The organism is Pseudovibrio sp. W64, from assembly GCF_001623145.1.
GTDB lineage: Bacteria > Pseudomonadota > Alphaproteobacteria > Rhizobiales > Stappiaceae > Pseudovibrio.
On sequence record NZ_LMCI01000034.1, the window covers coordinates 149,911 to 205,802 of the forward strand.

Annotated in this window: 57 protein-coding genes (1 of these 57 running past the window's edge); 26 read left to right on the plus strand and 31 right to left on the minus strand. The window is 52.3% G+C overall.

The features are described from left to right. The first annotated feature begins 1 nt into the window (after position 1). The gene (locus PsW64_RS15225) at positions 2-724 is read left to right on the plus strand and encodes a hypothetical protein (RefSeq protein WP_063304120.1); all 723 of its coding nucleotides are present in this window, start codon (positions 2-4) and stop codon (positions 722-724) included. A gap of 119 nt (positions 725-843) precedes the next feature. After that, positions 844-1,575 carry a J domain-containing protein gene (locus PsW64_RS15230; RefSeq protein ID WP_057463381.1) on the plus strand — a complete coding sequence of 244 codons (732 nt, stop codon included), beginning with the start codon at positions 844-846 and terminating at the stop codon, positions 1,573-1,575. Positions 1,576-1,596: 21 nt separating this feature from the next. On the opposite strand, the gene PsW64_RS15235 is transcribed toward PsW64_RS15230, so the two are convergent. Further along, complete coding sequence (locus tag PsW64_RS15235; protein ID WP_063304121.1) at positions 1,597-3,054, minus strand: D-alanyl-D-alanine carboxypeptidase; 1,458 nt, start codon at positions 3,052-3,054, stop codon at positions 1,597-1,599. A 393-nt stretch (positions 3,055-3,447) separates the two neighbouring features. Here PsW64_RS15235 and PsW64_RS15240 point away from each other — a divergent pair, with 393 nt between their 5' ends. From PsW64_RS15240 to PsW64_RS15270, 6 genes are all read left to right on the plus strand, one after another. Next, positions 3,448-3,780, plus strand: a complete 333-nt coding sequence (locus PsW64_RS15240; protein WP_057463379.1) for a phasin family protein — start codon at positions 3,448-3,450, stop codon at positions 3,778-3,780. Between the two features lie 674 nt (positions 3,781-4,454). Continuing rightward, entirely contained in the window at positions 4,455-4,784 is a 330-nt protein-coding gene (gene clpS / locus PsW64_RS15250; protein ID WP_057463448.1) for an ATP-dependent Clp protease adapter ClpS, read from the plus strand. Between the two features lie 12 nt (positions 4,785-4,796). Beyond that, positions 4,797-7,247: an ATP-dependent Clp protease ATP-binding subunit ClpA gene (gene clpA / locus PsW64_RS15255; protein ID WP_063289444.1), complete on the plus strand. Its 2,451-nt coding sequence runs from the start codon at positions 4,797-4,799 to the stop codon at positions 7,245-7,247. Positions 7,248-7,402: 155 nt separating this feature from the next. After that, entirely contained in the window at positions 7,403-8,167 is a 765-nt protein-coding gene (locus PsW64_RS15260; RefSeq protein WP_063304123.1) for an AzlC family ABC transporter permease, read from the plus strand. Beyond that, positions 8,164-8,511 (plus strand): AzlD domain-containing protein, encoded by a 348-nt coding sequence (locus PsW64_RS15265; RefSeq protein WP_063300649.1) that lies wholly within the window; start codon positions 8,164-8,166, stop codon positions 8,509-8,511. Before PsW64_RS15260 ends, PsW64_RS15265 begins: the two co-directional genes overlap by 4 nt. 81 nt (positions 8,512-8,592) lie before the next feature. Next, a complete protein-coding gene (locus tag PsW64_RS15270) occupies positions 8,593-9,387 on the plus strand; it encodes a GNAT family N-acetyltransferase (protein ID WP_063304124.1) in 795 nt (264 codons plus the stop codon). A gap of 174 nt (positions 9,388-9,561) precedes the next feature. Here PsW64_RS15270 and PsW64_RS15275 read toward each other — a convergent pair whose 3' ends face one another. The 4 genes from PsW64_RS15275 to PsW64_RS15290 all read right to left on the minus strand — a co-directional run bounded on the left by PsW64_RS15275 (position 9,562) and on the right by PsW64_RS15290 (position 12,759). Continuing rightward, positions 9,562-9,999 (minus strand): HIT family protein, encoded by a 438-nt coding sequence (locus PsW64_RS15275; RefSeq protein ID WP_063304157.1) that lies wholly within the window; start codon positions 9,997-9,999, stop codon positions 9,562-9,564. Positions 10,000-10,190: 191 nt separating this feature from the next. Beyond that, entirely contained in the window at positions 10,191-11,453 is a 1,263-nt protein-coding gene (locus tag PsW64_RS15280; protein ID WP_446737469.1) for a GNAT family N-acetyltransferase, read from the minus strand. An 11-nt stretch (positions 11,454-11,464) separates the two neighbouring features. Beyond that, a complete protein-coding gene (locus PsW64_RS15285) occupies positions 11,465-12,232 on the minus strand; it encodes a glycerophosphodiester phosphodiesterase family protein (RefSeq protein ID WP_063304125.1) in 768 nt (255 codons plus the stop codon). A 59-nt stretch (positions 12,233-12,291) separates the two neighbouring features. Beyond that, positions 12,292-12,759, minus strand: coding sequence for a RidA family protein (locus PsW64_RS15290; RefSeq protein WP_063304126.1), 468 nt, complete (start codon positions 12,757-12,759; stop codon positions 12,292-12,294). A gap of 306 nt (positions 12,760-13,065) precedes the next feature. Here PsW64_RS15290 and PsW64_RS15295 point away from each other — a divergent pair, with 306 nt between their 5' ends. Further along, entirely contained in the window at positions 13,066-13,995 is a 930-nt protein-coding gene (locus tag PsW64_RS15295) for an EipB family protein (RefSeq protein ID WP_159096806.1), read from the plus strand. A 1-nt stretch (position 13,996) separates the two neighbouring features. Here PsW64_RS15295 and PsW64_RS15300 read toward each other — a convergent pair whose 3' ends face one another. The 4 genes from PsW64_RS15300 to PsW64_RS15315 are packed head-to-tail and all read right to left on the minus strand — an operon-like array spanning position 13,997 to position 16,789. Continuing rightward, on the minus strand, positions 13,997-15,295 hold the full coding sequence (locus PsW64_RS15300) for a DNA polymerase IV (RefSeq protein WP_063291720.1): 1,299 nt from the start codon (positions 15,293-15,295) through the stop codon (positions 13,997-13,999). A 55-nt stretch (positions 15,296-15,350) separates the two neighbouring features. Continuing rightward, complete coding sequence (locus tag PsW64_RS15305; protein WP_063304127.1) at positions 15,351-15,770, minus strand: hypothetical protein; 420 nt, start codon at positions 15,768-15,770, stop codon at positions 15,351-15,353. 46 nt (positions 15,771-15,816) lie between these two features. Further along, the gene (locus PsW64_RS15310; RefSeq protein ID WP_063289435.1) at positions 15,817-16,497 is read right to left on the minus strand and encodes a hypothetical protein; all 681 of its coding nucleotides are present in this window, start codon (positions 16,495-16,497) and stop codon (positions 15,817-15,819) included. Next, on the minus strand, positions 16,484-16,789 hold the full coding sequence (locus PsW64_RS15315; RefSeq protein ID WP_063291718.1) for a DUF3572 domain-containing protein: 306 nt from the start codon (positions 16,787-16,789) through the stop codon (positions 16,484-16,486). The genes PsW64_RS15310 and PsW64_RS15315 overlap by 14 nt, the downstream gene beginning before the upstream one ends. A gap of 153 nt (positions 16,790-16,942) precedes the next feature. On the opposite strand from PsW64_RS15315, the gene PsW64_RS15320 reads away from it, so the two are divergent. Next, positions 16,943-17,314, plus strand: a complete 372-nt coding sequence (locus PsW64_RS15320) for a response regulator (RefSeq protein WP_057463368.1) — start codon at positions 16,943-16,945, stop codon at positions 17,312-17,314. 995 nt (positions 17,315-18,309) lie between these two features. On the opposite strand, the gene rpmG is transcribed toward PsW64_RS15320, so the two are convergent. From rpmG to topA, 6 genes are all read right to left on the minus strand, one after another. Further along, positions 18,310-18,477 carry a 50S ribosomal protein L33 gene (rpmG, locus tag PsW64_RS15325; protein ID WP_008552972.1) on the minus strand — a complete coding sequence of 56 codons (168 nt, stop codon included), beginning with the start codon at positions 18,475-18,477 and terminating at the stop codon, positions 18,310-18,312. 163 nt (positions 18,478-18,640) lie between these two features. Further along, the gene (locus PsW64_RS15330) at positions 18,641-19,822 is read right to left on the minus strand and encodes an MFS transporter (protein WP_063304128.1); all 1,182 of its coding nucleotides are present in this window, start codon (positions 19,820-19,822) and stop codon (positions 18,641-18,643) included. Between the two features lie 225 nt (positions 19,823-20,047). Then, positions 20,048-20,809 (minus strand): NUDIX hydrolase, encoded by a 762-nt coding sequence (locus PsW64_RS15335; protein WP_063304129.1) that lies wholly within the window; start codon positions 20,807-20,809, stop codon positions 20,048-20,050. Between the two features lie 3 nt (positions 20,810-20,812). After that, a complete protein-coding gene (locus PsW64_RS15340) occupies positions 20,813-21,229 on the minus strand; it encodes a DUF983 domain-containing protein (RefSeq protein WP_057463365.1) in 417 nt (138 codons plus the stop codon). 49 nt (positions 21,230-21,278) lie between these two features. After that, positions 21,279-23,546 carry a ribonuclease R gene (rnr, locus tag PsW64_RS15345; protein ID WP_063304130.1) on the minus strand — a complete coding sequence of 756 codons (2,268 nt, stop codon included), beginning with the start codon at positions 23,544-23,546 and terminating at the stop codon, positions 21,279-21,281. 141 nt (positions 23,547-23,687) lie between these two features. Beyond that, positions 23,688-26,483 carry a type I DNA topoisomerase gene (gene topA, locus PsW64_RS15350; protein ID WP_063304131.1) on the minus strand — a complete coding sequence of 932 codons (2,796 nt, stop codon included), beginning with the start codon at positions 26,481-26,483 and terminating at the stop codon, positions 23,688-23,690. 292 nt (positions 26,484-26,775) lie between these two features. Here topA and PsW64_RS27385 point away from each other — a divergent pair, with 292 nt between their 5' ends. Beyond that, positions 26,776-27,006, plus strand: a complete 231-nt coding sequence (locus tag PsW64_RS27385; RefSeq protein WP_153042378.1) for a hypothetical protein — start codon at positions 26,776-26,778, stop codon at positions 27,004-27,006. Positions 27,007-27,018: 12 nt separating this feature from the next. Here PsW64_RS27385 and dprA read toward each other — a convergent pair whose 3' ends face one another. The 4 genes from dprA to PsW64_RS15370 all read right to left on the minus strand — a co-directional run bounded on the left by dprA (position 27,019) and on the right by PsW64_RS15370 (position 31,237). Beyond that, positions 27,019-28,212, minus strand: a complete 1,194-nt coding sequence (gene dprA, locus PsW64_RS15355; RefSeq protein WP_063304132.1) for a DNA-processing protein DprA — start codon at positions 28,210-28,212, stop codon at positions 27,019-27,021. Positions 28,213-28,217: 5 nt separating this feature from the next. Continuing rightward, positions 28,218-28,835 (minus strand): glycerol-3-phosphate 1-O-acyltransferase PlsY, encoded by a 618-nt coding sequence (gene plsY, locus PsW64_RS15360; protein ID WP_063289430.1) that lies wholly within the window; start codon positions 28,833-28,835, stop codon positions 28,218-28,220. Between the two features lie 126 nt (positions 28,836-28,961). After that, positions 28,962-30,266 (minus strand): dihydroorotase, encoded by a 1,305-nt coding sequence (locus tag PsW64_RS15365; RefSeq protein WP_063291713.1) that lies wholly within the window; start codon positions 30,264-30,266, stop codon positions 28,962-28,964. Between the two features lie 11 nt (positions 30,267-30,277). Beyond that, positions 30,278-31,237, minus strand: coding sequence for an aspartate carbamoyltransferase catalytic subunit (locus PsW64_RS15370; protein ID WP_082596876.1), 960 nt, complete (start codon positions 31,235-31,237; stop codon positions 30,278-30,280). A 134-nt stretch (positions 31,238-31,371) separates the two neighbouring features. Between PsW64_RS15370 and PsW64_RS15375 the strand changes: the two genes are divergently transcribed. Then, complete coding sequence (locus tag PsW64_RS15375) at positions 31,372-33,027, plus strand: acyl-CoA dehydrogenase family protein (RefSeq protein WP_082831130.1); 1,656 nt, start codon at positions 31,372-31,374, stop codon at positions 33,025-33,027. Here the strand turns inward: PsW64_RS15375 and PsW64_RS15380 are convergent. Next, positions 33,012-33,950 (minus strand): AEC family transporter, encoded by a 939-nt coding sequence (locus tag PsW64_RS15380; RefSeq protein ID WP_063304133.1) that lies wholly within the window; start codon positions 33,948-33,950, stop codon positions 33,012-33,014. The genes PsW64_RS15375 and PsW64_RS15380 overlap by 16 nt on opposite strands. A gap of 168 nt (positions 33,951-34,118) precedes the next feature. Then, positions 34,119-34,616: a Holliday junction resolvase RuvX gene (gene ruvX, locus PsW64_RS15385; RefSeq protein ID WP_063289427.1), complete on the minus strand. Its 498-nt coding sequence runs from the start codon at positions 34,614-34,616 to the stop codon at positions 34,119-34,121. Positions 34,617-34,762: 146 nt separating this feature from the next. On the opposite strand from ruvX, the gene ung reads away from it, so the two are divergent. Continuing rightward, positions 34,763-35,437 carry a uracil-DNA glycosylase gene (gene ung, locus PsW64_RS15390; RefSeq protein ID WP_063304134.1) on the plus strand — a complete coding sequence of 225 codons (675 nt, stop codon included), beginning with the start codon at positions 34,763-34,765 and terminating at the stop codon, positions 35,435-35,437. A 132-nt stretch (positions 35,438-35,569) separates the two neighbouring features. Then, positions 35,570-36,307, plus strand: coding sequence for a metal-dependent hydrolase (locus tag PsW64_RS15395; RefSeq protein ID WP_063304135.1), 738 nt, complete (start codon positions 35,570-35,572; stop codon positions 36,305-36,307). Between the two features lie 169 nt (positions 36,308-36,476). Here the strand turns inward: PsW64_RS15395 and PsW64_RS15400 are convergent, their stop codons facing one another. The 4 genes from PsW64_RS15400 to PsW64_RS15415 all read right to left on the minus strand — a co-directional run bounded on the left by PsW64_RS15400 (position 36,477) and on the right by PsW64_RS15415 (position 39,523). After that, complete coding sequence (locus PsW64_RS15400; RefSeq protein ID WP_057463358.1) at positions 36,477-36,950, minus strand: YHS domain-containing (seleno)protein; 474 nt, start codon at positions 36,948-36,950, stop codon at positions 36,477-36,479. Between the two features lie 393 nt (positions 36,951-37,343). After that, positions 37,344-37,817 carry a YHS domain-containing (seleno)protein gene (locus PsW64_RS15405; protein WP_057463357.1) on the minus strand — a complete coding sequence of 158 codons (474 nt, stop codon included), beginning with the start codon at positions 37,815-37,817 and terminating at the stop codon, positions 37,344-37,346. Positions 37,818-38,006: 189 nt separating this feature from the next. Then, the gene (locus PsW64_RS15410; protein ID WP_063304136.1) at positions 38,007-38,558 is read right to left on the minus strand and encodes a TetR/AcrR family transcriptional regulator; all 552 of its coding nucleotides are present in this window, start codon (positions 38,556-38,558) and stop codon (positions 38,007-38,009) included. Continuing rightward, positions 38,558-39,523, minus strand: coding sequence for a GlxA family transcriptional regulator (locus PsW64_RS15415; RefSeq protein WP_063304137.1), 966 nt, complete (start codon positions 39,521-39,523; stop codon positions 38,558-38,560). Before PsW64_RS15415 ends, PsW64_RS15410 begins: the two co-directional genes overlap by 1 nt. 81 nt (positions 39,524-39,604) lie before the next feature. On the opposite strand from PsW64_RS15415, the gene PsW64_RS15420 reads away from it, so the two are divergent. The 4 genes from PsW64_RS15420 to PsW64_RS15435 all read left to right on the plus strand — a co-directional run bounded on the left by PsW64_RS15420 (position 39,605) and on the right by PsW64_RS15435 (position 43,574). Next, on the plus strand, positions 39,605-40,822 hold the full coding sequence (locus tag PsW64_RS15420) for an MFS transporter (RefSeq protein ID WP_063304138.1): 1,218 nt from the start codon (positions 39,605-39,607) through the stop codon (positions 40,820-40,822). A 147-nt stretch (positions 40,823-40,969) separates the two neighbouring features. Then, the gene (gene gatC / locus PsW64_RS15425) at positions 40,970-41,257 is read left to right on the plus strand and encodes an Asp-tRNA(Asn)/Glu-tRNA(Gln) amidotransferase subunit GatC (RefSeq protein WP_057463353.1); all 288 of its coding nucleotides are present in this window, start codon (positions 40,970-40,972) and stop codon (positions 41,255-41,257) included. Positions 41,258-41,284: 27 nt separating this feature from the next. Continuing rightward, complete coding sequence (gene gatA / locus PsW64_RS15430) at positions 41,285-42,766, plus strand: Asp-tRNA(Asn)/Glu-tRNA(Gln) amidotransferase subunit GatA (protein WP_153040941.1); 1,482 nt, start codon at positions 41,285-41,287, stop codon at positions 42,764-42,766. 175 nt (positions 42,767-42,941) lie between these two features. After that, complete coding sequence (locus PsW64_RS15435; RefSeq protein ID WP_063304140.1) at positions 42,942-43,574, plus strand: hypothetical protein; 633 nt, start codon at positions 42,942-42,944, stop codon at positions 43,572-43,574. On the opposite strand, the gene PsW64_RS15440 is transcribed toward PsW64_RS15435, so the two are convergent. Together PsW64_RS15440 and PsW64_RS15445 are read right to left on the minus strand one after the other, a co-directional pair. Further along, positions 43,571-44,044 (minus strand): DUF2269 family protein, encoded by a 474-nt coding sequence (locus tag PsW64_RS15440; RefSeq protein WP_063304141.1) that lies wholly within the window; start codon positions 44,042-44,044, stop codon positions 43,571-43,573. The two genes, PsW64_RS15435 and PsW64_RS15440, sit on opposite strands and share 4 nt — an antisense overlap. After that, a complete protein-coding gene (locus tag PsW64_RS15445; protein WP_063304160.1) occupies positions 44,041-45,345 on the minus strand; it encodes an SDR family oxidoreductase in 1,305 nt (434 codons plus the stop codon). The genes PsW64_RS15440 and PsW64_RS15445 overlap by 4 nt, the downstream gene beginning before the upstream one ends. 338 nt (positions 45,346-45,683) lie before the next feature. On the opposite strand from PsW64_RS15445, the gene PsW64_RS15450 reads away from it, so the two are divergent. From PsW64_RS15450 to PsW64_RS15465, 4 genes are all read left to right on the plus strand, one after another. Beyond that, entirely contained in the window at positions 45,684-46,361 is a 678-nt protein-coding gene (locus PsW64_RS15450) for a cysteine hydrolase family protein (protein WP_063304142.1), read from the plus strand. A 327-nt stretch (positions 46,362-46,688) separates the two neighbouring features. Then, a complete protein-coding gene (locus tag PsW64_RS15455) occupies positions 46,689-47,903 on the plus strand; it encodes an NAD(P)/FAD-dependent oxidoreductase (RefSeq protein WP_063304143.1) in 1,215 nt (404 codons plus the stop codon). A 91-nt stretch (positions 47,904-47,994) separates the two neighbouring features. Then, on the plus strand, positions 47,995-49,515 hold the full coding sequence (locus PsW64_RS15460) for a multicopper oxidase family protein (protein ID WP_063304144.1): 1,521 nt from the start codon (positions 47,995-47,997) through the stop codon (positions 49,513-49,515). Between the two features lie 121 nt (positions 49,516-49,636). Beyond that, positions 49,637-50,041, plus strand: coding sequence for a hypothetical protein (locus PsW64_RS15465; protein WP_063304145.1), 405 nt, complete (start codon positions 49,637-49,639; stop codon positions 50,039-50,041). A 73-nt stretch (positions 50,042-50,114) separates the two neighbouring features. Here PsW64_RS15465 and PsW64_RS28400 read toward each other — a convergent pair whose 3' ends face one another. Further along, entirely contained in the window at positions 50,115-50,291 is a 177-nt protein-coding gene (locus tag PsW64_RS28400) for an ArsR/SmtB family transcription factor (protein WP_342633503.1), read from the minus strand. Between the two features lie 177 nt (positions 50,292-50,468). Between PsW64_RS28400 and PsW64_RS15475 the strand changes: the two genes are divergently transcribed. After that, entirely contained in the window at positions 50,469-51,287 is an 819-nt protein-coding gene (locus tag PsW64_RS15475; protein WP_063304147.1) for an alpha/beta fold hydrolase, read from the plus strand. A 60-nt stretch (positions 51,288-51,347) separates the two neighbouring features. On the opposite strand, the gene PsW64_RS15480 is transcribed toward PsW64_RS15475, so the two are convergent. Then, positions 51,348-51,605, minus strand: a complete 258-nt coding sequence (locus PsW64_RS15480; RefSeq protein ID WP_054667435.1) for a YjhX family toxin — start codon at positions 51,603-51,605, stop codon at positions 51,348-51,350. 384 nt (positions 51,606-51,989) lie between these two features. Here PsW64_RS15480 and PsW64_RS15485 point away from each other — a divergent pair, with 384 nt between their 5' ends. Further along, positions 51,990-52,286, plus strand: a complete 297-nt coding sequence (locus PsW64_RS15485) for a hypothetical protein (protein ID WP_057463341.1) — start codon at positions 51,990-51,992, stop codon at positions 52,284-52,286. Between the two features lie 233 nt (positions 52,287-52,519). Then, entirely contained in the window at positions 52,520-54,007 is a 1,488-nt protein-coding gene (gatB, locus tag PsW64_RS15490; protein WP_063300673.1) for an Asp-tRNA(Asn)/Glu-tRNA(Gln) amidotransferase subunit GatB, read from the plus strand. A 66-nt stretch (positions 54,008-54,073) separates the two neighbouring features. Here the strand turns inward: gatB and PsW64_RS27945 are convergent, their stop codons facing one another. Both PsW64_RS27945 and PsW64_RS27950 read right to left on the minus strand, forming a co-directional pair. Then, entirely contained in the window at positions 54,074-54,622 is a 549-nt protein-coding gene (locus PsW64_RS27945; RefSeq protein ID WP_208980807.1) for a Gfo/Idh/MocA family oxidoreductase, read from the minus strand. After that, positions 54,619-54,879, minus strand: a complete 261-nt coding sequence (locus PsW64_RS27950) for a hypothetical protein (RefSeq protein ID WP_208980808.1) — start codon at positions 54,877-54,879, stop codon at positions 54,619-54,621. The genes PsW64_RS27945 and PsW64_RS27950 overlap by 4 nt, the downstream gene beginning before the upstream one ends. Positions 54,880-55,488: 609 nt before the next feature. Between PsW64_RS27950 and PsW64_RS15500 the strand changes: the two genes are divergently transcribed. Beyond that, a protein-coding gene (locus tag PsW64_RS15500; protein ID WP_063304148.1) for a glucan biosynthesis protein crosses the window boundary here: on the plus strand, positions 55,489-55,892 show its start. Its footprint extends 1,204 nt past the window's final position; 404 of the gene's 1,608 nt are visible here — the first part of the coding sequence; it begins with the start codon at positions 55,489-55,491; the stop codon falls past the right edge of the window.

Consider the following 55,892-nt stretch of genomic DNA (forward strand, 5'->3'; position numbering starts at 1 on the left):
CATGTCAGACAAGCTCTCCAAAAGATCCGGATCTTTAAACAGTCCTATAGACAGCAAGAGTGATCTTTCCAACTTTCTGGAGGCTGCCAAAGACGCGGTTGCAGCGCCTGCCGGGGATGAGCGGGGCCGTTTGATCTTTGCGCTGGATGCCACAATGAGTCGGCAACCCACGTGGGATCAGGCTTGTCATCTACAGGAAGAGATGTTCATCGAAGCGGGCCGGGTTGGGTCGCTTGATGTGCAGCTGGTGTTCTTTCGCGGGTATGGCGAGTGTAAATCCTCGCGCTGGGTCAGCAATTCCAAAGAGCTGGGCGGAATGATGCGCAAGATTCGCGTGCAGGCCGGGCGTACACAGATTCGTAAGGTGCTGGATCACGCCTTGGCTGAGACGCGGAAAAAGCGGGTGCAGGCGGTTGTCTATATTGGTGACTGTATGGAGGAAAATCCTGATCTGGTCTGCGATAAAGCAGGGGAACTCGGATTGTTGGGCGTGCCGGTTTTTGTGTTTCAGGAAGGCAAGGACATCCTGGCAGAGCGGGCGTATCGCGAGATCGCTCGTTTGAGCAACGGGGTCTATCTGAATTTTGATGAGGGATCTGCTGCGAGCTTGCGCGGATTGCTGGCTGCGATTGCAACATTTTCTGCAGGTGGCAGACAGGCCCTTGAGCGCCTTGAGCAATCGGGGCATAAAGGTGCTCAATTCTTGATAGAACACCTTAGCTAGAGCACGCCGCGTTTATTTACATTCACGCATCACGCTCGAGCTCTCTAATTTTGTGCGTATTCTGATCCGGAAACCGGAGCCACTTTTGGGGAATGCGCCTAATACATGTCAGGTACTAAATGGGCTATTTGGTCATGGGAGGATTGGTGCTTGCCATCCTCTATTTCTTCGCAAAGTGGCTGACGCAGTCAAATCCGGCAAAACTTAAAGAAGTTTTGAAAATGCTGATTGGCGGACTGCTGCTGGCATTCTGCGCTTTTCTTGCCGTCACGGGCAGATACGTTATTGCGCTGCCACTTGCGGCGTTTGCGCTGTCCCTTTTGGGTTGGGGGTCTGCGCAGAGTTTCAAGTTTCCTGGTGGATTCCCTTTCGGAGGACTGGGTGGTGCCTCCAAGAGTGCCGGTCAGACTTCCAATATCTCCTCCAGATTTCTCCATATGGAGCTGGATCATGATAGCAAGAAGCTGGAGGGCAAAGTGCTTGCCGGTTCCTTTGCTGGCCGCGCGCTGAGTTCTTTGCAGGTTGCAGAGCTCAAACAGCTTTGGCGCGACGTGCAGCCGGACGGCGACAGCGTTGCCTTACTCGAAGCTTACCTCGATAGCAGGCTCTCCAACTGGCGTGTAGACTTCCACGCGGATTCCACAGCGGGGCAGAGAGACACGTCGAGCTCGAGCGCTCTGACTGAGAAGGAGGCCTACGAGGTTCTTGGACTTGCGCCGGGAGCCTCCGTGGAAGACATCCGTGCTGCTCACCGCAGACTGATTAAACGATTGCACCCCGATAGTGGGGGTTCTGCTTTCCTGGCTTCCAAACTCAACGAGGCGAAGGATCGGCTTCTCAACAGACATTAGACTCACCGTGACTGATACGAGTTACTGATAGACGGCATAGCAGGAGTACTTGGCCTTCTTGAGTTTGGCACAAGCATCCCAGGCTGCTGTTTTGGTTTCAAACCCGATGAACCGCGCGCGATACAGGGTTTGTTTCTTAGATTTGACCGGCTCTGTGTAAATGCGTTTGTTACGCAGGGTGGCCCCTGTCGCAGCGCGCGCATTTTCCAGGATCTTGATTGCTTTATCCTGGCTATCGGTCGCAGAAATCTGAATGTGCCAGCCGGAGGTGTCGATGTCCTCTGGCTTCAGGCTTGCAATCTTCTGCTGAATTGGAGCGGAAGATGGTGCAGCTGTTTTCGCTGGCTGCTGCAGTTTTGCCGAGGCAGAAACAGCAGGGGCAGCCAGTGAGTTGGCAACAAGGTCCTTACGCGGTGCCGGAGCAGGGGCTGTGGCCTGATGTTCCAGCATTTTTGCGATTGGATCAGATGGTTTTGAATTCGGTTTTGTGCCGGTTGCGTTGGCATAAGCGAGTAGTGCCGGCTGTTTTGCAGCTGGTGTGCCTGCTTTGGCAACTGGAATAGCCGGAGCAACTTTTGGGAACTGATAGCGTTTTGCCGTTCCTGCGTAGAGCATCGGCGTGGTGCGACGACCACGGGATGCTTTTGGCAGGTACTGGCTGATCAGCTTGACCATTTGTGCATCACGGCTTTTGCCTGTACGGCCACCCAGAACCACAGCAACAATCTGGCGATTGTCACGTTTAACGTTGGTCACAAGGTTGAAGCCGGAGGCGTTGGTGTAACCGGTTTTGATTCCATCAACACCACGGACACGACCGAGCAACTTGTTGTGGTTGCCCATACGGCGGCCAGCATATGTGTAAGAGCGGGTGTTGAAGTACTTATAATAGTTCGGGAACCGATCCTGAATCGCACGGCCCAGCAGAGCGAGGTCTGCTGCGGTGGTCACCTGCTTGGAATTTGGCAGGCCATGCGGGTTTCTGAATGTGGTGTTGCGCATGCCAATTGCACGGGCAGTCTGGGTCATGCGGCGCGCAAAGGCTTTTTCGGAACCGGAGATATGCTCTGCAATCACAGTCGACGCATCGTTTGCGGACTTGGTGACGAGTGCATAGATGGCGTCCTTAACGCGCAAAGAGCTGCCAACCTTCAAGCCAAGCTTTGTCGGTGGGCGACCTGCTGCGTAGCGGGAGACCTTCATTTTGGTGTTTAGTGTCGCGCGGCCAGCTTCCAGTTCCTCAAAGAGCACATAAAGTGTCATGATCTTTGTGGTGGACGCAGGGTAGCGTCGTGCATTGGCGTTGTTGGCGTACAAAACCTTCCCGGTTTTCGCATCAACGACAATACCAGCATATTTGGAATTTGCCTGGGCAACAGTCGGAGCTGTAGCGATTGCTAAGGATACGGCAAGAATGCCGACAGCTTGTCCCAATGCCTTTTTTAGGCGCCCAAATGGCCCAAAATTACGCAGACCCATGTTCTTTTCGCCCCGTGAGCAATAATGGCGGTTTACGCGCTCTGTACTAAATAAATTCTCTCATTGCTAGCGGAGGTGTGTTCAGAAAGCCTCAGCCGCTAAAAATGCGGCGCAGGTGACTCCCCCCGTTCGCGTCATACCCAGAATGATGCGATTACGGTTACAATTCTGTAAATACGATAAGGCAGATTGCAAAAATATTGTTTTTATCCGTTTTTTGTTTGTGGCTACGCCCCTGTCTTTTCATGATATTGCAGCGCAAAATAAAAGTTGACAAAATTTGTGCAGCGCATAATATCGCTGCGTAAGTTTAGAAATGTGGCGTTTGCTCCCCAAGAGACAAAAACCTAATCATCGAAATACCGGCGCCGCCCAATTGATGAGGTAATTTTCATGGTCACAGGATTTGAGAATATGCAGAAGCTTGGAAAAGATAACATGGACGTAGCTATGCAAAGCTTCGGCGCGTTTTCCAAGGGCATGCAGGCGATCTCTGCTGAGGTTGCGGACTACTCTAAGAAGTCAATGGAAGAGAGCAGCGCAGCAATGGAGAAAGTTGTTGGCGCCAAGTCTCTTGATAAGGCTATGGAAGCTCAGGCAGATTTCGCCAAAGTGAGCTACGAAAGCATGGTCGGTCAGGCAACTAAAATCGGCGAAATGTATGCTGAGATCGCTAAGGACGCTTACAAGCCCTATGAGGGTATGCTGTCTAAAGCTGCCAAGTAATCTACTGGCATAACTGAGATTGAAAGCCCGAGGTGCGTTAGCGCTTCGGGCTTTTTGGTTTTGCGTGTTTTAAATAGATTGCCCTGGTTGTTTCCATTTTCAGACAACCTATCTCTCTTCTTCAAGGCCCTCTCAAAACATTGTGATTCAGTATCCTGAATTCTGGCGGGCGTGTTTGGGTCCGCAGAATGGCCCGAATATGCTCATCTTACGTTGGGAGCAGGGTTTAACCCTTCGGATAGTCTGAGTGTTTTCTCTTCTTATTGGTTTGCATTTTCCAGTTTGCTTGGGGAATAATCAGTACTAACAATGAAAGAGAAGGCTTCGCGTGTCCTGAATGTCTGCAATTGGTTGATCTGGCAGGTACATTCGGGAGGCTGCTGATGCCGCCGGGTGCGGGGCGTTGGCGCCAGCAAGCCTGTAAACCAGAGCGAAAAGACAGCGCAGATGCTGTAGCGAGAGTGTGAATGAGAGACCAGCGACAGGCAATGAGTGTTCTCAGGGGAGATAATCTTATGCTTACAGTGTATAATGAAACAGAAAATGAAACGCTGTTTGATTTTTCTGGAGTTGTTGGTGTGCCCTATGAAAATGCATATCCCTTGAATTCGCAGGGGGTACGTTTAAATACTATAAAGTCCTCTGCGTTATACATGGAGGGACAAAGAGAACAAATGAGCAGCGATTTCGACCTGGATAATGACGATGATGGCGGGACGATAACCGTTACCAAACCTAAGCCAAAAACAAAAAGGCCCAGTTTGTATCGCGTGTTGTTGCTCAATGATGATTTTACGCCGATGGAGTTCGTGATCCACGTTGTGGAGCGGTTCTTTCATAAGGATCGTGAAGATGCGACGCAGATTATGCTCCATGTCCATCATCATGGCGTAGGGGAGTGTGGAGTCTTCACCTATGAAGTGGCCGAGACAAAGGTCACACAAGTTATGGATTTCGCCCGAAAACACCAACATCCATTGCAATGTGTAATGGAGAAAAAGTAATAGGGGGCGCCTGTGCCGTCATTTTCTCGCAGTCTGGAGAAAGCTCTCCATCAAGCTTTGGCGTTTGCTAATGAACGCCATCAGGAATATGCGACCCTGGAGCATCTGCTGCTTTCATTGATTGATGATCAGGATGCTGCTGCGGTGATGCGTGCATGCAATGTGGACCTCGATCAACTGCGAAAAAGCATTGTCGAATATATTGATACTGAACTAGAGAACCTCGTTGTTGACGGGGATGATGATTCAAAACCAACCGCCGGTTTCCAGCGTGTCATTCAACGTGCTGTCATTCATGTTCAATCATCCGGGCGTGAAGAAGTGACTGGTGCCAACGTTCTTGTCGCCATTTTTGCTGAGCGTGAAAGCCATGCTGCTTACTTCCTGCAAGAGCAGGAAATGACACGGTACGACGCTGTCAATTATATCTCCCATGGTATTGCAAAACGGGCTGGCTTGTCTGAACCACGTCGGGTACGTGGTGCTGAAGAAGAATCCGATAGTGGCGCTGATCCTAATGTGAGCATGCCGCAACCTCCATCTGGTGGTTCTTCTGACCAAACAAAGCGGAAAACAGAAGCTCTTGAGGCTTATTGTCAGAATCTCAATGACAAAGCGTTTTCCGGTAAAATTGATCCGCTTATCGGGCGTGAGAAGGAAATTTCGCGCACTATTCAGATCCTGTGTCGCCGTGCCAAGAACAATCCACTTTATGTGGGTGATCCGGGCGTTGGTAAAACAGCAATCGCTGAAGGGCTTGCGCGCCGCATCATTGTTGGTGATGTGCCTGAGGTACTGAAAAACGCGACGATTTTTGCGCTGGATATGGGGTCTCTGCTTGCAGGTACTCGATATCGCGGTGATTTTGAGGAACGTCTGAAGCAGGTCGTCAAGGAAATCGAAGATTATCCGGGTGCGATCATGTTTATTGACGAGATCCACACCGTGATTGGTGCGGGTGCGACGTCAGGTGGTGCGATGGATGCATCTAATCTGCTGAAGCCTGCGCTGGCATCCGGTACGATCCGTTGTATCGGTTCCACCACATATAAAGAGTATCGCCAGTTCTTTGAAAAGGACCGTGCGCTGGTGCGTCGCTTCCAGAAAGTGGATGTGAACGAGCCAACCATTCCAGATGCGATCGAAATCCTGAAAGGGCTGAAGCCTTATTTTGAGGACTTCCATAACATCAAGTACACCAATGATGCGATCAAGGCAGCAGTTGAGTTGTCCTCTCGCTACCTTGCTGACCGGAAGCTTCCGGATAAAGCGATTGATGTGATTGATGAGTCTGGTGCATCGCAAATGTTGTTGCCAGAGGGCAAACGTCGCAAGACAATCGGCCTGAAGGAAATTGAAGCAACCATCGCGACCATGGCGCGGATACCGCCTAAGTCTGTTTCCAAGGATGATGCTGCGGTTCTGTCCAACCTTAAGGACAGTCTGAAGCGCGTTGTTTATGGGCAGGATCCGGCGATTGAAGCGTTGTCTGCTTCCATCAAACTGGCCCGTGCCGGTCTGCGTGAACCGGATAAGCCAATTGGCTCTTATCTGTTCTCTGGTCCGACTGGTGTTGGTAAGACGGAAGTTGCGCGCCAACTGGCATCGACACTGGGTGTTGAACTGACCCGATTTGATATGTCCGAGTACATGGAACGCCATACGGTTTCCCGCCTGATTGGTGCACCTCCAGGTTACGTGGGCTTTGATCAGGGTGGCTTGCTGACGGACGCTGTTGATCAGCATCCGCATTGTGTGCTGCTTCTGGATGAAATCGAGAAGGCTCATCCTGATCTGTTCAACATTTTGTTGCAGGTTATGGATCATGGTAAGCTGACGGACCACAATGGTAAGTCTGTCGATTTCCGCAATGTGATCCTGATCATGACCACCAACGCTGGTGCGGCTGATCTGGCGAAAGCTCCTATGGGCTTCAATCGCATTGACCGTGATGGCGATGATATGGATGCGATCAACAAGATGTTCACTCCGGAGTTCCGGAACCGTCTTGATGCGATCATTCCGTTCGCAAATCTGGATAGTGACGTTATTCATCGTGTGGTTGAGAAGTTCGTTATGCAGCTGGAAGCTCAGCTTGCTGAGCGTAACGTGACCTTTGAACTGACACCTGAAGCTGTGGCCTGGCTTTCTGAGAAGGGCTACGACCGTCTGATGGGCGCGCGTCCGCTGGGCCGTGTCATTCAGGAGCACATCAAGAAGCCGCTGGCTGATGAGGTTCTGTTCGGCAAGCTTCAGAAGGGCGGGACTGTGAAGGTCTCCGTTTCTGAGGATCTTGAAGGTCTGCTTCTTGAAAGCGTTGAGGAACGTCCGACACCTAAGGCGAAGGCTGCCAAAAAAAAGCCGGTTGCCAAAGGCAAGGGCAAGTCCGTTGTTCCAAAAACGGGTCGGGGCGCTGATGCCACCAAACGTGGTGATGTTCCCGGTATTCCGATTGCGGATTAAAGCATTGATAGTTGAGAAAAAGCCGGAGCATCTGCTCCGGCTTTTTTGTATGGTGGGGCTACGTAGTCTTGTGTAGGATTCTTTATGCAGCTTCAATAGATTGCGTTTCTTCTTCCCCAAAGGCTCTTCTTTCTCGTGAGCCTCCGAGTTCTTAAATGACCAGTTCAGACATGGATATCGACGAAGGAGAGGATCCTTCGGAATTTGAGGGAGGTGCCTATTGGTTCCGCCAAGGAGCTAAAGGCGCGTTTTGCCTCCCGACACTTATTTTGATGATGGCCTTTGTGGGGTTTACCTCGCTGGCCCGCGAAGTTGGGCTTACGCTCACTGAAGTGCTCTTGATGAGCCTGTTCATGTGGGCGTTGCCAAGCATTGTTGTTTTGACGGGCGCTATGAGTGCCGGGGCGGGGTTGATCCCCGCTGCGATTGCAGTGGCTCTTTCCGCTGTGCGTTTGATGCCGATGACGGTGGCGCTGATGCCCGTTCTGCGGGATGAGAAGCGCACCAAGACGTGGCATATGCTGGTTGTGTCCCACTTTGTGGCTGTGACGGCGTGGGTGTTTGCCATGCGCAACCTGCCAAGTATGCCAAGGGCGGCGCGTTTGCCCTTCTTTGCCGGATTTGGGTCCACAGTGCATTTTGTGGTGCTGTGTTCGACCGCGTTGTCTTACATGGTGCTTCCAGCGGTAGAAGGGCCGATTGCGGCTGGTCTGGTTTTGCTGACTCCGATCTACTTCATGTTTTCCATGTATCAGGCTTCTCGTACGAGTGGTGATAAGGCCGCGCTCATTCTGGGTCTCATTCTCGGGCCTGTCTTCTATCACTTCTTTCCGGGAGCTGATTTGCTGCTGACCGGATTTGTAGGTGGCACAGTTGCCTTTGTGGGCTGGTTGTTTGCAACACGGAGGGCTGAGCTGTGAGTGAAGTTTATGGCAGCTGGTGGTGGCCTTATGTGATGATCCTTGTTGCAGGCTTTCTGGCGACAGAGTGCTGGCGCTGGATTGGTGTGTTTGCCTCCGGCAAGCTGCGCGAGGACAGTCTTTTATTCGCATGGGTGCGGGCTGTTGCGACGGCGTTGATTGCTGGCATCATCGCGCGATTGGTTTTGTTTCCCGAAGGTGTGCTGGGCGATGTGCCTGTATGGCTGCGTCTTGCTGCGGTGGCTAGTGGCGTTGTTGGATACAAGCTTCTTAACGACCGGCTGATGGCCGGGATTATCTCAGCTGAGTTTGTGCTGATTGGTGGCTGGGCCTTTTTGATTTAACGGATCTTGCTAAGCTTGATCGCACGCATTGCTGATCGTTGTTTCCCGCTCTAACGTAAGTAAGCGACTCGGGAGCTGACGATGACTTATATTGCCTTGAATGAGCAGACACTCTGTGATGAGCATATTTGCTGTGCAATCTCGGACAAAAAATGTGCGCAGGGCTACCAGTTGAAGAAGGACTGGTTGAGTCCGCAATTCTCTTCAGGCTATCAATTTATCCGGTTGGATGAGCGCGCAAAGGTGTTCATTGAATTTGGTCCGGCGGAAGCTGGCTGGGCGCCTGTAGTTGCGCCTGGGCACCTGCTGGTGAACTGTTTTTGGGTTTCCGGCAAATACAAAGGGCAGGGTCATGGCAAGGCGTTGCTGGCCAAGGCCATAGAGGCAGCGCGTGAGGCTGGCGCAACGGGTCTGGTGACAATTGCTGGCGCTAAGAAGATGCCCTTCCTCTCAGATGGTAAATGGTTCAAGCGGCAAGGCTTTGAGGTCTGCGATACCTCGCCGGATGGTATTGAGCTGTTGCGGCTTGGTGTTGATGGACAGACTGGTTCCGCATCGTTTTCTGAAGCCGCTCAAAAAGGTGCTGGACCTAAAGAGGAGGGGCTGGTTGCTTACTACTCCAATCGCTGTCCGTTCACGGATCATCATGTGATGCAGAACCTGAAAGAGACTGCGCAGAAGCGTGGGTTGCCGCTCAAGATCGTTCATCTGGATACACTGGAAAAGGCGCAGAGGGCGCCGACACCTGCCACGATTTTCTCGCTGTATTGGAGCGGGAAGTTTGTGACGACGGACGTGAGCGTTTGCATGGATTCCCGCTTCGATAAGATCATGCAAAAAGCACTGAATGAGAAAGTGTCTATCAAAGCTGTCTGATCATTTCAGGTGAACCGAAGTTCTGGTTGCCTTGAAAATCTGATTCAAGCGTGCAGGCTAGTGCGTTGTAATTAGATTCAAAATTGCAGGTCAGGAAGGTCGGTCGTTTCAGGTGAATCGACTTTTCCTCGCGCAGTCTGGTGGGAATGCGCGAGGTTGTTTCATTTGAAATGATCAGGAATGAGCCGCAACAGCTGCGCGAATTTTCTCTGCGTTTGCTTTGAGCTTTTCACCGTCTTCCATCTCGCCTGTGTGCGGGCGCAGGGAAACGCCTTCAGTGCGTGGGATGACGTGGAAGTGGGTATGAAACACCATTTGCCCGCCAGCGCCTTCGTTGAACTGGTGGATGGTGATGCCGTCCGCAGCAAATGCTTGCTTGAGGATGCGGGCCATCTTCTGGGCTGTCTTTGCGACAGCTGCAAGGTCTGCTTCTTCAATGTCGAGGATGTTGCGGGAACCGTTTTTCGGCAAAACCAGCACATGGCCATCCGCGCGTGGCATGATGTCCATGATTACAATTGTATTTTCGTCCTCAAAGACCTTCTCGGAAGGCAGTTCGCCGCGTAAAATTTTGGCGAAGATGTTGTGTTCATCATATGCGGAGCTGGTCATTACAGGATCCTCAGTGGTCTCAAAAATGTTTGGGCCCATACATATCGCGATTCACGACGGAATTCCCAATAAGAAATATGTGTTGCGATCTGCTAGGTGTTGAGAACCTGAATGGACTTAAGAAACTGATTCAAGTTTGGTGGGATTTGTGAGTCTCTTCAGAGTCTTGAGGTGGTGTCTTAATGTAGGTTCTAGGAGCCCTGCTGGCGAAACGGTCCGTGTTCCGACAGGATTTTCTGTTCATGCAGAACGGCTTGGCGCTCCTGATCCAGATAGTGTGCGACCGCATTCCTTAACGAAGGGTGTGCAATCCAGTGAGCGGAGTAGGTGAGGTTGGGCATGTAGCCACGGGCGAGTTTGTGGCTTCCCTGCGCGCCAGCCTCAACACGTTGCAGACCGCGCGACAAAGCAAACTCAATGGCTTGATAATAGCAGATCTCGAAATGCAGGCAGGGGTGGTTCTCGATACAGCCCCAGTTGCGACCATACAGGGTGTTGCCGCCGATCATGTTGAGGGCGCCAGCAATATAGCGGCCATTGCGCTTTGCCATGATGAGCAAGGTGTGGTCAGCCAGTCTTTCGCTGAGGAGCGAGAAGAATTCCCGGTTGAGATAGGGCGAACCCCATTTACGATTGCCAGTGTCTACGTAAAACTCATAGAACGCGTCCCAGTGGCTTTCTTGTAAATCCGAGCCGGTAATCCATTCCACTTCAATATCGTGGTCCAGCGCGGTCTTACGTTCCTTACGGATGCTTTTGCGCTTGCGGGAGGATAAGACCTCCAGAAACTCGGTGAAGTCGCTGTAGCCGTTGTTCTCCCAATGGAACTGCTGGTCTGTTCGTAGCAGGAAGCCTTCGTCGCCCAGTTCCTTCCACTCCTGCTCAGTGAGGAAGGTGAAATGAGCTGATGAGCCTTCGATGCGTGTTGCCAGCTCTTTCAGGCCTGTGGTGAGAATCTTGATCGTTTCTGGTCGGTTGGCCTGCGGTGAGATCAGCAGGCGGCGTCCCGGTACTGGCGTGAAGGGAATGGAGCATTGCAGTTTGGGATAATAGTTTCCGCCAGCACGCTGAAATGCTTCAGCCCATGGATAGTCGAAAACGTATTCGCCCTGACTGTGGCTTTTTGCATAGGTTGGGATGGCAGCGATTGGCTTGCCATTTTCTTCCCACCAGATGTGTTGCGGGATCCAGCCCGCATCCCATCCGACGCATCCGCTTTCTTCCAGTGCTTGTAAAAAAGCGTGTGAAAGCATTGGGTTAAATTCGGAAACTTGAGAATTTGATTCAGTTTTCAAGTCTGGTGTGGATTGGATTATTTCAGGTGAATCGATCCAATCCTGCTGATCATAGAGGATCGGCGGTGTGCCGGGATTTGCCAGTACATCCCAGTCTGTACTGGGGATCTCATCGAGTGATGAGAGGACTTTCAGAATTGGTGATGGTGGTACTGGCAAATCAATAGGTCCTAGAGTGGATCTTCGTCTGGATTGAAGCCTTCAAAGACGATCTGGTCAGCGTGCTTGGCCGCATTAAGGCGATCTTCTTTGGTTCTAACGGTCCATGTCATGACAGGCAGGCTATAGAACTCACGCAGGAAGCTTGGGCCATCTGCAGGCAGATCTTTTACGAAGAAAGAGACGAAGTGCGGGTCTGTGCCTGCCATGTGCACCATCCAAGAGATTTTCTCGATCTCGTGTTCTGTCAGGTGCAGGTGATCGTTCTCGCTCAGCGTGGTCATGGAGATGCAGCCACGCGGGATTTGCGGTGCGACATCCTTCATGGTCCGAAGCATCTTCGGGTCAAAGGATTTTATTGCTGCCGGACCTTTATAAACGCTGAGGATTTTGGCGATGGTTTTAATGAACTCATCCTGACCTTCTGCAAGGTTCAGGGTTTTGATTTCAATAACCAGCGGCACCTTGCCATCGACCAGGTCGAGCAGTTCTTGCAGGGTCCACATTGGATCAGTGGAGCCGCGCATGGAGAGCTTGCGCAGGTCAGCCAAATCGAAATCGATGACTTTGCCTTCGCCGTGTGTCAGGCGCTCAAGGTTCGGGTCGTGAAATACGATGACCTGACCGTCTTTGGTTTCCTGAAGGTCGACTTCAATGGCGAAGTTGTTCTCAATAGCGGCTTTGACAGCAGACGGGGTGTTTTCAAGAATGCCTGCTTCTTTGTTATGGAAGCCGCGGTGAGCGATCGGGCGGGCGGTGAGCCAGGAGAGATCTTGCATGGATTATTCGAACTTGCTTCTTCAATAAATGGGAGGTGTTTTGTGTGATCAGAACACAATTAGTCAGCAACTTCGAAAATTGCTTCGATCTCAACTGCTGCGTTGAACGGGAGTGAACCAGCGCTGACAGCAGAGCGTGCGTGACGGCCAGCATCACCCATTGCGGCAACCATGAAGTCAGATGCGCCATTGATGACTTTTGGCTGGTCGCCGAAGTCGCCATTGGAGTTGACGAAGCCAACGATCTTGACGAGGCGGACGATTTGGGAGAGGTCACCGGTGGCAGCTTTTGCCTGTGCCAGCAGATTGATTGCGCAAAGACGTGCTGCTTCCACACCATCTTCGATGCTCAGGTCAGCGCCAACCTTGCCGGTTTTTGTGATCTTACCGTCCTGCATTGGCAGCTGGCCGGAGATGAAAAGCTGGTTTCCGGTTTTTACGAAAGGCACGTAATTGGCAGCAGGAGCAGCAGCTTCCGGCAGTGTGACACCAAGCTTTGCGAGGTTTTGCTGAATTGTATCAGACATTCGTTTTCCCTCCGGTCGGAATGTTCTTTTGCAATAAGTGATGCAAATCCACGAAAACTCAAGAGTTTATCTCTTCACGAAGCCGTGGTCTGCAAGGTGAGGCGCAGACTCACATTAGAATCACTATGGTTGCAAGAGTGCAGGGGGCGTTGTCTACGTGGGAAACGTGTATCTAATTTGAAAGATTTACCCTAGCACCGATTTCCTTGGTGGAATGTTTGCGTTGGCGGTGGCGTTTATGCACTCTTTGAGGCTGGAAGAGAGGCATGCCCACGTGTCTTTTGTTCCGACATGATCGGAGGTTTTATGCTGAAACTACGCTTGAGACATGGTCTTCGCGGGATTGCAGGTTCTTCCCTCTCTATGAGTTTTCTGCTGTTTCCCTCGTTAGGCAGTGCTGCCGATCTTCAGCCTCACAAAGCCGTTTATGACATGCGATTGTCGAGCGCCCAAAATGGTGCGGACATTTCTGATGTGAACGGGCGCATGGTCTATGAGCTTTCCGGTTCTGCCTGTGATGGATTTACTGTGGACCTGCGTTTTGTGGTGATGAGTGTTGATGACGAGGGGCAGGAGACTATCACTGATCTGCGTAGCACCTACTTTGAAGCACCAGATAATTCTCAGCTTTCGTTTGCCTACAAAACCTTCATTGATGATTTTTTAGCCGAGCAAGCACAAGGTACAGCGGAGCATCAAAGCTCCAAAGTAGATGTGGATTTGAGCGGACCAGATGAGAAGACGCTGAGCTTTGATGGTTCCATCATGTTTCCGCTGCAGCATCTGCACAGCGTGATTGATGGTGCCGCTGGTGGGCAGCACTTTATGGTTTCCAAGCTGTATGATGGCAGTGTTACTGGCGAGCAGTTGTTTGAGGCCACCACTGTTGTTGGCCGCAAGCTGGCTGATCCTTTGGCGCAGCGTTCTGATCAGCTTTCCCTGCCGAACGCTCTGGGACATGCAGATGCCTGGCCGGTTTCTATCGCTTATTTCAACTTAAGTGATGGTGCACGTGGTGAGCGGACGCCGGACTACCAGTTACGGACGGTGCTTCATGAAAACGGTGTCACAAGAAGCATGAACCTGAATTATGGGGTGTTTGAGCTGGAAGGTGCTTTGGTTGAGTTGGATCTGAAGCCTATTGTGCATGTCAGTACATGTGGAAGCTCAGTGGCGCTGGAAGAAGAAGTGAGCGCACCGTTTGCTGGGGCGATCAAGAAAGAGCAGCTGCGGTAGCTCAGCGTTTGCTCGGTGATTTTATGGAGCGGCCAAGAGAGACGACTGAGCTGTCTTTGAATTTTCCGCGCAAGGCATCCATTGCCCGTTCTGCTTTGGCGCGTTTTTCTGCTTGTTCGTCCAGTAAGTCTTCCGGGTCGGCCTGATCTGCCGGGCCTAGATCCCCAATCCCTACGCCGATGAGGCGGAACCGCATTTTACCGTCGGCCACGTTGTGCAGCAGATCATCTGCTGTGCGGAAGATCTTGTCGGCCAGTTGGGTTGGATCATGCAGCATGCGCGAACGGGTGATGGTTTTGAAGTCGGCTGTTTTGAGTTTCAGCGTGACAGACCTGCCAGATTTTTCTGCCTTCTTGGTGCGGTAGGAGACTTTTTCAGTCAGTGCCCAAAGGCTTTTTGAAAGCTGAGTGACGTCAGAGACATCCGTGTTGAATGTGGTTTCGCCGCTGATGCTTTTTGCGCCTCTGTTTGAGGAGACGTGCCGGTCATCTTCCCCCTGACACAGTTTTGCAAGGCGCAAGCCCATGGCGCCGTATTTGCGCGCAAGGTCTGTCGGGTCTTTGAGCTGCAACTGGCCGATGGTTTTGATGCCGTCCCGTTCCAGCTTGCCCTGAAACACCTTGCCAACGCCCCAGATGACGCTGGTTGGCTGTTTGGCAAGGAACTCTTTCTTTTCTGCATCCCCAATGACTGAAAAACCGCGGGGTTTGTCCAGGTCTGAGGCGATTTTGGCGAGGAACTTGTTGGGCGCGAGGCCGACGGAGACTGAGAGCCTGAGCTCTGTCTGGATCTTGTTCACGAACTGGACGAGTAGTTCTGCTGGTGTCGCGCCATGAAGTTTCTGCGTGCCGGAGAGGTCGAGGAAGGCTTCGTCAATGGACAAGGGTTCGACAAGCGGGGTGAGTTTTTCCATCTCTTCGCGAATTTGGCGGCCAACCTGAGAGTACAGTTCCATACGCGGTTTGATCACGACTGCGTCCGGGCAGGCATCGAGTGCCTTGAACATGGGCATGGCAGAGCGCACGCCGTAAATGCGGGCGATGTAACACGCTGCGGAGACAACGCCGCGCTGGCCACCGCCGACAATGACAGGACGATCTGCCAGCTCTGGGTTCTCACGCTTTTCGACGGAGGCATAAAATGCATCGCAGTCGATGTGAGCGATTTCGAGTGTATCCAGTTCTGCGTGGGCAAGGATGCGCGGGCTGCCGCATTTGGGGCATCGCGTCAGGTCTGCCCGAAACCTGTGTGTACAGTCCCTGCAGAGTGCTTTGAGGGGAGTGGTGGCCTCAGGTGCCATGGAAGCCAGACCTTAGATTATTTTTGGAGTTCAGGTGCAGGGTCTGTAGCATGACCTAGTCCTCAATCTCCCAGGAAATTCGTGCGCCGCCCACATAAAACACGGAATTGCGCATCTGGTCTTTGTCCCATTCCTCAATCGTCCAGTCTTTTGAGTTGACGGGATCAAAGTTCAGGAAAAACTTGTCTTGTAAAAACGTGCCGACAATAGGGTGTTTGATCGTGGTGTAAGCGCCGCCGCCCGGTTCGTGGAGTTTGAACTCAAGACTCTCTTCGACCCTGATCTTCAGCGTGCTGATGGCCCCTTGTGGCGATGTTGCCGGGCGCTGACAGTCATGTGCCGCAAACTCCAGAAGTATGGAGCCGGGGCCGCCGGATACACCGGAGGTGAACAGGGCGTTTTGCAATATCGCCCCGTTTAAATGTCCAAAACGCTCCAGAAAATACTGAAGGGTCGTGCTTGAAAGTTGTTCCACGCTTGGATTCTCTGGTTTTGTGAAAGGTTCACTTGCAGCTGTGAGATTACCTTACCGCAGCGACCAGCAGATTTTCAATAAAATCGCCTGTTTCTTTCCAACAATTGCTCTTCAGGGCAACGTTGGGCAGATCTCCGGCAGTTGCGAAGAAGCGTGAATCGGCAATGAAATGTACGAGCTGTACGTGAGGTGTGCTTTTGCCGACGGAGATAATGTTGGTTGGGCTGTCGTCAATGAAAATAACCGGGTGATGGCCCCGTTTAGCGCACAGAGCCGCAACGGCTCCGCCTTTCGGGCCTTCGTTGGTGACGAGCGGGTAGTCCATGCCAAGACGTGCGAGCAGGTTCTCACGGGCGGATTTGTTGTGGCTGCCGGGCAAGTTGGTCAGGATGACGATGTCACAGAGCTTCGACAGGCGCTCAAGCTGTTCAGCAGCATGTGGAACAGCTTCCTGCTTGCCGACCTCGCTTTCGAAGAAGTCATGAATGACTGCCATACAAGCATCGTCTGTCAGGTTCTCGCCAGTCTGCGTGTAGACCATGTTTGCCTTGAGGCGGTATGCGGTTTCCTTGAAGGCGACGCCATGATCTTTCATGAAACGCTCAAGGTGCGGGATGAATTGCAACAGAACTTCATCCACGTCGCAGATGAGGAGCGGATGGGCGCGTTTTTCGATCTCTTTGATTTGCTGCAATGCGCTGGCGTTTGCGGTCTCAATGTTGGGCAAGGAAATCTAAGCCTCCAGCAAGTTTAAGATGAGCTGCGGCAATCATGGTCGGGCGAACACCGGCACTTTCTGTGTAGGCGAGCAGTAGTTGCTCGTCCTGCATCAGGAATTCAAGGACGCCTGCCAGGAAGCCTGGCTCGGCTGCCGCATCGCGAATCTCTTGAGGCCCAATCCCGGCTAAAGACAGGAAGCGACCGAGCTGTTCGGGCTCGCTGCCAAGAAATGTAAGGGCACCAATTGCAATTTCCTGTGCAGTATCTTCGGTCAAACTGCCGGTTTTGCCTAAATTCATTGGTGTTTGCCTTTCTGAAACGAATCCGAATTAACTATGTAGCAGGAAATTTAGTGTGGGACTTGTCCCAATGCCAGTCGCAACGCGGCTGCATCACACCTTTATTTATGGCTAAACCATTTTTGGGGCGGCATTCTGTGCAGGACTGAACTGATGCAAAAGACCGTGCTGATTGTTGAAGACAACGAACTCAACATGAAGCTGTTTAACGATCTGCTTGAAGCTCATGGATACGCGACCTTGCAGTCTCGCAATGGCATGGAAGCGCTTGAGCTCGCTCGTGCACATAAGCCGGATCTGATCCTGATGGATATCCAGCTGCCTGAAGTTTCAGGGCTTGAAGTGACCAAATGGATCAAAGAGGATGATGACTTAAAGATCATTCCTGTGATTGCGGTGACTGCTTTTGCCATGAAGGGGGATGAGGAGCGCATTCGCCAGGGCGGATGTGAGGCCTACATTTCCAAGCCAATCTCTGTTGGCAACTTCCTGGAGACAGTCTCAGGGTTCCTGAAGGACACCTAATACAACCGTGATTAGTTGTGATTGTGGTTAATTGGTAAATTGTGCTCAGCTAGAAGTTGTGGGTTTACCGATCCTCAGAAAGCAAAGCTTTAGTAACCTGTTTGATCTTACCAGTTTTCATTGAGTGAAAGACTCTCATCAAAAGTCGTAGGTCTTTGAAACTAGATGAAATCACCGAGTGAGTCTTGCGGGGACTATTGGGTTTCTGTGCGTATGCCTCTTGATAATCGGCGGTTTCTTTCCTTTTGTTGTGTATAGGTGAAGAATCCCCTCCATTTTCAGGAGCGCAATTACCTTAAAGCTTTACTAAAGTCGTAAATGTTGCGATGGTGATATACGAAATCATCAGCTTCATGAAATTATTGACTGCAAAATTGCAGTATTGGCCTTTGGTTGATTGAATAAGTCCCGGCAATACTGCTTCATAGTTTCCCTACGGAGCGCTCAGGTCCGCCGCATCTCCTGGGTCCGTGGGGTTGGCCGGCGAGTAAGCGGGTTCTGAGTGGCCTCCTCGTGTCATCCGGTTCTCGCCGGCCACCACTTCTTTCCAATAGTAGAGGATTGACGCTCACAGGCATGGGCCTGTGCATCTGGTGCTGTTTGCGCTGGATTCTGCGCGTCTATGCCAGAGTTGGTGCGTGGAGGGCTTGCAGGAGGCGTGAAACTGGTGTGATCGGTCATTCAGTCAGGGCGATTTTCTTATGTGTCAAAGTGATTGCGGTGGCCAATTCTCGTTGAATTTGAAGCGGAATTGACCGTATTGACCGGACTATACTCAGTCCAATTCCTCTTGTGTGAGGAAATGTTGTCCACCCCTGACAATTGAGTGGTTCGAGCGTGCAGGTGAATTGTCTGAGGAGTGCTCAGTTAGCGATTCTTGCTTGCGTTCGAGTGCTGAAGAGGACTGTCGTGAGAATGCGCGCTTGAGAGCGGATACAAAAAAGGCGCTTGCAGACTGCAAACGCCTTTTTTGAAAATTCAGATGAAGCCAAGACTTACTTGATCTTGGTTTCCTTGAACTCAACGTGCTTCTTTACGACTGGGTCGTACTTACGCTTCACCATTTTTTCGGTCATGGTGCGGGAGTTCTTTTTGGTCACGTAGAAGTAGCCGGTGTCCGCAGTGGACTGCAGCTTGATCTTAATGGTGGTCGCCTTGGCCATCGCTAAGGATCCTGTCTGTTTTCGGCCTTTTTAAGAAGTGGCCGGTTGTTTTGTTTGTCCCGGTGGCACCCTCACACCTTCGCTTCGGGTAGGGTGCGCTTCCGGGGAAACTTTGGGAATTCAGCGCGCACATTACTAATCACAGGGCTAAAGTCAAGATGCATTAGGGCGCTGAGCCGAGTCTTGTCCCCCTTATCAGGCATATAATTACATATGCGCCCAAGAATCCTGCAAATACCAGTGGTAGTCCGTCCGCACCCCACGCGGAAAGAGCAAGTCCGGTGCTGGCAGGGCCCACCAACTGGCCAATGGAATACATGAAAACGAAGGCCGCATTGGCGGAAGCCAGATTAGCCCCGTCAAAGCGTGCACCAAGGTGTGTGAGGCCAACTGTGTAGAGCCCGGCCACGACGCCGCCCCAGACAAAGAGAAGAGCGCATATGCCATAAAAACTGCCGGAGAGCGGGATCATAAGCAGTGCACCGATCACACCAAAAGCTCCGCAATAGATCAGCAGATGACGGCGGTTCATGCGATCAGAGAGCATTCCCAGCGGGATCTGGAGTACCATGTTGCCGGCAGCCATTGCAGAGACAAGCAGGGTAGCAGTTTGCGCTGTCAGGCCAATCTTGAGGCCGAACAAAGGAAGCAATGATATGCCTGATTGTTCCACAGCTCCGAAAACAAATCCGGCGAATGTGGCAGCTGGAGCTATCCACAAAAATGCATAGAGCTTTGAGGTCGCTTTACTTTCGATTCTCGGTGCAGCGTTGAAGCCGATCAACACAGGTAAGGCTGCAATAATGATGCCTGCGCTTGCCAGCAAGAATGGGAGTGCGCCTGTTGTGCCCGCAAATGCAAGTACCAGAGGCCCTGAGGCAAAGCCAAGGGCCAGCACAGTGGCGTAAACACCCATGAGGAAGCCTCTGTGCTTTGAAGGTGCCAGTGCGTTGATCCAGAACTCGGAGAGGATGAAGGCAGAGGTTGTTGCTCCGTGGAACAGCAGACGGAGTGGGAGCCATGCCCAGAAGTTTTCAAACACAAAAAAGAAGGGCAGGGAGAAGCCTGCGACCAACAGGCTGATCAGGAGCGCCTGAGGTGTGCCCAGTTTGCGTGCAAGGTAAGGGCCGACCGGTGTCGCAACAATGGAGGCGACGCCGGAGAATGCGGTGTTGATGCCGATCCATGTGTCGCTGACACCGCGATACTCAAGCGTGAGTGCAAGCAGAGGCAGGCTTGCGGACAGGGAAAGGCCAACAGCTGTGATCGCCGCGATGGCTGCAATGATGCCGCGAACCTGTTTCGGTGAGAGGGAATTGGCTAAAGTGCCCGATGTCTGAAGCATTTACACAACTGCGTTTCAAGCTCGTTACGAGCAGGTGCTTTCGTCCATATTGCGCTCATATACATTCACGCGTCATGTTCTAAAGCCGTGTTTCATGCGTGTTCTTGTCCGAAAAACAGATCTGCTTTCCGGGGATACGCTCTAAATGCTTCTATCAGGAAAAGTGCAAGGCGCAACACATAGTATCGTGGCGATATATGTTTGTTGCGCCTTGGATAATCAGAACTAAATTTCTTCGCGCGCGAAGCCGTCATTCTTCCAGTAGTAGTATGGCACAGGGCCATCTGGAGAAAGATCCGGGTCTTTGGCAAGGCGATTTTCAAGATCTGTCAGGACAGCCAGAGTGATGCGTGGCAAGTCCAGCTCTTTGCATTGCTCAATTGGCAGCCACTGGAGCTCTTCCAGCTCTTCTGTTGGTCCAATGCCAGTTTCCAGCTTGTGCGCAATCTGGTCCGCCCATACAGCGAAGAAACGCGCATCAAAGCGGCGGGTCCTGCCTGGCGGGGTGATTGCACGGGCAACGTAGCGAAGTGGTTCCAGATCCGGCAAGATGCCCAGTTCGTCAAAAGCTTCAAAGCCTGGGCCAGCTGGTTCGCTTTCGCCTTCGGTTTTGCGGCCAACAAACAGGCCTGCTTCCTCGTAGGTTTCGCGAATGGCAGCAATTGCCAGCGCACGCAGGCGGCTTTCTGTCTTGATCTGCTTTTTGTCGTAGTTGAGTTTGGCGAGAACATCTGGATGATAGTCGCGAACATATCTGACACGGCTGTCTTCAGAATCGACACGGCCACCCGGAAACACGAATTTGCCAGGCATGAATTTGTGCGCCATATGGCGCTTGCCCATCAGCAGGTGCAGGGAGCCATCGTCCTTACGATCCAGAATAAGCAGTGTGGAGGCGTCTTTTGGCCTCAAAGGCTGAGCGGCCGGGTTGTTGTTTTCTTCCGCTCGCTCAACTTTGACTTCTTTCGTCAGGTCTTCCGTGGACATTCCTTACCTCTGATTGGCGCGTGTTGGGCCAAAACTAGGTGCTTTGCCGGCAGTTGCAAAGCCATCCATACGTAGTGCCCATTGCAAACCAACCAAGGCGCCCTTGATTGGGCGCAGGAGAGACAGAGACATGATGATGGTTAAAGGCAGCCAGACGGCCATGTGGAGCCACATAGGCGGCACGTAGGCCATCTCTACCCACATGGCCAGCGCAACGACGACGTGACCAACGATAAAGATTGTGAAATAGGGCGGAGCATCATCTGCGCGGTGGTGGTGAAGTTCTTCACCACAGTTGTCGCAGGACTGTTTCACGCTCAAGTAACCGTCGAAGACAGAGCCAATGCCACAGGAAGGACATTTGCAGCGCATGCCACGCAGTACCGCTTCTCCGGTATTCCGATCTTGATGGGTATTCATTTATACCTGCCTTTTCCGTCCCGTAAATGCAGGGGAGCGCACGTTCTTTTTATGTGCGCTTCCGCTTATTTCCGTTTTTTGACCGGCGTAAACCTTTTGGCTTGCTGTTGTTTCTTGCTTGCCAACCCTTGTGCTTAGCAACCCGTCCCGCTGCTTCGCCCTTGGATTTGCCTTTTGTGAGCATTTCAAACCGTAAAGAGCCCGCAAATGGGGCGGCTTCCACCAGTTTGACCTGCACTGCGTCACCAAGTTGGTAGGTTTCACCAGTTGCTCTGCCCACGAGGGCATGAGCCGATTCTACATATTCGTAGTAATCCATACCAATGGTAGATGCAGGAATGAAGCCGTCTGCGCCATTTTGTAGCAGTTTGACGAACAGGCCAGATTTGGTCACTCCGGCAATTCGTCCCGAAAATTCAGCCCCAATTCTTTCGCAGAGGTACAGGGCAATCAGTCGGTCAATGGTTTCGCGTTCAGCCAGCATCGCCCGTCGTTCTGCCGCAGAAATCTCTGCTGCGATGGCAGGTAGCTTCTCTTCGATGCCGTATGGCAGGCCATCATCCCCGAGGCCGAGTGCACGAATGAGTGCGCGGTGCACTATCAAATCTGCATAGCGGCGAATAGGGGATGTGAAGTGTGCATAACGTCGGAGGTTCAAGCCGAAGTGTCCGATGTTCTCGGCGTTGTACTCCGCTTGTGCCTGCGAACGCAGCACGACCTCTGACACCATGGTTGCGCTTGCGGTGTCTTTGAACTTGTCGAGAATGTTGTTGAACACAGAAGGACGCAGGCCGCCAATGTGCGGCAGTTTGACGTCCAGCGTGGAGAGGAAATCTCTCAGGTTCTCCAGCTTTTCCGGTGTCGACGCATCGTGCACACGATAGAGCAGGGCAGAGTTGCGTTTCTCAAGCTCTTCTGCGGCTGCGACGTTCGCCTGAATCATGCACTCTTCGATGAGTTTGTGCGCATCCAATCGGTCAGGAACGACGATCTGGTCAACGGTGCCGTCTTCTTTCAGCAGAATACGGCGTTCCGGGATGTCGAGTTCCAGTGGCTGGCGTTTGTCTCGGCCACGCTTCAGGATCTCATAGGCAGCCCACAATGGCTCAAGAACCGGTTCCAGCAGTGGGCCGGTTTTGTCGTCTGTCACGCCTTCAATGGCTTTTTGGGCCTGTTGATAGGAGAGCTTAGCCGCGCTACGCATGATGACGCGATGGAACGAGTGGGATGTTTTCTTGCCGTTCTTGTCAAAGACCATCCGTGTTGCGATGGATGGGCGGTCTTCGTTCTCGCGCAAGGAGCACAGATTGTTAGAGATGCGCTCAGGCAGCATCGGGATTACGCGGTCAGGGAAATAGACCGAGTTGCCGCGTAGCAGTGCTTCCTTATCCATCGGAGAGCCCGGTGTGACATAGGCTGCCACGTCTGCAATTGCGACGTAAACGATGCAGCCGCCTTCGTTCTCCGGGCTGTTGTCCAACTGAGCATAGACCGCGTCATCGTGATCTTTTGCTGTCGCAGGGTCGATGGTGAGAAGCGGGATGTCACGCCAATCTTCACGGCCCTTGTGGCCAACAGGCTTGATGTTTTCCGATTCAGCAATGACAGCTCCTGGGAACTCATTACGAATACCCTGTGTGTGCAATGCGATTTCGGAGACAGCCATTTCCGAAGTGGTGGACCCAAAGCGTTTGACGATGCGGCCACGTGGTGTGCCGTATCGTCCGACTTTGTGGACTTCGATCTTTACGAGGTCACCGTCTTCAGATTCCATCAGCTCACGCGGATCCAGATCGACAGCGCGCTGCTTGCGGTCAACTGGTTCCAGAGTTGCTGCTTTGGTTGCCTTGTTGATGCGCAGGATGCCAAGGACGTCGGTGTCCTGGTTCTCCAGACGCTTCATCACGCGCACGACGTGTTTGGCTTCGGGGGATCCATCCTGATCGTCCAGCAGTTTCACAAGGGCGCGGTCGCCGATGCCTGGGACGGGGTTGAATTTGTTTTTGTTCTTTTGCGACAAGACGAGAACGTTCGGTGGCTCTCCATGCTCTTCATCCCAGTTCATCGGGATGCCGAGGAGCTCACCGTCAGCAGTTCTGCTCGTGATTTTTACAACAAAGACAGGGGGAAGATCGCCTGGACGCAACATGCGTTTCCGGCGTTTTTCGAGATGACCGGCCTCGGTCAAATCTCTCAGCATTCGTTTGAGGGGGATGCGCGCTGCGCCGACGATACCAAAATGGCGGGCGATTTCGCGTTTACCAGCTTTGCCGGGATTGTCGGCAATAAACTTCAGAATGTCTTCGCGGGATGGCATTTCTGCCGGTCCCTTGTGTCTTTTTTCAGTGGCCTTTTTTCGGCTCAATGTATCTCATCCAGTGCGGCTTTTATGCCGCGAAAAGGGGCTCCCGATGAACGGAAGCCCTTATGTTTCGTTGTCCGGAGAGTAACGGGGATCTTAATCCTTCTTCGCGTTGATCAGCTCGATTGCCTGTTCGCGGGTTACCGTCTCCGGGTCTGTTCCTTTTGGCAGGGAGGTGAACTCCTTGCCCCATTTGATCCGAACGCCGAGGCGGCCGCTGTCGCGCAGCTCCATCGCTCCACCATCCGGATGATCGCCAAGTTCTTTCAGTGCCCCTTTGGGCGCTGCTTTCTTGGCCGTTGTTTTCTTTGCAGCTGCCTTTTTGGCAGGCGCTTTCTTCTTACCTTTTGTTGCTGCCTTGGCGTTTACAAGCTCTGTTGCCTGTTCCAGCGTGACAGCTTCTGGTGCAACGTCCTTTGGAAGGGTTGCGTTGATCTTTTCCCACTTCACGTAGGGGCCATAACGACCGCTGTATACGTTGATGGCGCCGCCATCGGGGTGGTCACCAAGTTCTTTGAGAGGTTTTGCGGCAGCTCCGCGGCCTCCGCCCTTGGCACGCTTTTCTGCCAAAAGGGTTACGGCGCGGTTGATGCCGACGGAGAAGACTTCGTCCGGGCTGTCCAGGTTGGCATAGGTGCCATCATGTAGCACGAACGGTCCAAAACGGCCCAGACCTGCGGAAATGGTCTTGCCATCTTCTGGATGAGTGCCGACTTCGCGTGGCAAGGAAAGCAACTGAAGGGCTTTCTCCAGATCCAGATCGGCAGTGCTCCAGCCACGTGGCAAGGACGAGCGCTTTGGTTTGGCTTCTTCACCTAGCTGTACATATGGGCCGAAACGGCCTGTGCGCAAGGAGACTTCCAAACCGGTTTCCGGATCAATGCCCAAAACCTGAGGTCCGTCTGCTGCTGCACCCGCATCAGATGTGCCGCCTGAGGTGAGCTGACGCGTATAATCACAATGTGGCGGATTTTCGTTTGGTTCTTTGCCGTCTTTCTTGTTTTTGTTGTAGTTGGAACAACCAACAAACGCGCCGAATTTGGAGACTTTCAGTGACAAGCGACCGGTTTCACATTTCGGGCACTTGCGTGGATCAGAGCCATCTTCCTTGTCTGGGAAGACGTGTGCTTTGAGGGTTTCGTTCAGGGCATCCAACACTTCTGTGTTGGAGCGCTTAATCACCTCATCACAAATTTCGTGGAACGGGTTCCAGAAGTCACGCAAGACGGCCTTCCATTCCAGATCGCCAGCTGAGATCTTGTCGAGCTGGTCTTCAAGGCTTGCTGTGAAGTCATACTCCACGTAGCGATTGAAGAAGTCTTCAAGGAATGCAATTACCAGACGACCTTTGTCCTGTGGGATCAGGCGTTTCTTGTCCAAATCTACGTATTCGCGATCGCGCAGAGTTTGCAGCGTTGCGGCGTAGGTGGACGGGCGACCAATCCCCAGTTCTTCCATCTTCTTCACCAGTGTTGCTTCGGTGAAGCGTGGTGGAGGTTCAGTGAAGTGCTGGTTGGCTTCAATGCCTTTACGGCCGAGGCTGTCGCCCTTCGTCATTGGTGGCAGGCGTTTGCTTTCCTCGTCTTCCTCATCATCTTTACCTTCCTGATAAAGGGTGAGGAAGCCGTCGAAACGGACAACAGAACCAGATGCACGCAAGGCAGCTTTCTTGGCGCCGTTTGCAGCTTCGATGTCAACAGTTGTGCGCTCCAGAACAGCAGATTCCATCTGCGAGGCGATGGTACGCTTCCAGACCAGCTCGTAAAGGCGTGCGCCGTCCTCGTCGAGGAACTTTGCCATGTCCCGTGGGTGACGGGACAAGTCGGTCGGGCGGATCGCTTCGTGCGCTTCCTGAGCGTTTTTGGCTTTGGATGTATATACCCGTGGCTTTTCAGGAACGTACTCGTCCCCATAGCGGGAGCCGATGACGGCGCGCGCGCTTTGAATTGCTTCCGGAGCGATCTGCACACCATCGGTACGCATATAGGTGATCAAACCAGTGGTTTCACCGCCGATGTTAGCGCCTTCATAAAGCTTTTGCGCAACCTGCATGGTGCGTGCTGCTGCAAAGCCGAGCTTACGGGAAGCTTCCTGCTGAAGGGTCGAGGTGGTGAAGGGCGCATATGGATTGCGCCGTTGTGGCTTGCTCTCAACATTGCTGACAGAGAAGCTCGCACCTTCAAGCATCTGCTTGATCGCTGTGGCTTCCTGCTCGTTCTTAATGTCGAGGCGCGTAATCTTCTGACCGTCAAAATTGGTGATGCGTGCCTGAACCGGCGCGTTTTCCGGTGTGTTCAGGTTTGCCAGAATGGACCAGTATTCCTGAGAGAGGAACGTCTCGATCTCGTTCTCGCGCTGACACACAAGGCGCAGGGCAACGGATTGCACGCGGCCTGCAGAGCGGGCACCTGGCAATTTGCGCCACAGAACCGGAGAGAGCGTAAAGCCCACGAGGTAGTCGAGTGCGCGACGAGCTAGATAGGCGTCGACAAGCGGCACATCCAGTTCGCGCGGATTTTTCATTGCTTCGAGAATGGAATTCTTGGTGATCGCGTTGAATACCACGCGCTCGACCTTCTTATCCTTCAGGACGCGTTTCTTTTTCAAAACTTCCAAGACGTGCCAAGAAATGGCCTCTCCTTCGCGGTCGGGGTCAGTTGCGAGAATAAGGCGGTCAGCCCCCTTCACCGCGTTGGCGATATCCGACAGGCGCTTTTGAGATTTGGAATCGACAGACCAAGACATGGCAAAGTCGTCGTCCGGCAGCACGGAGCCGTCCTTTGGAGGCAGATCGCGCACATGGCCGTAGGACGCCAGAACTATATAGTCCTTGCCCAGATATTTATTGATGGTCTTGGCTTTCGCCGGTGATTCCACAATGACTACGTTCATTGATTTCCTGGCTTTCGCGTAAATCTCGTCTTGGAATTGATAAATCAAAAACCGTTTTATGAGTCGAACCGACACAATCTCGGATGACTTCGCGGCTGTCAAATGGCCTTTTCAGATCAATTGGTCAAGAGCGGAAAAGCCACTCCCTTAATTTTCCTTGGGTCATATTTTGGTTGCGCTTGCTAATTTACGCAACCTAAGGTAATGGCTTTACTTGCTGTAACCCTCAGATTGCAAAGCGCTTTTTATCATCTGAGGCTTGTGTCATGGTTGCATAAGAAGGTTAAAAAGCTTGCGTAATTACCCGTTGCCGAAAAATGACAGAACAATCGAAACACGTGACGTAGCAGAGTACTGCGCCAAAATGTGTCGTGAATTGAGTGACATGGCGCGATCGCAGAGGCTCGACCTGCTGAGATACTTATTGCTTCTGGCTCAAAAAGAAGCGGAAGCTCAATCCGGTGGATTACCGGACCCTGTTGAGGTTGAGGGCTTGGATCTCGAAAACAACGAAACCGGCTAAGACGCAAAATTGTCACGCTCTGTCAGAATGTATCAAAGAAAGCTTGTTGGGTTTGTGCCGCTCCAAGCGTCCGGCCAGTTCGATCTCCAGCAGGATGAGTTGAAGTGTCTGTAAGGTGACACCGGTAAATCGCAGTAGCTCATCCTGATCTATGGGTGTCTCACTCAGTGCATCGATGACGGCCTGTCTGTCCTGTTCTTTGGCATTGAGTGGGTTTGAGGTCTCGTCTGCATCTGCCTGCTCCAATGCTGGCCAGCTCATAGCAGGATCATCAATCCCCTGATGAAGTGGCAGGGACATAGAGATTTTGGGTTCCATGATCTCCAGAATATCGTCAGTCGATTGAATGAGCGCAGCGCCTTGCTGAATTAGTTTATTGGCGCCGACTGACCGAGGATCCAATGGAGACCCCGGGACTGCCAATATCTCTCGGTTCTGTTCCAGTGCGTATCGGGCGGTGTGCAGAGATCCTGATTTTTCTGCGGCTTCAATTAAAATAACACCCAATGACATTCCTGAGATTAGGCGATTGCGGCGGGGAAAATCCCGAGCTCTCGGGTTCCAGCCCATGGGCATTTCGCTGATGGCTGCTCCGTTGGCTGCGATCATCTTTGCAAAAAGCTCCATATTTTCTTTTGGGTAGATGGTGTCGATGCCTCCGGCAAAGGCGGCGATGGTGCCAGACGTGAGAGCGGCCTGATGCGCTGCGCTGTCGATGCCTCGTGCCAGACCTGAGATGATGGTGAAGCCTTCTGCTGAAAGGTCTCCAGCCAGTTTTGCTGCAAACTTTGCTCCGGCGACCGAGCAATTGCGGGCGCCGATGATCGCAAGCGTCTTTTGCGTGCCGGTGAGCTCTTGTTGCAACGGCTCTCTGGCTCGAACTGCGAGCAGGGGGGGCGGTGCATCAATGTGTCTGAGAAGGGGAGGATAGGCGGTCTCACCCATGGCGACGAGGCGTGCGCCCATTTTATAGAGGGAGGCCAGTTCGGCTTCAGCTTTGTCCATAGAAAAAAGGCGATAAGTTTTCTTACCGCCTCTTCGGGATAGCTCTGGCAGGGCATCAAGTGCCGCTTGTGCTGAGCCAAAATGGTTGAAAAGCTCCCGGAATGTTCTTGGCCCGACATTCTCAGAGCGGATAAGGCGAAGCCACGCAAGCCGTTGGGTGTCACTTAGGTGTGGTGCCCGGCTTTTGGTGGCTGTCTCCATTTACATCATCCCTTGGAACCGATCTTGCTTTCCTTGCCTTTCAGCAGGCGGGCAATGTTCTCGTGATGTTTTGCCCATAGCAATATGCTGAGTAATCCCATCATTTGCGCAATTTGCCACTGATCGAAAGCCAGCAGAATAAAGGGAGTGACAAGACTTGCTACCAGTGCTGACAGGGATGAGAATTTGGTGATGTAGGCCGTCGCAATCCAGATAGCGATGAAGATGACGCCTACTGGCCAGAAGATGCCGAGCAGGATGCCGATGTAAGTAGCAACGCCTTTGCCGCCTTTGAATTTGAGCCAGACCGGGAAAAGGTGACCAAGGAACGCGCCTAGGCCTGCAATCAATGCTGCTTCACCGCCCATGTAAAGAGCTACAAGTACGACAGCAGCAGTGCCTTTGAGCGCGTCACACAGCAGAGTGAGGGCTGCGAGTTTCTTGCTGCCGGTGCGCAGGACGTTGGTGGTGCCAATGTTGCCGGATCCGATGTTTCGGATATCGCCGTGACCTGCCATTTTTGTAAAGAGCAGGCCAAACGGAATGGAGCCTAACAGGTAGCCAAAGGCCAATGCAGCCAGATAGTAGGGTAAATCAAGGGACCAGCTGATTGGATCAGGCACGGGTGTTCTCCAGTAGTTGAATATTAAAGCAGTATGCCTGTCCTCGCGGATGAGCATACTGCTTTAAAATTTTATCGTATCGCGTGCATTGTGCCAAAGCCTCGTGGGCTGGTTCAGAGCTACACGTTAAATTGCGTCGTGATCTAGGATGCCGCCTGCAACGATGGTTGTCAAAACCCGGCCTGTCAAAGTTTCGTCCTCAAAAGGGGTGTTCTTTGAGCGGGAGCGGATTTTATCTTTTTCTACGATCCATGGTTTTTGCGGGTCGAACACGATCAGGTCTGCTGGAGCGCCCTTTGAGAGGCGACCAGCAGGAAGACCAAGACGATCCGCTGGATTGCAGGTCATTGTTGCAAGCAGTTTGGAAAGTGAGATGTCCTCATTCAGAACGAGGCGCATTCCAGCTCCAAGCATTGTTTCAAGCCCTAAAGCACCATATTCGGCTTCTGCAAAGGGGTGACGCTTAGTTTCCACATCTTGTGGGTTGTGATCGGACATAATGATGTCGATTGTGCCATCTGCCAGTGCTTTCACCATGGCCTGACGATCATCTTCCGTGCGCAGCGGTGGCGACATCTTATGGAAGGTCCGGTAGGGGCCGATGTCGTTTTCGTTGAGCGTGAGATGATTGATGGAGATGCCTGCGGTGACATTGAGGCCGTCGTTCTTCGCTTTCTGGATGGCTTCAGCGCTTTGTGGGCAGGAGATCAGGCGTGCGTGATACTTGCCTTTTGCCATGGCAACGAGGCGCATGTCGCGTTCGATTGCGACGAACTCGGCTTCGCGTGGGATACCGCCCAGACCCAGCCATGAGGCCCGCAGACCTGCATTCATGACGCCGGAGCCTGCCAGATCCTTATCCTGTGCCTGATGAACCACCAGTGCGTCGAAGTCGCGAGCGTAGGTCAGCAGACGGACCAGAACGGAGGAGTTGGTGATTGGCAGTCTGTCATTGGAAAAGGCGATGGCGCCGGCTTCCTTGAGCAGGCCAATCTCGCTCATGTCCTTGCCAGCCAGGCCCTTGGTGAGGGCGGCCATCGGGTGCACGTTGACGATCGCTGTGTCGCGGGCGCGGCGGAGCATGAAGTCCACCAGTGCAGGATCATCAATCACCGGGTCCGTGTTGGGGCTGGTGAGGATGGTGGTTACACCGCCAACGGCTGCTGCACGGCTGGCGCTCTCCAGCGTTTCGCGGTGTTCTGCACCGGGTTCGCCCACGCTGACACCCATGTCGATGAGGCCGGGCGCAACGACGGCACCGTGGCAATCAACGGTCTTTGCGCCATCGGGAGCGCCCTGATTGAGAGCTTCTGCGCCGGCGGCGAGGATGGTGCCGTCCTGCACAATCACTGCACCTGCTTCATCAACATTGTTTGCTGGGTCGATGATGCGAGCGTTTGTCAGGACCAGCGGGTTTACATTCTTGTACATGCGCGTGTCCTCTAGTTGTTGTCAGGAAGGTTTTGAGCAAGAGCTTCAAGCACTGCCATGCGTATGGCAACGCCCATCTCCACTTGCTCGCGGATCAGACTTTGCGGACCATCTGCGACTTCTGCTGAAATCTCAACACCACGGTTCATAGGGCCGGGGTGCATGACCAGAGCATCAGGTTTGGCGTAGGAGAGTTTTTCGGAGTCCAGGCCGTGGTATCGGAAATACTCACGAACAGATGGTACAAAGGCACCGCTCATACGTTCGCGTTGCAAACGCAGCATCATGACGATGTCGCAGCCTTTTAGTCCTTCGCGCATGTCTGTGAATACTTCGACGCCCATACTATGAATACCAGAGGGCAGTAGTGTAGAGGGAGCTATGACACGCACGCGGGCTCCCATGTTGGAGAGAAGGATGATGTTGGAGCGTGCGACGCGGGAGTGGCGGATGTCGCCGCAGATGGCTACTGTCAGGCCGCCGAGGGTTCCTTTGTGGCGGCGGATGGTCAAGGCATCCAGCAGAGCCTGAGTTGGGTGCTCGTGAGGGCCGTCGCCGGCGTTGACGACCGCGCAGCCGACTTTGCGGGCCAGCAGGTGGACTGCTCCAGCGGCGTGGTGGCGAACAACCAGCAAATCAGGGCGCATGGCGTTCAGGGTTGCTGCGGTGTCGATCAGGGTTTCACCCTTTTTCACCGAAGAGGTGGAGACCGACATGTTCATAACATCCGCGCCCAGGCGCTTGCCTGCAAGCTCAAAGGAAGATTGGGTGCGGGTGGAAGCCTCAAAGAAGAGGTTGATTTGCGTTCGCCCACGCAGAACAGCTTTCTGCTTTTCTACCTGTCTGGAGACTTCGACGGCTTCGTCGGCAAGGTCCAAAAGGTAATTAATGTGGGGAGGCTGCAATCCCTCGATACCGAGGAGATGGCGATGCGGGAACGCTGAGGATCGATGTGTGGTTTTCTTGCTCATCGAAGACCCTTCTATAGGCAGAAACACCGAGTTCGTAAAGAGCTCAACAGATGTATAGTTTTTATTGTGCAAATCGCAGTTGCAACGTGCGCGCTAACCTATCAAAATCGCTGGGGCAACTCGCGGGAGGAAAAATGGATAAAGTTTCACAAGCCACTATGACGACAGGGGTAATTAATCAGGCCCCGCCATATTGTGGGTATAACCTTGCCGAGAGTGATCCAATTCTCCTTGCTGATCTGGGTGGCACGGGCTCCAACGATTCTGCACGGGAGGAGCTTATCAAGTTTGGTGAGCAGTGTGGAGCCGCAGATGCACTGGATCTGGGGAGACTGGCAAATGTTAATGAACCGGTGCTGAAAACACACGATCCGTATGGTCGCCGTCTTGATGTTGTCGAATTTCACCCGTCCTACCATGCGCTGATGCGCCGCTCGTTTGAAGCTGGCCTGCACAGTGCGTCTGTTGAGTCCATGGAGCCGGGTGGTGAGCGTGCGTTTTATAATCGTGCGCGCAAGTATTTCGTGATGAGTCAGGTGGAAGGTGGGCACCTTTGCCCCGTGACCATGACCAACGCGTCTGCCATGGCTCTTACTCAGGCCCCTGAACTTGCCAAGGTGTGGAATGAGCGCATCCTGAGCCGCAAGTATGATCAACGTTTCCGCCCTGCCAGCCAGAAGATGGGTGCGAGCCTTGGCATGGGCATGACGGAGAAGCAGGGTGGGTCCGACTTGCGTCAGATCATCACTCGCGCTGAAAAAGTTTCTGACGACACTTATGTGATCAATGGTCATAAGTGGTTCTTCTCTGCACCAATGTGTGATGCGTTCCTCGTGCTGGCCAAGTTGGAAGAGGGGCCAACCTGTTTCCTCGTACCGCGTATCTTGGAAACCGGCGAAGTGAATGGACTGGACTTCCAGCGCCTGAAAAACAAGCTGGGTAACAAGTCCAATGCCTCTTCCGAGGTTGAGTTTAACAATGCTGTTGGCTTCCTTGTCGGGGACGTGGGTAAGGGCATCAAGACCATTTTGAAAATGGTGACACCTACCCGTGTGGACTGTTGTATTGGGTCTTCTGCCCTGATGCGGGCTGCGATTTCCAGAGCGGTTCATCACACCTCCAACCGCAGTGCATTTGGGGCTCGTCTTATTGAGAAGCCACTGATGCAGCGGGTTCTTGCGGATATGTCTCTTGATATGGCTGCAAGTGAGGCACTGGCGCTGAAACTGTCGCATTGCATGGATTTGGAAGGTGAAGACAGCCAGGCCGCTGACTTCCTGCGGATCATCACACCTGCTGCAAAATACTGGATCTGCAAGAGTGCAGAGAACGTTGCGGCTGAGGCGATGGAGTGTCTGGGTGGCAACGGGTACGTGGAAGATCACGACATGGCTCGTATCTACCGTGAAGCCCCAGTCAACAGCATCTGGGAAGGCTCAGGCAACATCATGGCGCTGGATTTGCTGCGGGCTATGCACCGTACTCCAGACAGCTTCATGAATGTGCTTGGCATGCTGGAAGCTGATCTTGGTCCTGCCGGCAAGGTGTCTGTTGAAGTGTTGCAGGCTGCAGCACGGACGTGTCTGGAAGATGAGGGTGGTGCCCGGTTGCTGACTGAACAGCTGGCGATCACAGCTGCAGCTGCTGCGCTGAAAGAAGTTGCTCCTCCAGCGATTGCCAATGCGTTTATTGAGACCCGTATGGCAGGTCAGTGGCGTTCAAGCTACGGCATGCTGGATGCACGCTATGACGCCAAGGGGATCCTTGAGTGGCTTTACCCGATCAAGTAGGCCACGACCAATAACCACGTCGGAATAGTGATTGCGGCGGCGACTGTCTGAAGGGTCAGAATTTCGGCCATCAACTTGGCGTCGCCGCCCATTTTCCTCGCCAGAACAAAACTTGCCCCTGCTGCCGGAACAGAAAACACCAGTGTGACGATGGTTGCCGAGATTTCGTCAAGCCCAAGTGCGAGCGCGAAACTCAATGCGATGCCCGGTGCAAGTACGTTGCGCAAAAGCAGAGCTGTTGTAAGCGCTGGGCCCGGGCGACGCAACGCTCCTAAGTCCAAAGCTGCACCGACGCACAGAACTGCAATTGGTAGGGCTGCACTTCCCAAAAATGTCAGATAGTTTGCAATAACTTCCGGGATATAGCCACCGGAGGCGTTGATGAGGCCTCCTGCTGCAACGCTGATGATGAAAGGGTTCTTGATCAACTCTTTTGCAAGTGTTTTTGGCGAGGGGACAGACCCTCCTGCATAGATCGATAGCACAATAACGCAGAGCAGGTTTGCTGCCGGGATCATGATTGCCATGATGACCGCCACCAGCGCCACTCCTTCCTCTCCAAAACTATTGGCTGCGATTGCCATGGCGACAAAACCATTCCAACGCACAACACCTTGAAAAATGGAAGTGAAGCGCGGACCTTCGATTGCAAACTTCTGTTTTAGAAAGGGTTGCAGGACGAGGCACAGAATGGCCAGAAGCGAGAAGGTTCCCAGTACGGATAGGGTGATTTCCATGACAGGCATTGCCGAGAAATCTGAGGTGCCCACGTTGATCAGGATGATCGCAGGGAACAATACCCAATAGGCCAGATCTTCCATACCGCTCCAGCGCTCTCTTGGGATGAGATTGCGGTGACGGAGGAACCATCCTGTGGCTGTGAGGAGCAAGACAGAAATGATGGCTGACAGGGCAGAGAACATGCTTATGCTTTTCAGGCTGTTGCACAGACAAGGATGTGTCTTTGCAAGTGGATGGACAAACAGCGCATTGAGGCGCGTATCCGTCTATTCACGTAGCCTGAAAAAAGCAGAGTGGTAAAGCGCAGGGCGCCTTAAATTTTCTCAAGTGTTGTTGCTTGAGAGCTGGACCTACTCGTCCTCAAAGAGAGAGGTGCCGCCATAGTTGATGCGGTCCAGGAAGCCCTGCAGGATGTAGGAGGCAGCCATCTTGTCGACCAGCTCAGCTCGGCGGGCGCGGGAACGGTCTGCTTCGATAAGTGTGCGTGTGACCGCAGCGGTGGAGAGACGCTCGTCCCAGTAGGTGATTGGGATTTCCGTTTTCTGGGCAAGGTTGCGCACAAATGCGCGGGTCGCCTGACAGCGCGGACCCTCGGTGCCATCCATGTTGAGCGGCAGGCCGATCACGAGGCCAAAGACACTGTGTTCCTTACAAAGATCCAGCAGACGTTCGACATCCTGCGTGAACTTCTTGCGCTTGATGGTCTCCAGCGGAGATGCAATCTGCCGACCTGAATCAGTTAGCGCCAGACCAATGGTCTTGCTGCCAAGATCGATACCGATCAGGCGGTCGTCATCATAAAGCGCGTCGCAGAAATCTTCGAGAGAAAGTGAGGGATCATTTGCCATGGCGGCGGGTTAGCACGGCTTGAGAGCAACGCCAAGCAGGTAATCTATATTTTTCTCGGGGACATGCTGTTTCCTGCTGAACTGTGCGATGGCTGTTCTGATAAAGGTTAGGGGGCAAGACGATTGAGCAGGTGGATATAGGCGTGATGCAAGTGCAGTTTGAAGAGGGATGGCAGGGCATTCTGGCTCCTGAAATGGATAAACCCTACTTTCAGAAACTCCAGGCCTTTCTGGATGCTGAGGAAGCGGAAGGTAAGTCCATTTATCCTCCGACAGCTGACTGCTACGCTGCCTTTAATGCAGCTGCTCTGAGTGAGGTGCGTGTCGTCATTCTTGGGCAGGATCCCTACCACGGGGAAGGGCAGGCACATGGACTTTCTTTCTCAGTTCGCAAAGGCGTGAAACTACCGCCGTCGCTTCGCAATATCTACAAGGAGTTGGAGAGTGACCTTGGCTTAGCGCCAGCAACTCATGGGTGTTTAGCGCATTGGGCGGAGCAGGGTGTTTTGCTGCTCAACACGTCTTTGAGTGTGGAGGAAGCCAAGGCCGGGTCTCATGCCAAGAAGGGGTGGGCGCCGTTTACAGATGCTGCGATCAAGGGCTTGTCCGAAGCACGAGAGCATCTGGTGTTTATCCTTTGGGGCGCGCATGCACAGAAGAAGCTGGATCTGATTGATGAGAGTAAGCATCTGGTTTTGATGAGTGCCCATCCATCGCCGTTGTCGGCACGGCGCGGCTTTATCGGGTCGGCTCCATTTTCCAAAACCAATGCCTACTTGAAAGAACATGGCATTGCAGAGATTGACTGGAAGATCTCCTAGGGCATTACCGGAGTTTTGCCTGTGCCCGGTTACATTTAAGGGTTGTGTAACCAAATTCCTACTAGTTTAGATAATATTTTAGATATCACGGATGTGCCGCGTTTCGGCGCTCCGCATTGGGGGATTGGTAGTATGGATTTACAGTTTCTGGGCCATTCTGCTTTTAAGGTTTACATTCCCGGGGCAACGCTTCTGATTGACCCGTTCTTGTCTGGCAATCCGAGCTTTCCGGCAGAGATGAGTGTGGAGCAGGTGAGTGAAGGTGTTGATCATGTTCTGCTGACCCACGGCCACGACGATCATGTGGGCGATACCATCGATATCTTGAAAGTGACTGGTGCAACGCTTACGGCGAACTGGGAAATCTGTATGTGGGCGCAGGACAAAGGTATTGAGAAGATCAATCCTATGAACCATGGCGGCTGCGTGAACATGGGGGCGTTTGGTGTGGCGCTGACCAATGCGGTGCACAGTTCAGCCTGTTCGTTTGATAGTGAAGGCAGCGTTGCGGACGTGTATCTGGGTAATCCGGCGGGCGTTGTGGTGATGGCTGAGGATGAGCCAACATTGTTACATATGGGCGATACGGACATCTTCTCTGACATGGAGCTGATCAACGAGATTTATCGGCCTCAGATTGGGATTGTGCCGATCGGGGATCGGTTCACCATGGGCGCTCGCACCGCATCAATGGCATGTCAGAGGTTCTTTGAGTTCCAGACCATCATTCCGTGTCACTACGGTACCTTCCCAATTTTAGACCAAAGCGCGGATCAGTTTACCGAATGCATGGAGGATGATGCATTTCGGGTGGCAAAGCTGAAGCCAGGGGAGACGGTGACAGTCCATAACAGTGTTGCAGCTTCATAGCTGCATTGATTTTTGTCACTGAAACAAGAAAAGGCCTCAGCATGAACTGAGGCCTTTTAAGTTTGAAAGGGACACATTCCGCGTTTTTTTGCTTTCACCGCGGGAGCTACGCTTAGTTGGGGGCACGCGTAGCTTGAGTAGCCTTCAAGGGAGCTTGGGTGGGGTTCGCTTAAAGGTCTGCTTCTGGCGTGTGTATGATTGTTGGCCAGTTTTCATTTGCCCGGGCGATGGAAGCGTTCGGGTCTTTCAGGAAGTGACGCTGGGCTCCTGCATGGGCATTCAGGTAAAGTTTGCCGTCAACGATCTTCCATTGTTCTGGCTGGATCGGAATTTTTACTCCGAAGCTCACACCAGTTGCACACCAACCGCCATACTGAGGCGCGTACTTGGTTGGATCCTTTTTGAACTTGTCGAGATTTTCAGCGGAAGAGAACAGCCACGTCACATCCTGATACTGCGTGGAATACTCTTTTTTGCCTGGAACTGGCTTGCCTTGTGTGAAGTAAGCGACCGGATCAGTTCCTTTGATTGCGTAGCCTTCTTCAACGAAGTTGGTTACGTCATCGGCCATTGCCGTCATCGGAACAGTTACAAGTGCTGACAGTGCTAGTCCAACTGCAAGAACTGAAGATTTGATCGGCATGGGCAACTCCTTCGGACTGATCGTTGAAGCCAAGTCTGGCTTGTTCTGTTTACCAGTTGATTATGGGGAACCACTGGTTTTTATCTATGTTCTGAAAACACTATGCGTGAATACTTATCTTAAGGCCAATAACGCTTCATCACCGTTTTGAGAACTGGTTGTGAGGGCGTGGATTGCTCGCTGCAAAATACACATGAAAAGGCGTAACTCGTTGTAGATGCAGTGTTAGTCTTTTCGGTATTGGCTTTGAAGGGACGTGCGTCTGAAACGAAAGAAAGCCGCAGATTTCTGCGGCTTTCTCTAGGGCTCAATGCATATGCCACCATGAGATTTGGGGAGATGTCGGAATAGGCGCTAGGCATCGCCTATTGCGGCATATGCACTGAAGGAAACTTAGAGTTTGTCTGCTGGTACGTCGCGGATCTCAACCCAGTTTGTGTCTGCGTTGGTGATCGTTTCGATTGTGCGGGACTGCATGCGCTTTACTGCACCATCGTGTGCGTTGAGGTAGAGCTTGCCGTCGACGATGTCCCAAAGCTCAGGCTTGGTTTCCAGCTTGCTGCCGAAGGACGCACCAACTGCACACCAGCCACCGTACTGCGGAGCGAACTTTGCTGGTTCTGCAACGAACTTGTCACGGTTTTCAGCGCTGGAGAATTTCCAGGTTACGCCGTCGTACTGAGCGGTAAATTCAGCTTTACCCTGAACAGGCTTGTTTTGTGTGAAGTATGCAACAGGATCGGTGCCACCAATCGCATAACCACCAGAGGTGTAGGTCGAGATTTCATCAGCGAAAGCGCCGAATGTGCTTGCGGACAGGGCAGCACCTGCAATGGCTGCTGCAACAGCGATAGATTTGATTTTCATTATATTACCCTCAATGAAACAATGAACTTCGCCAGACAAACAAAGCCAGGTCAGGAAGAATGCTTTGTTTGTTCGACAACCTCGGCCCGCGGAAATTGCCCGTTCTTGCGAGGCCCAATCTTCTTGCCCTAAGAGGGTGTACAAGTGCCAATCAAGTGTCTTCACCAAGAGGAGAGCGGCTTTGATTTTTTATGATCGGCTTGTAATGCTCTGAATTAACTCGGTAATTTCCCGTAGTACCGGTTTTCTCCTGCGAACGAGGCTGGTGAAAAACACAAAACCGAGAAGTTGGTCGATGCTTGTCTCCATGGTTGCAGTGGTATTCCAGTAAACGAAAACCTGTCTGAAGTGCGTGCGCTGTTCGCCTTCTATGAGGGAAAGTTCCTCCGCTAACGAAGGCTCTGAGAGCAGAGCGAGCCATGCAGTGCCTAACGGAGTGTCGTACAGGGCGTTGAGGATGCCTGAGGTAGCGTCCTGCAGGTCATTATGAAAAGAAGACATGCCGGGGTAGATGGGGGGAACCTGGCGGAACCCGTAGCGCAGGGCTTCGAGAGCCAGACCTGCTTTGTTTGGCCAGCGGCGATACAACGCTTGTTTGGACGTGCCTGCTGTCTGCGCAATTTGCTGGGTTGAGGTGCCGTGATAGCCATCCGTTGCCAGTGCTTTGAGCGTTGTAGTCAGAATCAGGCGGGTGAGTTCGTTGTTTTGTGGGCGGCCTCTTGGTGTGGTCGGCTCAGGCATCAGGAAAACCTCTCCGCATACTCAGAGGGTGTGATGCCAAAGTTTCGCTGGAAGGCACGGCGTAGATTTTGGATATGCCCGAAACCGGACAAGTGAGCTGCCTGCTTGATGGAGCTGCGTTTGAGAAGGGCTGTTCTGGCAAGATCCAACCGAAGACGCTCTACGAACTGAGCTGGGGTTGCGCCAATATCTTCTTTCAGGCGGCGGTGCAGGGTGCGCGTGGAGACACCAGCTGATTTTGCCATGTTCTCGATGGTCCAGTCTGCTTCCGGCTCTGACAAAATGATCTCCGAGAGTTTGGCGATGTTGGATTGACCGGCGGCTTGCAGGGAAAGGGCGGAGGAGAACTGGGCTTGTCCTCCATTGCGGCGCAGGTAGACCACCAGCTCCTGCGCGGTCTTCAGTGAGATCGCAGCTCCCAGATCTTGCTCGATGAGGTGCAAGGTCAGGTCGATGCCTGCAGTGACACCTGCAGAGCTGTAGACATTGCCTGCATTGACGAAGAGTTGGTTGAGCTGCCAGTTCACATTGGGGAATTCTGTTTGTGCTGTTGAGGCGCGGCTCCAATGGGTGCTGGCTTGCTTGCCATCTAAAATGCCAGCGTCTGCCAAAATAAGTGCGCCGGAGCAGATGGAGATGATGCGCTCTCCGTTCGTTCTTGCCGCGGCTTTTTGAAGAAGCGAGCGAAGGGTATTGCTGCCCAGCTCTTTATCGACACGTCCTCCGGGGATGAGAAGATCAGCGGCTGGGTTCCAGTCGGATATCTTGCCATCAACGGCGATTTTGATCCCGGGCTGGGTTTCTACCGGCTGGCCATCAACAGAGAGAATCCTGAGCTTATACTTGGGATGATAACTGTCTGCCGTCCAGAAAGCCTGCATCGGGCCTGCCAGATCCAGAAGGTTGATCCCATGATACACGAGTGCATCTATATGACGGTAATGCTCGATTTGTGTGTTTGGCATGATTTGAAGCTTGAATGTCCTAACTGCCAATTGTTGTAGGGGGTAATCTCAAGGAGGTCAAAGTTTCTTCGAGGAATAATAATGAGATTTTCAAAGGTAGCGGAGCCGGGGACTGCCTATAGGGCGCGCAATTTTCCGCTCATTTTGATTGCAACAGCAATCCTTTCTATGAAGATGCCTATTTTGATTGCGATCAGTGCTCTGGCAGGGTCTTATCTTGCACCCCACCCCACCATGGCAACTGTGCCGCTTGCCTTGCAGATGTTTGGTAACTTTCTGTTTGCTACACCAATCTCGCTGTTTATGGGGCGGTATGGGCGTCGGAACGGGATATTGTTGGGTGTAGTCCTGAGCATTATCGGTTCGTTGCTCTGCGTTTATGCGCTTTATTCCAATCAGTTTGTCGTGTTGCTTGTTGGACATGTGCTTTTAGGCATTGCCACGGCGGCCTACACTTTTATGCGGTTTGCTGCGTCTGATAGCGCCAGCGAAAAGTGGAAGCCCATGGCGATCTCGCTGAGCATGTCTATGGGGTTGCTCTCTGCGCTGCTTGGCCCAAGCCTTGTTGGTGTGGTGAAAGATTTCGGCGGAGTCATTCCGTTTGTGGGCAGTTATCTGGCGTTGGCGGGTGTTGCCGTTGTTGGGGTGCTGCCTGTGCTTGGTTTGAGCCTGCCGCCGGCTTTGAAGAAAGACCAGACTAACAAAGGGTTTGTTGCGTCCTTGAAGGTGCTGCGCCGACCAGCGGTCTGGAGTGCGACAGCGTGTGCCGGGCTCTCTTTTGGTTTCATGACTATGCAGATGTCTCCGACACCGCTTGCGATGGACTATTGTGGGTTTTCTGTTGGTCAATCCAGCGATGTAATCCGCTGGCATTTGGTTGCCATGTTTGGTCCGAGCTTTGTTACTGGCTTTATCATCCGCCGGATTGGAACGACCTCGGTCATGGTGCTGGGTTTGTTGATGCTTGCTGGGGCAGGTGTAATTGGTGCGCTGAGTGTTGAGATTTGGGCCTTCTATGTGGCTTTGATCCTGCTGGGTGTTGGCTGGAACTTTGGTTTTATCGGCTCGACGTCTCGTTTGGTTGAGGTTGTTGCACCTGAAGATGCGCCGCTTGCTCAAGGAGCCAATGATTCAGTCGTGGCGTTGGTTTCGGCAATCTGTGCGCTTTCAACGGGCATTTTGCTTAGTACTGTTGGTTGGGCAGGGCTTTCACTCTCGGCACTTCCCCTATTGCTGGGTCTGGCGTTGTGGTTGGTGGTGTCGGGTGTGCGTGGCAGATCTTTGGAATATGCTTCTTAGTAATCGGTACTGAATGGTTCCGTAATATTGAGAATATGAGGGATGAACAGCAGGGCAGTGATTGTTCTGCTGTTTTTTTGCGTTTATAGCTCTTTGCCATGAATTCGAGGCGGGCAGTCTTTTGCCCCCGTAATTTCGGAGTGAAACATGTCGGTTGATCTAAACACCGTAAAACGTGTTGCCGGTCTGGCGCGCATCAAGGTTGATGACGCGCAGGCGGAGAAAATGACTGGTGAGCTGAACACGATCCTTGGTTTTGTTGAGCAGCTGGATGAGGTGAATGTTGACGGCGTTGAGCCAATGACCTCTGTGGTTGAAACCACCATGAAGAAGCGGGCTGACGGCCAGAGCGATGGCGGTTATGCGGACAAGATCGTTTCTAACGCGCCAGTGCATGAAGACAACTTCTTCACCGTGCCTAAAGTTGTTGAATAAGCGCCCGATTTCACAAGGATAATGACTGTGTCTGATCTTACCAAACTGACGATCGCAGAGGCGCGCGATAAGCTTGCTGCCCGCGATTTTACTGCAACTGAACTGACTGAGAGCTACCTCGGTGCCATCGAGTCCGGTAATGAGGCGCTGAACGCTTATATTGCTGTGACGGGCGATATTGCCCGAGAGCAGGCCAAAGCGTCTGACGCAAAAATCGCTGCTGGCGAAGCGCGTCCGCTGGAAGGCATTCCTCTCGGCATCAAAGACCTTTACGCGACGAAGGGTGTTCACACTCAGGCGTGTTCTCACATCCTCGATGGCTTTAAGCCAGAGTATGAGTCCACTGTCACACAGAACCTGTTTGATGACGGTGCTGTGATGCTGGGCAAGTTGAACATGGATGAGTTCGCGATGGGCTCTTCCAACGAGACTTCCTTCTATGGTGACGTTGTGAACCCTTGGCGCCGCAATGGCACTGAGACTGCACTGGTTCCTGGTGGGTCTTCCGGTGGTTCCGCTTCAGCGGTTGCTGCTCATCTTTGTGCAGCGGCGACAGCGTCTGATACCGGTGGTTCCATCCGCCAGCCTGCTGCGCTGACCGGTACTGTTGGCATCAAACCAACATATGGCCGTTGTTCTCGTTGGGGTATGGTTGCGTTTGCGTCCTCTTTGGATCAGGCTGGCCCGATTGGCCGCACTGTGCGTGACAACGCGATCCTGCTGAAGTCCATGGCTTCTGTTGATGCGAAAGACACCACTTCTGTTGATGCGCCTGTGCCGAACTATGAAGATTTCATCGGCAAATCCATCAAGGGCATGAAGATCGGTATTCCTAAAGAGTACCACATGGACGGTATTCCAGAGGAGATTGAAGCACTCTGGCAGCAGGGTATTGCATGGCTGAAGGAAGCTGGCGCTGAGATCGTCGAGATTTCTCTGCCACACACCAAATACGCTTTGCCTGCTTATTACATCGTGGCTCCAGCGGAAGCGTCTTCCAACCTGGCGCGTTATGATGGTGTTCGTTACGGTCTGCGTGTACCAGGCAACGACATTGTAGAGATGTATGAGAACACTCGTGCAGCTGGCTTTGGTGATGAAGTGAAGCGCCGCGTGATGATCGGCACCTACGTTCTGTCTGCAGGTTATTACGATGCGTACTACCTGAAAGCGCAGAAGGTTCGTACCCTGATCAAGCAGGACTTTGACAATGCATGGGCGGACGGTGTGGATGCAATCCTGACACCGACCACGCCAGATGCAGCGTTTGCTCCGGGCGAGATCACTGATCCAGTGACCATGTACATGAATGACGTGTTCACTGTGACTGCCAACATGGCTGGTGTTCCGGGCATGTCCATCCCAGCTGGCCTCAACAAAGACGGCCTGCCACTGGGCCTGCAGCTGATCGGTAAACCATTCGACGAAGGCACCCTGTTCCAGGTTGGTGAAGTGATTGAGCAAGCCGCTGGCCGCTTCGAACCTTCCGCCAACTGGTGGAGCAAGTAAGCCTCAGCGCTGCTGCTATGAAATGAGAGAGGCCTCGGAGAGATCCGGGGCCTTTTTTGTTGGTATGCATCTATTCTGTCGACAAAAGAGGCAATACTTCAATAAATTATCGCCATAATATTGCACTTGCATATAAAGCAACTTCTAATTGTGGAAGATTGAAGGATGTTGATTTATGCGTTTTGATTTTTCATTGAAGTTTGGTTGGGGCGAGTTACTCGCTTTGCTTGCAATAATTGTTAGTATTGTTACGGCTTGGTTGAATAGGCCTGGCCCTGAGTTCCTGTTTAGTAGCAGAGCAATGAGTATATCAGCCAAATTGGAAAAAAGTGAATGCAAGATTCGGTTCGTATTGCCTATACACATCAACAACTCTGGGCAAAAAAGCGGAATTTTTCTGAGGTACTCTCCGTCGGGGACTGCTAATGAGAGCATTCAGCTATTCACGAGTAACGGTCCTGAATACGTTAAAGTCCATAATTTTAAACGAGCGATTTCGTCAAATAATCAACAAGGCATTGTTCAGCGTCTTATGAGTGGTGACTATGAAGGCTTTAAGATGTTTGACTTCCAATCTCAGTCATACCTGTACTCTGAAGTTGTAGTGCCGAGTATGAGCTCGCATATGGAGTACATCTATGGAGAGCTCTTGTTGCCTAACTCCACGGATCTCTTGAATTCAGGTTTGGCTTGGTCCATTGCCGCAGAGTTTTCCAACGGTCAACGATTAGAAGCTGCGAATGTCTATGAACTTAAGAACTATATTAAGAAGTGTTCAGCCAAAAATCTTGATATTTTGGGAAGTTAATATCCAACCTCTGGCCTCACAATCATCAGCCAAACAATCCCTAGTATCGCAACGAAAGCGGGGAAGCCGCAGGCGAACCAGATGCGGTAGAGGGAGTGATAGCGCAGTGGCAAGGGCGTGCCTGCCGTGACTGCTGTTGTGGCGAGGTTTCTGAGTTGGATTTGTATCCAGACCACTGGGAGCCAGAATGCGCCAATAAGCATGTAAAGTGCGAGTGAGAGCAGGATCCAGCCTTCGGTCAAAGACCAGCCAACTTCTCTTGCGAGTAGATATCCGGTGATGGGTTGAATGATCACTGCGGTGGCAGTGAAGAGGGTGTCTGCAATGACAACCGTTCCAGCAGTGTGAGCGATTGCAGCTGCATCCAGAGTTCTGGAAGCGATCACCATGAAGAAAGCTATGCCTGCGCCTGTGCCGATGAGAACGCAGGCACCGATGATGTGCAGGAACTTGAGAAACTCGTAGGTCATCTCTCCTCCAGCAGCAGAATGGGAAAGAGGGCAAGGATCATGGCCGGGATTGTTTTGACATATGGGCCAAGAGGATCTGCCCAGAGATCCGTCGCCCACAACGTGCCGGCACCTAAGTAGCCAAGTGTCACCGCGATCATGCCAAGGCAGGCGAGGCGGGTGTATCGTCTAAAGAGGATGAGGCTGCCAAGCGTGATATCGGTGATACTGCCTGCAAATACAAAGAGTAAGCTGAGTGTTTGATCCATGCCACGTTTGGTCAGAATGTTCTGTGCGTCACTAAACTGAATTGCTCCAATAGTGCCGGAAGCGAGCCAGAAGAGAGAAAGGCAGGCAATCGTGAGGGGCAACAGAAGATAAAGTCTGGCAAACCAACGCTCCTGCGTTGAGCTTGGTAGACACCTCAGTGTTTCATCCAGTGACTTGCAAGGGAACCCACCTGCCTTATGCCATGTGGACGTATCAGCGGTGATGCCGTTTTGCAGGGTTTCGATGGATGTGGAGCGCAGGGGAGAGCGCCATCCAAACGCACCAAGAGCATCCGCCAGTTTGCTTGTCGCAGTTAGGAGCCAGTTTGGTGTTGTGACGGCATAGCGCCATTGCGGGAAGCCTTGCCATGCTCTTATTGCTTTTGTGAGTTGCCAGAGGGATTGAGGTGTTTCTTCTGCGAGGTCTGCCGTTGTCCCTGTCGGGATTTTGCCAAGCGCGCAGTGTGTGACTGCTTGCGCCAGGTTGTCCAATGCTATGGTTTGAATTTGGCTTTTGGGAAATACCTTAAAGCCGATGAGCGGCATCGCGCTGGCTGCTCGTAGAAGTGCTGTTCCGCCATAGGCTTGTGGCCCAATAACAAGGGCAGGGCGCAGAATGATCGCATGCTCAAGCTGTTGCTTAATGATTGCATCGCCTTTTGCTTTGGTGCGGAAGAAATTGGTGGTTGCGTCAAGCGCGACGCCTGCAGCTGAGATCTGGATGAACAACTTATCTGTGTTGGTCAAAGCCTCGCACATATGTTCGACGGCTTGCACATGGATTGCTTCCAGATTGTCTTTGGCAGAGTCTTGTAGGGCGCCGGATGCGTTTATGACGACATCTGCTGCTTCAAAGATTTTGCTCCAATCCTCAGTGGTTGCGGTGGCGATATCCAGAAAGCGCCACTGTAATTCAGGAAAGCGTTGTCGGGCGGCTGATTGGGAACGCCCAACCCCCGTGACATGAAATCCTGAGTGTTGGAGATGTTTGACGCAGGCTGCACCGATGAAGCCAAAAGCGCCGAGGACAATTGCTGATTTGCGGTTACTCATAAATTGAACTTTAAAAACGAAGACCAGACTCACTTTAATGCCTCAATCTAACACGAGGGCGTTCAGTTGAGCGCATCTTATTTGTCAACTTAGTTGACAAATTTCTCCTGCAGTGGTTTTGTGCGGGAATGGAAGAGCGGGACGTGCAGAGAGATCCTGAACTGGCGGTTTCGCTTTGTGAGAGGATACAGATCACTCAGCCTTTGGCGCAGTACGGTCTATTCCTGAAGGGCTTTTGCGGTGCCTGAGTGCTGATGAGGTGCAGGCGCACCTGAAAGTGCAGCGGGCGTTGCTTGGTTGTTTTTCCTCACTGGCACAGTCGTAACTTGGAGGCATTGATGAGTATGTGGAGTGTTGTTGGTCTTGTGGTTCTGGTGCTTCTGATTGGTGCGGGATACACCGCGCAGCGCTTGATGCGGTTGCAGGGGCCGACGCAGGGAGACGTGATTGATAAGGCAAGCCGCAGCCAGTCTGCGTTGCTGGTGCTGGATGTGCAGGAGGACTTTACAAAGGATACCAAGGCACGACAGTGGCCTGCTGCCTTTGTGGAAGAGCGGATTGCGAGGATTAATGCGTTGGCGGCAGATGCACAGGCGCGCGGGGAACCGGTGATTACCACACGGTTGATCTATGAGGGAGGCTATACGAACTTTCTGATTGGATTGCTTGGCGAAGGGCTTGGGACAATGGGCTCTGATGGGCTTGAATTGGATAAGCGGCTCGGGTTTCAGCCGGACATGGATCTTGTAAAGAGTGTGGGGGATGCATTTGCCAGTGAAGAGCTGGAGGCTTTCCTGAAGAAACACGGTGTTGGACGGCTCAGGATTGCCGGGCTTGATGGATGTTACTGTGTGAAGAGCACGGCGCTTGGAGCGCTTGGGCGTGGGTATGCGGTGGAGCTGGCAGAGGATGCTGTGCTTTCCATTGATCCGAAAGGCTGGACGCAGTGCCGGGCAGAGTTGGTGAGCAGGGGCGTGCAGCTGGTGAAATCGGCAGAGCTGGCTGTGGCTCAGTAGGTTCTGATCTCACCTGCATTGTGCTGGTTGCACATTATCAACATGCACCTTACATGGGCATGGGAAAAGTCTGCGTCTGACGCAGGCTTTTTGCTTGTGTATCTGCGCGATGCATCTGGCTGTGGATCAATTTGAATGAGCTGAACCCTGGTATATTAAGCTGCCTACTAGATGTTGGGTGTTTTGCCGTTTCAAGACATACTGCCTCAAAATCTACACATTTGCCTTGGGGATTAATGCGGGAAAGGCTGTGGGTATATTGTTTAGATTGCTGCGTAATGTGCTATGGGTCTGTCTCCCAACAATAAAAGAGCAAACAGGAATAGCATGGCAGACGTTGAGTGCATCGTAATCGGTGCAGGAGTTGTGGGCTTGAGCGCGGCTTATGAACTAGCGCGCAGGGGACGTGAAGTTATTGTGCTTGAACAGCACGAAATCATCGGCTCCGAAATCAGTGCTCGTAATTCCGAAGTTGTCCATGCCGGAATTTACTACGCAAAAGATACATTGAAATCAAAAGCTTGCGTGCAAGGTAAGGAGATGCTGTATTCCTTTTGTGAGGAATTTAGCGTGCCGTACAAGCGCGTTGGTAAGCTGATTGTAGCGACTGATGAAAGTCAGGTTGCCATGCTGGATGGCATTCGCGCACGTGCTGCTGCCAATGGTGTTGATGATCTTTTGATGCTCAATGAAGCACAGGCGCGGGGCTTTGAACCGCATCTGGCGTGTAAGGGCGCTCTGTTTTCTCCTTCCACAGGCATTGTGGATAGTCATGCGTATATGATGGCGCTGCAAGGTGGATTAGAGGCGCATGGCGGGCTTGTTGTTGTTGGGACAGAAGTCACCGAGATCGAAACCGGTATGCGCCCAAGTGAGTTGATGGGCGCTGACATTCTGGTGGAAGAGGATCTGGAAGCGGCTGATCATCACTTTGATGATGACGAGCATGAAGAGTTTGCTGCCAAGAACTTCAAAGGCGACGGCTTTACCGTTGTCATGAAGGATGGCTACGCGATCACTTGTCATGAGCTTGTGATCGCTGCGGGTCTTCACTCCAACAAGATGCTCTCCAAGCTGGCCGGGCACATGTCATGTAAAGTGCCGAAGCTCTACTATGCGAAAGGCAACTATTTCAGCCTTGCCGGAGATGCCCCGTTCTCGCATTTGATTTATCCTGTGCCAGAGCCGGGTGGGCTTGGTGTTCATCTCACGCTGGATATGGGCAATCAAGCACGCTTTGGACCTGATGTGGAGTGGATCGACGAGATCGACTACGAAGTGAATGAAGCGCACGGCGAACGGTTTTATTCGCAGATACGTAAATATTATCCCGATCTGGCCGATGGCAGCTTGCAGGCGGACTATTCTGGTATTCGTCCTAAGTTGGTTCCTGCGGGTGCTGAAGCGGCCGATTTCGCAATTTGGGGTGAGGAAACGCACGGCATTCCGGGGCTGTTGACTTACATGGGTATTGAAAGCCCGGGCCTGACCAGTTCTCTTGCACTGGGCTCCATGGGCGCTGATCGTTTGATCGGCGCGTAACCCATTCCTTATAATCCTCTCGATAATGCTAGGGAAATGTAGGGTTTCTCTGCCTAAACTGCTCTTTTCGTCTGGAAGAGCAGGTGCGCTTATGAAGCTGAGCCGTCGAGACTTTGTGAAAACCAGCGCAAGCGGCGGGCTTGCCGCAGGTGCAGCTACATTCATTTCCGGCAGTGCTGGCGCACAGCAATCTCAACCTGTTTTGCCTCCTGCTTCTGTCCCGCAGGAAACAGCTTGCGCACAATCACTCCTTGGTGCAGGTGTTGCTAAGCCGGATTTTACGCTGGACGTGGATGAGAAACCTTACTCTCAGTATGGTGTCGATCTCAAAGGCATGCTTGTTGGTGGCACATGGCCGGGTACTCCTATCCGATATACGGAAGGGGATATGTTCCGGGTGCTCATCAATAACCGGATGAAACAGCCCACCTGCATTCACTGGCATGGAATCCTGTTGCCGTCTTTACAGGACGGTGTCCCCGACATTGCGCAGTTGCCCATTGAAGCGGGAACCTCTCAATATTACGAGTTTCCGCTGGTTCAACAGGGGAGCTATTATTACCACTCCCATCTTGGATTGCAGGAGCAGTATGGTCTTCTGGGAGCTCTCATTATTGATCCTAAAGACAATCCATACTCCTATGATCATGATGAAGTGCTGATGTTTAGCGACATTCCACCAGCCGAAGGTGGAGAGATCATCAAAGGCTTGCGTAGTGGCAGGCATCGGCCTGAGATCAAAGATGCTTATGAGCCTCCCAACTCCAAAGACTTTGATATTGATGTTGTGAATGCTGGTTACACCCTGAATGGACAACCCAACTCCGAACCGTGGACGTTGACCGTCAAAAAAGGGGCGCGTTTGCGGCTGCGGTTGATCAACTCGTCCGGCAGCACCTTCTTCAGAATTTCTATTGATGGACTGAAGTTCTCAGTCATTGAAGTTGATGGCAACCGTATGCAGCCTGTTGAAGGGCAGAACGTGATTGTCCCGACATCAGCCCGCTATGATGTGCTGGTGGATGTGCCGGACAGTGGTAGTTACACAATCCATGCTGCTGCGCTTGGTGATAATAAGCAGTGTCTTGGGGTTATTCATACTGATGATGTGAAGGCCAGTGTGAATGACAAGCGGCCTTCCTTTGACGGGGTTACTGTTGATTTCAGAAGCCTGAAGTCGCTTGAGGCATCAGGGTTTGGCCGAAAAGTTGATCGTGTTTATGATGTGCTGCTTTCGGGAGATATGAAGGCCTACGAGTGGATGATGAACAATCACTACTGGCCTGAACCCTATGCGGGGCCTGATCCGCAAAAGACGTATCTGGATGTGAAACAGGGTGAGGTGGTTCAGTTGCGGATGATCAATCGGTCTCCCATGTCTCATCCTATGCATCTTCACGGCCATACATTTCGCGTACTTGGTGGTCCTGATGACGACTATGCGCCAGTGATGGATACGGTTTGGGTGCCTAAGAAGCAGACGGTGACCATCGAATTTCTGGCCAACAACCCCGGCATGTGGGCCTATCACTGTCACAATATCTGGCACTTGGCTGTCGGGATGATGCAGCCCGTGCGCTACGTTGTTGGTGAACGTGAGATGCTGCGGTAGCTCCGTATTTTCTGTTGGGGGGCCGCTCTTGATGTGTTTACGCTGTAGCCGGATTTAGCTGCGTAGAAAGGGGGCTGCTGCGTCTTCCTTTTGCCCGAAGTTTCGGGGAAAGGAAGAATAAATGAAAATCAGAAAATTTATGGGTGTCTGTTTACTGACGTTGAATGTTGGTCTGCCGAGTGCTCAGGCTGACGTTTATTGGGCAGATGATGGAAGGCTCGTTCCTGATCGGGTTTTGAATATGAGACCTGACGAAGGTGCAGAGCCATCTTTGAAAAATCCAAGCATCCGACAAGCTCTTGAACACTCCAGTCAGAGAATGGTCCGAGAGGCGTTCCTGGCTTCGGGAGATAGTGATCTGTACCTGTTACTGCGAGATGAGCATGGCCTTTGGCATCCCGGCGGAACTCCCCCGGGAGTTCACGTCACTGTTGAAGTCCGTGATGGGAGAGAGTGGATTGCTACTTGTCATGTGTTTCATCGGCCTCTTTGGCAGAGCGAACTTGCATATGACACGACTTGCTAATGTGACTAAAATTACCTGAAGTGCGCACCTTGCAAAATATTGCGAGGTGCGTCGGCTCACTGGTGTTTTGCCGTTATGAGATTTCGGTGCTGAGCCAGTTCAGGAAATTCTTGATTTCAGGTTCGTTGCGTTTGCAGTAGGACCATTTCAAATGCTTCTGTGCAGTTATAAAGCCAGCTTGTTTTAAAATATCCAGATGCCTGCTGGCCGTGGGTTGGGCAACACCAAGCGCCTCTGCAATCAAAGTCATGCAAACTCCAAACTCAGAAGGATCAGCTGATTGCTGATGGCTGAAGTGTTTTTGTGGGTCTCTCAGAAGGCGCAGGACCATTAAACGAGGCTCACTGGAGATGGCTTTAATTTGTATTGCTCTATCCATGTAAATATTCATATAGTCATTTAGCTAAATGTCAATGTGAGTCATGCTATGCTGGAACTTCCAAACACCTCGGTCATTAACGGAAACGCTGTTCGCTGGGGAATGATGGGGGATGGACCGCCACTGGTTGCCATCCACGGCACACCTTTTTCTTCGCAGGTCTGGCGCAGGATTGTGCCGCATTTCTTCGATCACAGGAGGGTCTATTACTTTGATCTGGTGGGTTACGGGCACTCTGAAAAACGCGAAGGGCAGGATGTTTCCCTCGGAGTGCAAAATGAGGTGTTGGCTGCCCTGTTTCAGGAATGGGAGTTAGATCGCCCTGATGTTCTGGCTCATGATTTTGGAGGTGCGACAGCTCTGCGGGCTTATTATCTGAATGGTCTGCGTTACGGTTCTCTGACGATATTTGATGCGGTTGCTTTGGCTCCATGGGGATCACCGTTGGTCCAGCATGTGCGCCGACATGCAGAGGCCTTTGCCGGGATGCTGGAGTATATGCATAAAGCGATGCTGCGGGCTTATTTGCAGACGGCTGCTCATCACGAGCTTTCCGAGGAGGCTTTGGAGATTTATGCCGCTCCGTGGATTGGACCCGTTGGGCAACCAGCATTTTATCGTCAGATTGCCCAGATGGACCAGAAATACACTGATGAAGTTCAGGGATTTTATGGGGCTCTGGATTGCCCGGTCTCTGTACTTTGGGGGGTGTGTGATGAGTGGATCCCCTATGAGAAGGGGGAGGTTCTGGCTGGTCTGATTTCCGGGGAAGATTGCATTCCAGTTCCTCAAGCAGGTCATTTGGTTCAGGAAGATTGCCCTGAGGCTATTGTAGCTGCGGTTTTGAAGCAGATTTTGGATAGATGACACCCAAGCTTTGCTTGATTGAAAACCACCCCGCAGCATGGTGCTGCAGGGTGGTGTTGGTCAGCGATTGTCGAGCTGGCTGCGGACGCGGGTCAGGCCCAGTTTAGTGATGCGATACGGGCGGCCTCCTTTTGAGGAGATCAGGCGTCTGTACTTCAGTTTTCTGAAGATGTGCTCGGAAAGACCGGCATAATACCAGCCGTCCCGGGTGACGCAGTTCATTTCTTCCAGAGTGCCATCGTCGTCACGGCGCAATTCAATGCAGCCGCCTTGTGCCAGCACATGCAAAATGCGCTGTTCAGCTTTCGAAATATCCATGGATGTCTTTGAGTTTTAAAGATGCACTTGTCTCGTCTGCCCGCTCATGCGGTCAGTGAGATTGTTTGGATTGTGCATGCCCTGTCTATCTTCGACAGGACTTTACCGGGACTCTTGTCGAGCTCGCATCAAAACTCCATTGATTGATGGCTGCCTTATAGGCAACCCATCTGAGTGTCGCAAGCGTGTCATTTCTTGCTGGACTGCGAAAACAAGCAGGTGTTGCAGATTTGCTGGAAGTGTTGGACGTCTCTCCCTATTATTCTCTGCACGTACTTTTCGGGGATGCGCTCCAAGTCTGTTTCGCAGTCACTCCAATAATGTGCTAGGGGAACTACGTAGCGCTGTGCAGGTGCTTTCCTAATTGATCTGAATGAGACTTTAATGACCGACGATATCTCTGTAATCCTGCTGTGGCCGGGGCTTTTGAATCCGTTTGCCATATTGATCGCCGCCTATATGGGCTACTACGCCAATCAGCGGGGGAAGATCTTTATTGCAGGATTTGCTGCAGCTGCGCTCAGCCTGTTTCTTGAAGGGCTTATCAAGCTTGTCGGGATACCTTTGCCGTGGAACCCTGAAGTGGGGCCGCTGGCGTTGTTCCCGTTCCGCTTTGCGACGGGGCTGATTGTAAGTGCTATTGCTATGAAAATCGGGGCAAGTCGTCGCCGCGCAAAGTGAGTGCTGAGGGATTGTTGTTCAGCGTGGGTCAAGCTCCAGATGCTTCTGCGCGACTTTCTACAAGCTTCTCCCCGAAATTTAGGCACTCTGGTTCAAAAACCCCCGAAGATTCACTTGCCATTGCGGGGTTGATGGCCTACCCAACACCATTGAGAAATTAGGTGGTCTTCGTGGCTGTGCATCGCGTGGCCGGACTTCCGTGAAGACTTATACGAACACAGGATATTGATCGCATGACGCTGCTTGTCGATACGCGCACTCCGGATCCGAAGAAATTCATCAAGGGCGCAACTGGCGACTGGGAAATCGTAATCGGCATGGAGGTTCACGCTCAGGTGACCTCTGAAGCCAAGCTATTCTCGGGCGCTTCTACCAGCTTTGGCAGCGATCCCAATAATAATGTGAGCTTGGTTGATGCGGCGATGCCGGGCATGCTGCCAGTGATCAACGAAGAATGTGTTCGTCAGGCTATTAAGACCGGTTTGGGTCTGAAGGCCGAGATCAACCTGAAGTCCGTTTTTGACCGCAAAAACTACTTCTACCCTGATCTGCCGCAGGGCTATCAGATCTCCCAGTTTAAACAGCCGATCGTTGGTGAAGGTATCATTCACCTTGATATGAAGAGCGGTGAGCAGGTTGAAGTGGGCGTTGAGCGTCTGCATCTGGAGCAGGACGCGGGTAAATCCCTGCATGACCAGCACCCGACCATGTCATTTGTTGACCTGAACCGTTCTGGCGTGGCGCTGATGGAAATCGTTTCCAAGCCAGACATTCGCTGTGCTGATGAAGCCAAAGCTTACCTGACCAAGCTGCGCACTATCCTGCGCTACCTGGGTACTTGTGACGGTAACATGGACCAGGGTTCCATGCGTGCTGATGTGAACGTTTCTGTTCGCAAGCCGGGTGGTGAGTTTGGTACGCGTTGTGAGATCAAGAACGTCAACTCCATCCGTTTTGTTGGTCAGGCGATTGAATATGAAGCGCGTCGTCAGATTGGCATCTTGGAAGATGGCGGCGAGATCGATCAGGAAACACGCCTGTTTGACAGCGTGAAGGGTGAGACCCGTTCCATGCGTTCTAAAGAAGAAGCGCATGATTACCGTTACTTCCCGGATCCGGATCTGCTACCGCTTGAGTTCACTCAGGCGCTGGTTGATGAGATGGCTGCGGATCTTCCGGAACTGCCGGATGAGAAGAAGGCGCGTTACATTAAAGACTTCGGTCTGACCCCATATGACGCTGATATTTTAGTTGCTGAGCGTGTCTCCTGTGACTTCTTTGAGGAAGTTGCGAAGGGCCGTGATGCGAAGCTGGCTGCGAACTGGGTGATCAACGACACCTTTGGCCGCTTGAATAAAGAAGGTCTGGATGTGACCTCCAGCCCGATCTCTTCTGAGCAGCTGGGCAAGATCATCGACCTGATCAAAGCAGGCACCATTTCTGGTAAGATCGCGAAAGACCTCTTCGAGATCGTCTGGACTGAGGGTGGTGATCCAGCTCAGATCGTAGAAGATCGTGGCATGAAGCAGGTGACTGACCTTGGCGCGATTGAAGGCATCGTGGACGAAATCCTTGCAAACAACACCGACAAAGCAGAGCAGGCGAAAGAAAAGCCGGGCATGCTTGGCTGGTTCGTTGGTCAGGTGATGAAAGCCTCCAAGGGTAAAGCAAACCCACAGGCTGTGTCTGACATGCTGAAAGCGAAGATCGGCCTCGAGTAGGTCGTTCTTACAGCTTTATAGAATTCGAAGGCCCGCCAGTTTGGTGGGCCTTTTTTCTTGGTGAGGCTAGGTCACCTCAACCCACCCTCCGGATTTGTGGGAGCGGCGGGCAGCATCGACAACTTTTGCAACTTCGAGGCCGTCTTTGAAGACTGGCCAATCTGTGGTTCCTGTTGCGATTGCCTCCAGAAAATCACGAGCCTCGATGATCAACTGATCCTGATAGCCGGTTCCGTGACCGGGACCGAGGCAGAAGGCTGCATAATCCGGATGGTGAGGATTGGTGAGGATCTTTCTGAAGCCGGATTGCTCTGGTTCATCCTCTATTTTGTAAAGCCAGAGGGCGTTCTGGTCTTCCTGATCAAACCGCAGGGCGCCTTTGGTGCCGGTGATCTCGTAGATAATGCCCATCTTCTTGCCCAGTGCGACACGGCTGAAAAGGAGGTGACCTGTTGCGCCGCTTTCAAAAGTGCACATAAACTGAGCCACATCATCGTTGGTGACTTGCTCGACGATGTTTGGTGCGCATTCTGACGGGCGTGTTTTGAAAACAGTCTCAATCTGTGCACTGACTTTCCTGATTGGGCCAACCAGAACATGGGCGCAGTTGATCATGTGGGGGCGAGGTCTCCCATGGTGCCGTTGGAGTCTCCGCTGGAGCGCCATGTGGCTGGGGCATTGGGGTTTGCGAAAAAATCCTCGGTATGTTCTCCGCGAAAGAAAGTGATGTCTCCGATTACACCTTCTTTGATGAGCTGATGGGCCAGTTGTGTTGCGGGTGTGCGGATGTAGTTAAAACCCACCAGATTGACTTGCTCTGAGGCTTGCGCTGCCTGTGCCATTGCGGTTGCGTCTGCAAGGCTCGCGCCCAATGGCTGCCGCGTTGAGGGCGACGGCGTGCAGTTTTCCCATATACCCTGCGCCGATCAGGCCAATGTTAATTTCCATAGGGCGTCCGTTAACGATTGAGGGGGGGGATGTCCGGGAGACTTAAAAACTAATCAGGGAAACCGATAAGAATTGGAAATGTTCTGTTGCCTGATCCCTTCAAAGGGACTAGTGAGAGGCGCTGACCCCAAGAAAAGTTGACTGGATATCATCTCATTTTGAGAGCACGTCCCCAGCTGGTTTCAGATCGGTCCTGAGGGTGCGTGTAAAGAAGTTGACGAACAGAGGCGTTTGCATTTGGTGGGTTTGGGGTTAGAGCGTGGTGAAAACATGTCTCTTGAATGAGTTACCCCTAATATCTCAGTAATTCTAATAGCTTAGAGATGTTTCACAGGGTTAATTTTCGCTGTGAATCATCATCGCTCTGCCTAGCCTCGACCATATCTCCGCCTTATTACGGCACGATAAACTTCAGGTGATCGGGCGTTATGGAGACTTGTCTGGTCTGGGGTCTAAGCTCTGCTAGAACTTATAGTTGCGCAGTGTATGCGAACACTGCACTTTGTTGTATTTGAAACCTTGGGGGCGTCTCGTTGCTTAATCAACGAAGTAGTTTTCTTTCCAATATCGCTGTATTAGGCGTCATTTGCTCCAGTGTTGGATTTGGGGCTTTTGCTTCTTCTTCAGTGGCTGCTGCAAGCGAAAGCTCTCAATCTCAGGTGCCATTCACCTTTGGCGCACTCGTGGCAAAGATGAAGGCACAGGCGCAAGACGCCTATCTTGAACCAACCAGCGAATTGCCGGAAGCACTGGCGGCCTTGAAGTACGATGGCTATCGGAAAATTAGCTATAAACGTGACCGCAGCAAGTGGAAGGACACCGAGAACTTTAGGGTTCATGCGTTCCATCCGGGTTGGTTGTTTAAAAATCCTCTGAAAATTCATGAGGTAAGCGAGGGCGCTGCTCAACCATTCGTGTTTGAAGCTGCTGACTTTGA

What these genes read in the sequence shown, in the direction of transcription:
- PsW64_RS15395 (WP_063304135.1), top strand. Translation starts at nt 35,570, where the DNA reads ATGGATTTACAGTTTCTGGGCCATTCTGCTTTTAAGGTTTACATTCCC.
- PsW64_RS15410 (WP_063304136.1), bottom strand. Translation starts at nt 38,558, where the DNA reads ATGCCTGAGCCGACCACACCAAGAGGCCGCCCACAAAACAACGAACTC.
- PsW64_RS15365 (WP_063291713.1), bottom strand. Translation starts at nt 30,266, where the DNA reads ATGTACAAGAATGTAAACCCGCTGGTCCTGACAAACGCTCGCATCATC.
- PsW64_RS15300 (WP_063291720.1), bottom strand. Translation starts at nt 15,295, where the DNA reads ATGGCACCTGAGGCCACCACTCCCCTCAAAGCACTCTGCAGGGACTGT.
- PsW64_RS15455 (WP_063304143.1), top strand. Translation starts at nt 46,689, where the DNA reads ATGGCAGACGTTGAGTGCATCGTAATCGGTGCAGGAGTTGTGGGCTTG.
- PsW64_RS15295 (WP_159096806.1), top strand. Translation starts at nt 13,066, where the DNA reads ATGCTGAAACTACGCTTGAGACATGGTCTTCGCGGGATTGCAGGTTCT.
- PsW64_RS15270 (WP_063304124.1), top strand. Translation starts at nt 8,593, where the DNA reads ATGACTTATATTGCCTTGAATGAGCAGACACTCTGTGATGAGCATATT.
- PsW64_RS15460 (WP_063304144.1), top strand. Translation starts at nt 47,995, where the DNA reads ATGAAGCTGAGCCGTCGAGACTTTGTGAAAACCAGCGCAAGCGGCGGG.
- ruvX (WP_063289427.1), bottom strand. Translation starts at nt 34,616, where the DNA reads ATGGCAAATGATCCCTCACTTTCTCTCGAAGATTTCTGCGACGCGCTT.
- PsW64_RS15335 (WP_063304129.1), bottom strand. Translation starts at nt 20,809, where the DNA reads ATGTCCACGGAAGACCTGACGAAAGAAGTCAAAGTTGAGCGAGCGGAA.
- rpmG (WP_008552972.1), bottom strand. Translation starts at nt 18,477, where the DNA reads ATGGCCAAGGCGACCACCATTAAGATCAAGCTGCAGTCCACTGCGGAC.
- PsW64_RS15440 (WP_063304141.1), bottom strand. Translation starts at nt 44,044, where the DNA reads ATGACCTACGAGTTTCTCAAGTTCCTGCACATCATCGGTGCCTGCGTT.
- PsW64_RS15415 (WP_063304137.1), bottom strand. Translation starts at nt 39,523, where the DNA reads ATGCCAAACACACAAATCGAGCATTACCGTCATATAGATGCACTCGTG.
- PsW64_RS15290 (WP_063304126.1), bottom strand. Translation starts at nt 12,759, where the DNA reads ATGTCTGATACAATTCAGCAAAACCTCGCAAAGCTTGGTGTCACACTG.
- clpS (WP_057463448.1), top strand. Translation starts at nt 4,455, where the DNA reads ATGAGCAGCGATTTCGACCTGGATAATGACGATGATGGCGGGACGATA.
- gatC (WP_057463353.1), top strand. Translation starts at nt 40,970, where the DNA reads ATGTCGGTTGATCTAAACACCGTAAAACGTGTTGCCGGTCTGGCGCGC.
- PsW64_RS15320 (WP_057463368.1), top strand. Translation starts at nt 16,943, where the DNA reads ATGCAAAAGACCGTGCTGATTGTTGAAGACAACGAACTCAACATGAAG.
- PsW64_RS27945 (WP_208980807.1), bottom strand. Translation starts at nt 54,622, where the DNA reads ATGATCAACTGCGCCCATGTTCTGGTTGGCCCAATCAGGAAAGTCAGT.
- PsW64_RS15405 (WP_057463357.1), bottom strand. Translation starts at nt 37,817, where the DNA reads ATGAAAATCAAATCTATCGCTGTTGCAGCAGCCATTGCAGGTGCTGCC.
- topA (WP_063304131.1), bottom strand. Translation starts at nt 26,483, where the DNA reads ATGAACGTAGTCATTGTGGAATCACCGGCGAAAGCCAAGACCATCAAT.
- PsW64_RS15480 (WP_054667435.1), bottom strand. Translation starts at nt 51,605, where the DNA reads ATGGATATTTCGAAAGCTGAACAGCGCATTTTGCATGTGCTGGCACAA.
- rnr (WP_063304130.1), bottom strand. Translation starts at nt 23,546, where the DNA reads ATGCCATCCCGCGAAGACATTCTGAAGTTTATTGCCGACAATCCCGGC.
- PsW64_RS15240 (WP_057463379.1), top strand. Translation starts at nt 3,448, where the DNA reads ATGGTCACAGGATTTGAGAATATGCAGAAGCTTGGAAAAGATAACATG.
- PsW64_RS15315 (WP_063291718.1), bottom strand. Translation starts at nt 16,789, where the DNA reads ATGAATTTAGGCAAAACCGGCAGTTTGACCGAAGATACTGCACAGGAA.
- PsW64_RS15465 (WP_063304145.1), top strand. Translation starts at nt 49,637, where the DNA reads ATGAAAATCAGAAAATTTATGGGTGTCTGTTTACTGACGTTGAATGTT.
- PsW64_RS15380 (WP_063304133.1), bottom strand. Translation starts at nt 33,950, where the DNA reads ATGTTCTCTGCCCTGTCAGCCATCATTTCTGTCTTGCTCCTCACAGCC.
- PsW64_RS15230 (WP_057463381.1), top strand. Translation starts at nt 844, where the DNA reads ATGGGCTATTTGGTCATGGGAGGATTGGTGCTTGCCATCCTCTATTTC.
- PsW64_RS15445 (WP_063304160.1), bottom strand. Translation starts at nt 45,345, where the DNA reads ATGAGTAACCGCAAATCAGCAATTGTCCTCGGCGCTTTTGGCTTCATC.
- PsW64_RS15475 (WP_063304147.1), top strand. Translation starts at nt 50,469, where the DNA reads ATGCTGGAACTTCCAAACACCTCGGTCATTAACGGAAACGCTGTTCGC.
- PsW64_RS15235 (WP_063304121.1), bottom strand. Translation starts at nt 3,054, where the DNA reads ATGGGTCTGCGTAATTTTGGGCCATTTGGGCGCCTAAAAAAGGCATTG.
- PsW64_RS28400 (WP_342633503.1), bottom strand. Translation starts at nt 50,291, where the DNA reads ATGACTTTGATTGCAGAGGCGCTTGGTGTTGCCCAACCCACGGCCAGC.
- PsW64_RS15420 (WP_063304138.1), top strand. Translation starts at nt 39,605, where the DNA reads ATGAGATTTTCAAAGGTAGCGGAGCCGGGGACTGCCTATAGGGCGCGC.
- PsW64_RS15435 (WP_063304140.1), top strand. Translation starts at nt 42,942, where the DNA reads ATGCGTTTTGATTTTTCATTGAAGTTTGGTTGGGGCGAGTTACTCGCT.
- PsW64_RS15375 (WP_082831130.1), top strand. Translation starts at nt 31,372, where the DNA reads ATGGATAAAGTTTCACAAGCCACTATGACGACAGGGGTAATTAATCAG.
- PsW64_RS15260 (WP_063304123.1), top strand. Translation starts at nt 7,403, where the DNA reads ATGACCAGTTCAGACATGGATATCGACGAAGGAGAGGATCCTTCGGAA.
- PsW64_RS15225 (WP_063304120.1), top strand. Translation starts at nt 2, where the DNA reads ATGTCAGACAAGCTCTCCAAAAGATCCGGATCTTTAAACAGTCCTATA.
- dprA (WP_063304132.1), bottom strand. Translation starts at nt 28,212, where the DNA reads ATGGAGACAGCCACCAAAAGCCGGGCACCACACCTAAGTGACACCCAA.
- ung (WP_063304134.1), top strand. Translation starts at nt 34,763, where the DNA reads ATGCAAGTGCAGTTTGAAGAGGGATGGCAGGGCATTCTGGCTCCTGAA.
- PsW64_RS15285 (WP_063304125.1), bottom strand. Translation starts at nt 12,232, where the DNA reads ATGCAAGATCTCTCCTGGCTCACCGCCCGCCCGATCGCTCACCGCGGC.
- PsW64_RS15450 (WP_063304142.1), top strand. Translation starts at nt 45,684, where the DNA reads ATGAGTATGTGGAGTGTTGTTGGTCTTGTGGTTCTGGTGCTTCTGATT.
- gatB (WP_063300673.1), top strand. Translation starts at nt 52,520, where the DNA reads ATGACGCTGCTTGTCGATACGCGCACTCCGGATCCGAAGAAATTCATC.
- PsW64_RS15400 (WP_057463358.1), bottom strand. Translation starts at nt 36,950, where the DNA reads ATGCCGATCAAATCTTCAGTTCTTGCAGTTGGACTAGCACTGTCAGCA.
- PsW64_RS15370 (WP_082596876.1), bottom strand. Translation starts at nt 31,237, where the DNA reads ATGAGCAAGAAAACCACACATCGATCCTCAGCGTTCCCGCATCGCCAT.
- PsW64_RS15330 (WP_063304128.1), bottom strand. Translation starts at nt 19,822, where the DNA reads ATGCTTCAGACATCGGGCACTTTAGCCAATTCCCTCTCACCGAAACAG.
- PsW64_RS15485 (WP_057463341.1), top strand. Translation starts at nt 51,990, where the DNA reads ATGACCGACGATATCTCTGTAATCCTGCTGTGGCCGGGGCTTTTGAAT.
- PsW64_RS15340 (WP_057463365.1), bottom strand. Translation starts at nt 21,229, where the DNA reads ATGAATACCCATCAAGATCGGAATACCGGAGAAGCGGTACTGCGTGGC.
- PsW64_RS15275 (WP_063304157.1), bottom strand. Translation starts at nt 9,999, where the DNA reads ATGACCAGCTCCGCATATGATGAACACAACATCTTCGCCAAAATTTTA.